Origin of the sequence: Pseudomonas sp. PP3, assembly GCF_905336995.1 — a bacterium.
GTDB classification, from domain to species: domain Bacteria; phylum Pseudomonadota; class Gammaproteobacteria; order Pseudomonadales; family Pseudomonadaceae; genus Aquipseudomonas; species Aquipseudomonas reinekei.
The window spans coordinates 1,599,376-1,657,046 of record NZ_HG995459.1 but is presented as its reverse complement, the minus strand read 5'-3'; the positions used below and the strand labels follow the sequence as shown (position 1 = coordinate 1,657,046).

General features: G+C 59.7%; 57 protein-coding genes and 1 pseudogene (2 of these 58 only partly in view). 9 read left to right on the top strand and 49 right to left on the bottom strand.

All coding sequences use genetic code 11. The features are described 5' to 3' along the window. The 12 genes from KHO07_RS07675 to flhA all read right to left on the bottom strand — a co-directional run. Positions 1-580: the 5' portion of a CheW domain-containing protein gene (locus tag KHO07_RS07675; protein WP_212626839.1), read on the bottom strand. 371 nt of this gene lie to the left of the window's left edge; only the first 580 of its 951 coding nucleotides appear in the window; it begins with the start codon at positions 578-580; its stop codon lies off the left edge, out of view. Positions 581-585: 5 nt separating this feature from the next. Then, complete coding sequence (locus tag KHO07_RS07670) at positions 586-1,374, bottom strand: ParA family protein (RefSeq protein ID WP_056853002.1); 789 nt, start codon at positions 1,372-1,374, stop codon at positions 586-588. A gap of 40 nt (positions 1,375-1,414) precedes the next feature. Further along, positions 1,415-2,305: a flagellar motor protein MotD gene (motD, locus tag KHO07_RS07665; RefSeq protein WP_212626838.1), complete on the bottom strand. Its 891-nt coding sequence runs from the start codon at positions 2,303-2,305 to the stop codon at positions 1,415-1,417. A 12-nt stretch (positions 2,306-2,317) separates the two neighbouring features. Then, positions 2,318-3,058: a flagellar motor protein gene (locus tag KHO07_RS07660; protein WP_150734886.1), complete on the bottom strand. Its 741-nt coding sequence runs from the start codon at positions 3,056-3,058 to the stop codon at positions 2,318-2,320. Further along, positions 3,058-4,188 (bottom strand): chemotaxis response regulator protein-glutamate methylesterase, encoded by a 1,131-nt coding sequence (locus tag KHO07_RS07655; RefSeq protein ID WP_212626837.1) that lies wholly within the window; start codon positions 4,186-4,188, stop codon positions 3,058-3,060. The genes KHO07_RS07660 and KHO07_RS07655 overlap by 1 nt, the downstream gene beginning before the upstream one ends. 49 nt (positions 4,189-4,237) lie before the next feature. Continuing rightward, positions 4,238-6,508 carry a chemotaxis protein CheA gene (locus tag KHO07_RS07650; protein ID WP_150734888.1) on the bottom strand — a complete coding sequence of 757 codons (2,271 nt, stop codon included), beginning with the start codon at positions 6,506-6,508 and terminating at the stop codon, positions 4,238-4,240. Between the two features lie 54 nt (positions 6,509-6,562). Next, the gene (locus KHO07_RS07645) at positions 6,563-7,351 is read right to left on the bottom strand and encodes a protein phosphatase CheZ (protein WP_212626836.1); all 789 of its coding nucleotides are present in this window, start codon (positions 7,349-7,351) and stop codon (positions 6,563-6,565) included. Between the two features lie 19 nt (positions 7,352-7,370). Beyond that, positions 7,371-7,742: a chemotaxis response regulator CheY gene (locus tag KHO07_RS07640; RefSeq protein ID WP_003183998.1), complete on the bottom strand. Its 372-nt coding sequence runs from the start codon at positions 7,740-7,742 to the stop codon at positions 7,371-7,373. Positions 7,743-7,908: 166 nt separating this feature from the next. Continuing rightward, complete coding sequence (gene fliA / locus KHO07_RS07635) at positions 7,909-8,649, bottom strand: RNA polymerase sigma factor FliA (RefSeq protein WP_007894214.1); 741 nt, start codon at positions 8,647-8,649, stop codon at positions 7,909-7,911. Then, positions 8,646-9,476: a flagellar synthesis regulator FleN gene (gene fleN, locus KHO07_RS07630; RefSeq protein WP_008001746.1), complete on the bottom strand. Its 831-nt coding sequence runs from the start codon at positions 9,474-9,476 to the stop codon at positions 8,646-8,648. The genes fliA and fleN overlap by 4 nt, the downstream gene beginning before the upstream one ends. A gap of 116 nt (positions 9,477-9,592) precedes the next feature. After that, on the bottom strand, positions 9,593-10,918 hold the full coding sequence (gene flhF, locus KHO07_RS07625) for a flagellar biosynthesis protein FlhF (protein WP_150734889.1): 1,326 nt from the start codon (positions 10,916-10,918) through the stop codon (positions 9,593-9,595). Between the two features lie 11 nt (positions 10,919-10,929). Then, the gene (flhA, locus tag KHO07_RS07620) at positions 10,930-13,059 is read right to left on the bottom strand and encodes a flagellar biosynthesis protein FlhA (protein ID WP_212626835.1); all 2,130 of its coding nucleotides are present in this window, start codon (positions 13,057-13,059) and stop codon (positions 10,930-10,932) included. 360 nt (positions 13,060-13,419) lie between these two features. Here flhA and KHO07_RS07615 point away from each other — a divergent pair, with 360 nt between their 5' ends. Further along, positions 13,420-14,532, top strand: coding sequence for an RHS repeat-associated core domain-containing protein (locus KHO07_RS07615; RefSeq protein WP_212626834.1), 1,113 nt, complete (start codon positions 13,420-13,422; stop codon positions 14,530-14,532). 329 nt (positions 14,533-14,861) lie between these two features. Then, positions 14,862-15,929, top strand: a complete 1,068-nt coding sequence (locus KHO07_RS07610) for an RHS repeat-associated core domain-containing protein (RefSeq protein WP_212626833.1) — start codon at positions 14,862-14,864, stop codon at positions 15,927-15,929. Here the strand turns inward: KHO07_RS07610 and flhB are convergent. The 35 genes from flhB to KHO07_RS07435 form a co-directional block, all read right to left on the bottom strand. Beyond that, on the bottom strand, positions 15,926-17,065 hold the full coding sequence (gene flhB, locus KHO07_RS07605; protein ID WP_212626832.1) for a flagellar biosynthesis protein FlhB: 1,140 nt from the start codon (positions 17,063-17,065) through the stop codon (positions 15,926-15,928). The genes KHO07_RS07610 and flhB overlap by 4 nt on opposite strands. 3 nt (positions 17,066-17,068) lie before the next feature. Further along, positions 17,069-17,854, bottom strand: a complete 786-nt coding sequence (fliR, locus tag KHO07_RS07600) for a flagellar biosynthetic protein FliR (RefSeq protein ID WP_150734894.1) — start codon at positions 17,852-17,854, stop codon at positions 17,069-17,071. A gap of 3 nt (positions 17,855-17,857) precedes the next feature. After that, positions 17,858-18,127 carry a flagellar biosynthesis protein FliQ gene (gene fliQ / locus KHO07_RS07595; protein ID WP_008058625.1) on the bottom strand — a complete coding sequence of 90 codons (270 nt, stop codon included), beginning with the start codon at positions 18,125-18,127 and terminating at the stop codon, positions 17,858-17,860. Continuing rightward, positions 18,124-18,882: a flagellar type III secretion system pore protein FliP gene (gene fliP, locus KHO07_RS07590; protein WP_150734895.1), complete on the bottom strand. Its 759-nt coding sequence runs from the start codon at positions 18,880-18,882 to the stop codon at positions 18,124-18,126. The genes fliQ and fliP overlap by 4 nt, the downstream gene beginning before the upstream one ends. Then, entirely contained in the window at positions 18,882-19,328 is a 447-nt protein-coding gene (gene fliO / locus KHO07_RS07585) for a flagellar biosynthetic protein FliO (RefSeq protein ID WP_150734896.1), read from the bottom strand. Before fliO ends, fliP begins: the two co-directional genes overlap by 1 nt. Next, positions 19,329-19,787, bottom strand: coding sequence for a flagellar motor switch protein FliN (fliN, locus tag KHO07_RS07580; protein WP_150734897.1), 459 nt, complete (start codon positions 19,785-19,787; stop codon positions 19,329-19,331). A gap of 68 nt (positions 19,788-19,855) precedes the next feature. Next, complete coding sequence (gene fliM, locus KHO07_RS07575) at positions 19,856-20,824, bottom strand: flagellar motor switch protein FliM (RefSeq protein ID WP_075948887.1); 969 nt, start codon at positions 20,822-20,824, stop codon at positions 19,856-19,858. A gap of 9 nt (positions 20,825-20,833) precedes the next feature. Beyond that, positions 20,834-21,334: a flagellar basal body-associated protein FliL gene (gene fliL, locus KHO07_RS07570; protein WP_150734898.1), complete on the bottom strand. Its 501-nt coding sequence runs from the start codon at positions 21,332-21,334 to the stop codon at positions 20,834-20,836. 230 nt (positions 21,335-21,564) lie between these two features. Next, entirely contained in the window at positions 21,565-22,920 is a 1,356-nt protein-coding gene (locus tag KHO07_RS07565; protein WP_212626831.1) for a flagellar hook-length control protein FliK, read from the bottom strand. 101 nt (positions 22,921-23,021) lie between these two features. Further along, positions 23,022-23,372, bottom strand: a complete 351-nt coding sequence (locus KHO07_RS07560) for an Hpt domain-containing protein (protein WP_212626830.1) — start codon at positions 23,370-23,372, stop codon at positions 23,022-23,024. Between the two features lie 30 nt (positions 23,373-23,402). Then, positions 23,403-25,049: a fused response regulator/phosphatase gene (locus KHO07_RS07555; RefSeq protein WP_280519547.1), complete on the bottom strand. Its 1,647-nt coding sequence runs from the start codon at positions 25,047-25,049 to the stop codon at positions 23,403-23,405. 65 nt (positions 25,050-25,114) lie between these two features. After that, positions 25,115-25,414 (bottom strand): STAS domain-containing protein, encoded by a 300-nt coding sequence (locus KHO07_RS07550; protein WP_150734902.1) that lies wholly within the window; start codon positions 25,412-25,414, stop codon positions 25,115-25,117. A gap of 133 nt (positions 25,415-25,547) precedes the next feature. Further along, positions 25,548-25,997, bottom strand: a complete 450-nt coding sequence (gene fliJ, locus KHO07_RS07545; protein ID WP_212626828.1) for a flagellar export protein FliJ — start codon at positions 25,995-25,997, stop codon at positions 25,548-25,550. Between the two features lie 6 nt (positions 25,998-26,003). Beyond that, positions 26,004-27,362: a flagellar protein export ATPase FliI gene (gene fliI / locus KHO07_RS07540; RefSeq protein WP_075948893.1), complete on the bottom strand. Its 1,359-nt coding sequence runs from the start codon at positions 27,360-27,362 to the stop codon at positions 26,004-26,006. Then, positions 27,352-28,149, bottom strand: coding sequence for a flagellar assembly protein FliH (gene fliH, locus KHO07_RS07535; RefSeq protein WP_212626827.1), 798 nt, complete (start codon positions 28,147-28,149; stop codon positions 27,352-27,354). The genes fliI and fliH overlap by 11 nt, the downstream gene beginning before the upstream one ends. Before the next feature lie 4 nt (positions 28,150-28,153). After that, positions 28,154-29,173 carry a flagellar motor switch protein FliG gene (fliG, locus tag KHO07_RS07530; protein WP_007983391.1) on the bottom strand — a complete coding sequence of 340 codons (1,020 nt, stop codon included), beginning with the start codon at positions 29,171-29,173 and terminating at the stop codon, positions 28,154-28,156. Next, entirely contained in the window at positions 29,166-30,953 is a 1,788-nt protein-coding gene (gene fliF, locus KHO07_RS07525) for a flagellar basal-body MS-ring/collar protein FliF (RefSeq protein ID WP_212626826.1), read from the bottom strand. Before fliF ends, fliG begins: the two co-directional genes overlap by 8 nt. Positions 30,954-30,968: 15 nt before the next feature. After that, positions 30,969-31,298 carry a flagellar hook-basal body complex protein FliE gene (gene fliE, locus KHO07_RS07520; protein WP_056853024.1) on the bottom strand — a complete coding sequence of 110 codons (330 nt, stop codon included), beginning with the start codon at positions 31,296-31,298 and terminating at the stop codon, positions 30,969-30,971. Positions 31,299-31,442: 144 nt separating this feature from the next. Continuing rightward, positions 31,443-32,834, bottom strand: coding sequence for a sigma-54 dependent transcriptional regulator (locus tag KHO07_RS07515; RefSeq protein ID WP_212626825.1), 1,392 nt, complete (start codon positions 32,832-32,834; stop codon positions 31,443-31,445). Positions 32,835-32,839: 5 nt separating this feature from the next. Further along, positions 32,840-34,045: an ATP-binding protein gene (locus KHO07_RS07510; RefSeq protein ID WP_212627592.1), complete on the bottom strand. Its 1,206-nt coding sequence runs from the start codon at positions 34,043-34,045 to the stop codon at positions 32,840-32,842. Positions 34,046-34,173: 128 nt separating this feature from the next. Next, positions 34,174-35,649 (bottom strand): sigma-54 dependent transcriptional regulator, encoded by a 1,476-nt coding sequence (locus KHO07_RS07505; RefSeq protein ID WP_150704809.1) that lies wholly within the window; start codon positions 35,647-35,649, stop codon positions 34,174-34,176. 172 nt (positions 35,650-35,821) lie between these two features. Further along, complete coding sequence (gene fliT, locus KHO07_RS07500; protein ID WP_150734908.1) at positions 35,822-36,118, bottom strand: flagellar protein FliT; 297 nt, start codon at positions 36,116-36,118, stop codon at positions 35,822-35,824. Positions 36,119-36,135: 17 nt separating this feature from the next. Further along, positions 36,136-36,531 (bottom strand): flagellar export chaperone FliS, encoded by a 396-nt coding sequence (gene fliS, locus KHO07_RS07495; protein ID WP_075948901.1) that lies wholly within the window; start codon positions 36,529-36,531, stop codon positions 36,136-36,138. 150 nt (positions 36,532-36,681) lie between these two features. Further along, positions 36,682-38,070 (bottom strand): flagellar filament capping protein FliD, encoded by a 1,389-nt coding sequence (gene fliD / locus KHO07_RS07490; RefSeq protein ID WP_075948902.1) that lies wholly within the window; start codon positions 38,068-38,070, stop codon positions 36,682-36,684. Between the two features lie 81 nt (positions 38,071-38,151). Continuing rightward, complete coding sequence (locus KHO07_RS07485) at positions 38,152-38,499, bottom strand: flagellar protein FlaG (RefSeq protein WP_212626824.1); 348 nt, start codon at positions 38,497-38,499, stop codon at positions 38,152-38,154. A 74-nt stretch (positions 38,500-38,573) separates the two neighbouring features. Then, a complete protein-coding gene (locus tag KHO07_RS07480; protein WP_150704805.1) occupies positions 38,574-39,998 on the bottom strand; it encodes a flagellin in 1,425 nt (474 codons plus the stop codon). Between the two features lie 251 nt (positions 39,999-40,249). Beyond that, positions 40,250-41,179, bottom strand: a complete 930-nt coding sequence (locus KHO07_RS07475) for a ketoacyl-ACP synthase III (RefSeq protein WP_075948905.1) — start codon at positions 41,177-41,179, stop codon at positions 40,250-40,252. A 300-nt stretch (positions 41,180-41,479) separates the two neighbouring features. Then, complete coding sequence (locus KHO07_RS07470) at positions 41,480-43,063, bottom strand: flagellar hook-associated protein 3 (RefSeq protein WP_212626823.1); 1,584 nt, start codon at positions 43,061-43,063, stop codon at positions 41,480-41,482. A gap of 13 nt (positions 43,064-43,076) precedes the next feature. Further along, entirely contained in the window at positions 43,077-45,089 is a 2,013-nt protein-coding gene (flgK, locus tag KHO07_RS07465; RefSeq protein WP_212626822.1) for a flagellar hook-associated protein FlgK, read from the bottom strand. 24 nt (positions 45,090-45,113) lie between these two features. Further along, a complete protein-coding gene (gene flgJ / locus KHO07_RS07460) occupies positions 45,114-46,403 on the bottom strand; it encodes a flagellar assembly peptidoglycan hydrolase FlgJ (RefSeq protein ID WP_212626821.1) in 1,290 nt (429 codons plus the stop codon). 13 nt (positions 46,404-46,416) lie between these two features. Beyond that, positions 46,417-47,526, bottom strand: coding sequence for a flagellar basal body P-ring protein FlgI (locus tag KHO07_RS07455; RefSeq protein WP_075948909.1), 1,110 nt, complete (start codon positions 47,524-47,526; stop codon positions 46,417-46,419). An 18-nt stretch (positions 47,527-47,544) separates the two neighbouring features. After that, complete coding sequence (flgH, locus tag KHO07_RS07450; protein ID WP_150734916.1) at positions 47,545-48,240, bottom strand: flagellar basal body L-ring protein FlgH; 696 nt, start codon at positions 48,238-48,240, stop codon at positions 47,545-47,547. Between the two features lie 53 nt (positions 48,241-48,293). Next, a complete protein-coding gene (flgG, locus tag KHO07_RS07445; protein ID WP_008055493.1) occupies positions 48,294-49,079 on the bottom strand; it encodes a flagellar basal-body rod protein FlgG in 786 nt (261 codons plus the stop codon). Between the two features lie 45 nt (positions 49,080-49,124). Then, positions 49,125-49,865, bottom strand: a complete 741-nt coding sequence (locus KHO07_RS07440; protein ID WP_150734917.1) for a flagellar basal body rod protein FlgF — start codon at positions 49,863-49,865, stop codon at positions 49,125-49,127. 210 nt (positions 49,866-50,075) lie between these two features. Further along, positions 50,076-51,635 (bottom strand): sigma-54-dependent transcriptional regulator, encoded by a 1,560-nt coding sequence (locus tag KHO07_RS07435; RefSeq protein ID WP_150734918.1) that lies wholly within the window; start codon positions 51,633-51,635, stop codon positions 50,076-50,078. A 368-nt stretch (positions 51,636-52,003) separates the two neighbouring features. Between KHO07_RS07435 and phhA the strand changes: the two genes are divergently transcribed. The 7 genes and pseudogenes from phhA (at position 52,004) to KHO07_RS07410 (ending at position 56,413) form a co-directional block, all read left to right on the top strand. Further along, entirely contained in the window at positions 52,004-52,795 is a 792-nt protein-coding gene (gene phhA / locus KHO07_RS07430; protein WP_075948913.1) for a phenylalanine 4-monooxygenase, read from the top strand. Between the two features lie 104 nt (positions 52,796-52,899). Next, a complete protein-coding gene (locus KHO07_RS07425; RefSeq protein WP_056853042.1) occupies positions 52,900-53,256 on the top strand; it encodes a 4a-hydroxytetrahydrobiopterin dehydratase in 357 nt (118 codons plus the stop codon). After that, a complete protein-coding gene (locus tag KHO07_RS07420; protein WP_212626820.1) occupies positions 53,256-54,449 on the top strand; it encodes an amino acid aminotransferase in 1,194 nt (397 codons plus the stop codon). The genes KHO07_RS07425 and KHO07_RS07420 overlap by 1 nt, the downstream gene beginning before the upstream one ends. Further along, positions 54,440-54,559: pseudogene (locus tag KHO07_RS29100) on the top strand (metal ABC transporter ATP-binding protein); the annotation flags it as partial. The gene KHO07_RS07420 and the pseudogene KHO07_RS29100, both read left to right, overlap by 10 nt. A 164-nt stretch (positions 54,560-54,723) precedes the next feature. Beyond that, the gene (locus KHO07_RS29360) at positions 54,724-54,855 is read left to right on the top strand and encodes a hypothetical protein (protein ID WP_280519540.1); all 132 of its coding nucleotides are present in this window, start codon (positions 54,724-54,726) and stop codon (positions 54,853-54,855) included. A gap of 73 nt (positions 54,856-54,928) precedes the next feature. Beyond that, positions 54,929-55,114 (top strand): hypothetical protein, encoded by a 186-nt coding sequence (locus KHO07_RS07415; RefSeq protein ID WP_150734920.1) that lies wholly within the window; start codon positions 54,929-54,931, stop codon positions 55,112-55,114. Positions 55,115-55,213: 99 nt separating this feature from the next. Beyond that, positions 55,214-56,413: an MFS transporter gene (locus tag KHO07_RS07410; RefSeq protein WP_212626819.1), complete on the top strand. Its 1,200-nt coding sequence runs from the start codon at positions 55,214-55,216 to the stop codon at positions 56,411-56,413. Here the strand turns inward: KHO07_RS07410 and arfB are convergent. After that, positions 56,410-56,823 (bottom strand): alternative ribosome rescue aminoacyl-tRNA hydrolase ArfB, encoded by a 414-nt coding sequence (arfB, locus tag KHO07_RS07405; protein WP_056853046.1) that lies wholly within the window; start codon positions 56,821-56,823, stop codon positions 56,410-56,412. The two genes, KHO07_RS07410 and arfB, sit on opposite strands and share 4 nt — an antisense overlap. Before the next feature lie 149 nt (positions 56,824-56,972). Next, positions 56,973-57,671, bottom strand: the end of a protein-coding gene (locus KHO07_RS07400; protein ID WP_212626818.1) for an amino acid permease. 714 nt of this gene lie beyond the right edge of the window; the window shows 699 of its 1,413 coding nt (coding positions 715-1,413); the start codon falls outside the window, past its right edge — the gene reads right to left on this strand; it ends in the stop codon at positions 56,973-56,975.

The window sequence follows — 57,671 nt, the reverse complement described above, 5'->3', positions numbered from 1 at the left end:
TCAGCTCGTGCCCGGCCAAAGAATAAATCGAGCCCAGGCACACCAGCGGCACCGCCAGGGTCAACCCGGCGACATCGAACAACAGGCACTCGAACGGCTCGGCAGCCCAGTACGGACGACCGTCGGTTTCCACCGGTGGCGGTGTGATGGCGGGCGGCAGATGAACTTCGACCACCGGTGCAACCAGGGCTTGCTGGACTTCGACGACTGTCGGCTCCGGCGCCTGCTGCACTTCGGCAACAGGCTTGACCAGTGTTTGCAGCAATGGCGCGATGGTCGAGACCGGCGACAGGATCGGTGCAGGCGCTTCGATCACGGCAACAGCCGGACGCGCCGGCACGTCCACCGGTGCAGCGGCCTTGGCGACAGGCTCGGCAGCAAGCCTGGCCTGCTCGGCATCACGGGCCTGTTCTTCAAGTACCGCGGCCTGGAACTCATCGATTACCGCTTCGGCTTCGGCCACCTCAGGCAGCGCTTCAACAGGCGGCAACAGTTCCTCAGTCACCTCTTGCAGCAGGTTGTCCAGATACGACTGCAACGCCAGTTGGGGGCGAGATGTGAGCTTCAGTGGCCGGTTCATCGACATCAAGCCACCTGCGGAACAAGTTGTGCCGCTAGCAAATGCTTGAGCAGCGCGCGGTAAGCGAGGACACCACGGCTCTTGCCGTCGAATTGCGAAGGCGTCAGCCCGGCCCGGCTGGCATCGCGCAGGCGGGTGTCCACCGGGATGTAGCCTTGCCAGATCTCTTCCGGAAACTTGTCGCGCAGCACACGCAGCGTGCCGAGTGAGGCTTGCGTGCGACGGTCGAACAAGGTCGGCACGATGGTGAATGGTAATGCCTGTTTGCGCGAACGGTTGATCATCGCCAACGTGTTGACCATGCGCTCCAGGCCTTTGACCGCCAGGTGTTCGGTCTGCACCGGAATCACCAGTTGCTGGCTCGCCGCCAAGGCATTGACCATCAGCACGCCCAGCAGCGGCGGGCTGTCGATCACGGCGTAATCGAAGTCTTGCCACAACTGCGCCAGGCTCTTGGCAATCACCAGCCCCAGGCCGCTCTGCCCCGGCGACTGGCGCTCAAGGGTCGCCAGCGCCGTACTCGAAGGCAACAGGGAAATGCGTGGGTCGCTGGTCGACAGCAACAGCTGGCCCGGCAAACCCTGGGGAACGTTGCCCTTGTGCAGGAACAGGTCGTAGTTGCTGTGCTCGAGGCTATCGGGGTCGTAACCGAAATAGCTGGTCATCGAGCCATGGGGGTCCAGGTCGACCACGACCACGCGCTTGCCCGCCTCGGCCAGTAAACCGGCTAAAGCGATGGAGGAAGTGGTTTTACCGACACCACCCTTTTGATTGGCGACTGCCCAGACTCTCATTCGGATTGTTCCACCCGGTCGGTGTCGACCGGGAAATAGCTCAACGTGTTAATGCGGGTGACGGAGAATTGACGGCGCTCTCTCGTACCGGCGACTTGACCGGGGTCGGTGCAGTTTGTGTGCCAGCACGCTTCAACGCGGCATCCGGTTGCGCATTCGCAGTACCGGTACCCGTCAGGCTGCGGCGTACATCGAGATTGCGCGACACCACCAGTACCACGCGACGGTTGCGCGCCCGGCCTTCCGCCGTGGCGTTATTGGCGACCGGCTGGAACTCGCCGTAGCCCACCGATGCCAGGCGACCGGGGTTCACCCCTTGCATCGCCAGCATGCGCACGATGCTGGCCGAGCGCGCCGATGACAGTTCCCAGTTGGTCGGGTACTGCGCGGTTCGAATCGGCTGATCGTCGGTGAAGCCTTCGACGTGGATCGGGTTGTCGAACGGCTTCAGGATGGCCGCGACCTTGTCGATGATATTGAAGGCGATGTCGCTGGGCATGGCATCGCCGCTGCCGAACAACAGGCTGGAGTTAAGCTCGATCTCGACCCACAACTCGTTGCCGCGCACCGTCATCTGGTTGGAGCTGATCAGGTCGCCGAACGCGGCGCTGATGTCGTCGGCGATGCTTTTCAGCGGATCGCTGGCGCCGGCAACCCCGGCGTCCACCTGCTCACTGTCCTTGACCAGCGGCTTGGCCGGGGTCACGGTTTTCGGTCGCTCTTCGCCGATGGGGATCGGCTTGAGCGCGCGATCGCTGTCGGTGAAGACGCCGATCAGCGCCTCGGAAATGACTTTATATTTGCCTTCGTTGATCGAAGAGATCGAGTACATCACCACGAAAAAAGCGAACAGCAACGTGATGAAATCCGCGTAGGACACCAGCCAGCGCTCGTGGTTAACGTGTTCTTCCTGATGTCGACGACGAGCCATGAGGTTATTCCCTTAGTCCATGAAGCCTTGCAGCTTCAACTCAATGGAGCGTGGGTTTTCACCTTCGGCGATCGACAGGATCCCTTCCAACAACATTTCGCGATAACGCGATTGGCGCAACGCAATGGATTTGAGTTTGGCGGCAATCGGCAGCAGCACCAGGTTGGCACTGGCTACGCCGTAGATGGTGGCGACGAACGCCACGGCGATACCGCTGCCCAGTTGCGATGGATCGGCGAGGTTGCCCATGACGTGAATCAGGCCCATGACCGCACCGATGATACCGATGGTCGGCGCATAACCGCCCATGCTCTCAAAGACTTTGGCAGCTTCGATATCGCGGCTTTCCTGGGTGTAGAAATCCACTTCGAGAATGCTGCGGATCGCTTCCGGCTCGGCGCCGTCCACCAACAGTTGCAGGCCTTTGCGCGAGTAATTGTCGGATTCGGCGTCGGCTACTCCTTCCAGGCCCAGCAAGCCTTCCTTGCGAGCAGTCAGGCTCCAGTTGACGACGCGATCGATGCCACCGGCCAGGTCGACACGCGGCGGAAACAGAATCCACGCCAGAATCTGCATGGCACGCTTGAAGGCGCTCATCGGAGATTGCAGCAGGGCCGCGCCGACGGTCCCGCCGAGTACGATCAAGGCCGCCGGGCCGTTGGCCAGTGCACCGAGATGGCCGCCTTCGAGGTAGTTGCCACCGATGATGGCGACGAACGCCATGATGATGCCGATAAGGCTCAGAACATCCATCAGATACACGCCTCGACGATGTGCCGGCCGATATCGTCCAGGCTGTACACCGCGTCGGCGAGTTCAGCTTTGACGATAGCCATCGGCATGCCGTAGATCACGCAACTGGCTTCATCCTGTGCCCAGATCGAACTGCCGCCCTGCTTGAGCAGGCGCGCGCCTTCGCGACCGTCGGCGCCCATGCCGGTCAACACGACCGCCAGAACTTTGTCACCGTAGGACTTGGCCGCCGAACCGAAGGTGATATCGACGCACGGTTTGTAGTTCAAGCGCTCGTCGCCCGGCAGGATTTTCACCGCGCCACGACCATCGATCATCATTTGCTTGCCGCCCGGCGCGAGCAGGGCCAGGCCCGGACGCAGGATGTCGCCATCCTCGGCTTCCTTGACGCTGATGCGGCACAGTTTATCCAGGCGCTCGGCGAACGCCTTGGTGAAGGCGGCGGGCATGTGCTGGATCAGTACGATCGGCGCCGGAAAGTTGGCCGGCAACTGGGTCAGGACCCGCTGCAAGGCAACCGGACCACCCGTGGACGTGCCGATGGCCACCAGTTTGTAGGCTTTGCGTTTCGGCGCGGGCGACGACACCGTCGGCGCATGGGGACGCGGCGCAATAGGTGTCGGCGCCGGGCGTACAGGCGCGCTGCTGCCGTAACTGCCGACGCTCGAAGGCGCAGGTGTCGGAGCGGGAGCGGCCACAGGAGCCGGTGCACTGTAAGTGCTGACGCGACGATTGCTGCGCGAGATGCTCAGGATCTTTTCGCACAGCAGTTGCTTGACCTTCTCGGGGTTGCGCGAGATGTCTTCGAAATTCTTCGGCAGGAAGTCCACCGCGCCGGCGTCCAGCGCATCGAGGGTCACCCGGGCGCCTTCGTGGGTCAGCGAGGAAAACATCAAGACCGGGGTCGGGCAGCGCTGCATGATGTGCCGCACCGCCGTGATGCCGTCCATCATGGGCATTTCGTAGTCCATGGTGATCACGTCCGGCTTGAGGGCCAGTGCCTGATCGATCGCCTCTTTTCCGTTGGTCGCCGTGCCGACGACCTGGATATTCGAATCCGCTGAAAGAATTTCCGAGACGCGGCGGCGGAAAAACCCCGAATCATCCACCACCAGGACTTTAACTGCCATAAACACTCCGTTAGACGGAGCGAGGCTCAGTCGCCCCGCTCCACCAGAATCAAATACGCCGTGCGGCGTAACGCTTGAGCATGCTCGGAACATCGAGAATCAGCGCAATGCGACCGTCACCGGTGATGGTGGCGCCCGACATGCCCGGGGTTCCCTGGAGCATTTTGCCCAATGGCTTGATGACGACTTCTTCCTGGCCCACCAGTTGATCGACGACGAAGCCGATCCGCTGGGTGCCCACCGAAAGGATCACCACATGGCCTTCGCGCTGCTCTTCGTGAGCGGCGGAGCTGACCAGCCAGCGTTTGAGGTAGAACAATGGCAGTGCCTTGTCCCGCACGATCACCACTTCCTGGCCGTCCACGACGTTGGTGGTCGACAGGTCGAGGTGGAAGATTTCGTTGACGTTCACCAGCGGGAACGCGAACGCCTGGTTGCCGAGCATGACCATCAGCGTCGGCATGATTGCCAGGGTCAACGGCACCTTGATGACGATCTTCGATCCCTGGCCCTTGGCCGAGAAAATGTTGATCGAACCGTTGAGCTGGGAAATCTTGGTTTTCACCACGTCCATGCCCACGCCACGACCCGACACGTCGGAGATCTCGGTCTTGGTCGAGAAGCCCGGTGCAAAAATCAGGTTGTAGCACTCGGTGTCGCTCAGGCGATCGGCGGCGTCCTTGTCCATCACACCGCGTTTCACCGCGATTGAACGCAGGACGTTCGGGTCCATGCCTTTGCCGTCATCGGAGATCGACAGCAGGATGTGGTCGCCTTCCTGCTCTGCCGCCAGGATGACCTTGCCGCCACGAGCCTTGCCCGATGCTTCGCGTTCTTCCGGCGATTCGATACCGTGGTCGACCGCGTTGCGCACCAAGTGGACCAGCGGGTCGGCCAGGGCCTCGACGAGGTTCTTGTCGAGGTCGGTTTCTTCGCCGACCAGCTCCAGGTTGATCTCTTTCTTGAGCTGGCGAGCCAGGTCGCGAACCAGGCGCGGGAAGCGCCCGAAGACCTTCTTGATCGGTTGCATCCGGGTCTTCATGACCGCGGTTTGCAGGTCGGCCGTGACCACGTCGAGGTTGGACACGGCTTTGGACATGGCTTCGTCGGCGCTGTTGGCACCAAGGCGGACCAGGCGGTTACGCACCAGCACCAGTTCGCCCACCATGTTCATGATTTCATCCAGGCGCGCGGTGTCGACCCGCACGGTGGTCTCGGCTTCGCTGGCCGGTTTTTCCGCCGGTGGCGCGCTCGGGGCACGGGCCGGGGCCGGTGCGGCAGCGGCGGCAGGCGCCGGTGTTTCGGCTTTTGGCTCAGGGGCCCTGGCCACCGGTTTCGGTGCCGCAGCCTTGGCGACAGGCGCCGCCACCGCTGCGCTGGCAGCGGTTGCCGTTCCTGCGGTCGCGCCTACTTCAGTGAACTTGCCTTTGCCGTGCAGTTCGTCGAGCAGCGATTCGAATTCGTGATCGGTGATCAGGTCGCTACCGGCCGCCGCAGCGGTTGGCGCGGCAGGCGTCGGCACCGAAGCGATGGCCGATTCCAGCGCATCAACGGCAAAGTTACCCTTGCCGTGCAGCTGGTCGAGCAGTGCTTCAAATTCGTCGTCGGTGATGTCCGAGCTGTCGCCCGCGGCTTTCGGAGCCTGCGGCGCGGCAGGGGCAGCCGGTGCCACGGCATCAACCGCGAACTGGCCTTTACCGTGCAACTGGTCGAGCAACGACTCGAACTCGGCGTCGGTGATTTCATCGCTGGCCGCCGCATCGCCGGCCGATACCGGAGCAGCCGCCGGCGCCTCGGCCTGGGCCTTGACGGCGTTCAGCGAGTCCAGCAGTTGTTCGAATTCATTGTCGGTGATATCACCCGACTCGCTTTCAGCGGCAGGCTCTTCAACCAAGTGGGCGACAGGTGCAGGTGCAACCTCGTCGGCCGATTGCGGCTCGGCCAGACGGGCCAGTGCCGCGAGCAATTCCGGTGTAGCAGCCGTGATCGGGCTGCGTTCGCGGACTTCGCTGAACATGCTGTTCACCGCGTCCAGCGCTTCAAGAACCACGTCCATCAATTCCGAGTCAACGCGACGCTCACCCTTGCGCAGGATGTCGAACACGTTCTCGGCGATGTGGCAGCACTCCACCAGCTCGTTGAGCTGGAGGAAGCCGGCGCCCCCTTTTACAGTGTGGAAACCGCGAAAAATTGCATTGAGCAAATCCGCATCATCCGGTCGGCTTTCCAGCTCGACCAGCTGTTCGGACAGTTGCTCTAGAATCTCGCCGGCCTCAACCAGGAAATCCTGAAGGATCTCTTCATCGGCGCCGAAGCTCATTAATGGTGTGCTCCTACAGGTCTAAAAACCCAAAAAACCTAAAATTCTAAAACGCTAAAATCCCAGGCTGGATAACAAATCGTCCACATCGTCCTGACCGGACACAACGTCTTCTCTTTTATCGGCATGAATCTGCGGACCTTCACCCTGAGAGAGATGTTTTTGTGGATCTTTTTCTGCAAGCATCGCTTCACGGTCATGTTCGATGCCCGCAAAGCGGTCCACCTGGCTGGCCATGAGTACGAGCTTGAGCAGGTTGCTTTCAACTTCGGTGACCAGTTGGGTCACACGCTTGATCACTTGACCTGTGAGGTCCTGATAATCCTGGGCCAGCAGGATGTCGTTGAGGTTGCCCGACACGGCACGGTTGTCTGTGCTGCTGCGTGCCAGGAACCCGTCGACGCGCCGGGCCAGTTCGCGGAACTCTTCAGCGCCGACTTCGCGACGCATGAACCGCCCCCAATCCGTGCTCAAGGCCTGGGCTTCGTCGGCCAGGCTGTTGACCAGCGGCGTGGCGTTTTCCACCAGGTCCATGGTGCGGTTGGCCGCGGCCTCGGTCAGCTTGACCACATAGCCCAGACGCTCGGTGGCGTCGGTGATCTGTGACACCTCCTCGGCTTGCGGCATGTGCGGGGCAATCTGAAAATTGACGATCGCGCTATGCAGCTCGCGGGTGAGCTTGCCCACTTCCTGATACAGGCCGCGGTCACGGGTCTGGTTGAGCTCATGGATCAATTGCACAGCATCGCCAAACCTGCCTTTTTCAAGGCTCGCGACCAGTTCGACGGCGTGTTTTTTCAGGGTCGATTCAAAATCGCCCTGCGAAGATTCGTTATGCCCCATAGCTCCCCCGTGGCGCAGTTCAACCGATGCGTTCGAAAATCTTCTCGATTTTTTCTTTCAACGCCTGGGCCGTGAAGGGTTTGACCACATAGCCGTTTACACCGGCCTGGGCCGCTTCGATGATCTGCTCGCGCTTGGCTTCAGCGGTCACCATCAGCACCGGCAGGTGCTTGAGCTTTTCATCGGCACGCACGTGGCGCAGCAGATCGATACCGGTCATGCCAGGCATGTTCCAGTCGGTCACCAGAAAGTCGATGCTCCCGCTGTTGAGTACCGGAATGGCGGTAGTGCCATCGTCGGCCTCGACCGTGTTGGTGAACCCAAGGTCACGCAACAGGTTTTTTATGATCCGCCGCATCGTTGAGAAGTCATCAACGATGAGGATTTTCATGTTCTTGTCCAATTCGACCTCCAAGCAGACTAAAACGCGCCCAGCACCTGGACGCGCCATTTCAATCAATCTGGCAAAGCACTCAATGACTGTCTGGAGTACAACGAAGCGAGACCGGCGCGGTTCATCACCCCACCAGCCACGTCGCAGTGCCCCCACACTGCCTTCAGCGCGCTCGCCACTCTCCCAAACGCCCCCGCAAACGGGCTGCGCACTGGCTATGTAACTGGCTGACCCGAGATTCGCTGACCCCCAGGACCTCACCGATTTCCTTGAGATTCAACTCTTCGTCGTAGTACAGCGCCAACACCAGTCGCTCACGCTCCGGCAAATTGGCAATCGCGTCCGCCAGCGCTGCCTGAAAGCGTTCATCTTCCAGATCGCGTGACGGCTCGAGGTGAGCACTCGCGCCATCCTCGTGCAGCCCTTCGTGTTCGCCGTCCTGCAACAGATCGTCGAAACTGAATAAACGGCTGCCCAGGGTGTCGTTCAAAATCCCGTAGTAATCGTCGAGACTCAATTGGAGTTCGGCCGCAACTTCGTGATCTTTAGCGTCACGGCCGGTTTTAGCTTCAATCGAGCGGATGGCGTCGCTGACCATGCGGGTATTGCGGTGGACCGAGCGTGGCGCCCAGTCGCCCTTGCGCACTTCATCGAGCATGGCGCCGCGGATGCGGATGCCCGCGTACGTCTCGAAACTTGCGCCTTTGCTGGCGTCGTATTTGGTCGAAACTTCCAGCAGGCCAATCATCCCGGCCTGGATCAAGTCTTCGACCTGGACACTGGCCGGCAGACGCGCCAGCAAGTGGTAGGCAATGCGTTTGACCAGCGGCGCGTAACGCTCGATCAGCTCGTACTGCGCATCGCGTGCCGATTTCTTGTAGAGGTTGTAGCCGCTGGCTGTCATAGCACGGGTCCTGCCGTTTGTTGCACGAGGCGCTCGACGAAGAACTCCAGATGCCCGCGCGGGTTGGCGGGCAGCGGCCAGGTGTCGACCTTCTGCGCGATCGCCTTGAAGGCCAGCGAGCACTTGGAGCGCGGGAACGCTTCGTAAACGGCACGCTGTTTTTGCACGGCCTTGCGCACGCTTTCGTCATAAGGCACGGCGCCGACGTATTGCAGGGCGACGTCGAGGAAGCGATCCGTGACTTTGGTCAACTTGGCGAACAGGTTGCGCCCTTCCTGCGGGCTCTGGGCCATGTTGGCCAGGACGCGGAAGCGGTTCATGCCGTAGTCGCGGTTAAGCAGTTTGATCAACGCATAAGCGTCGGTGATCGAGGTCGGCTCGTCGCAGACCACCAGCAACACTTCCTGGGCCGCACGGACAAAACTGACTACCGAGTCACCGATACCCGCAGCGGTGTCAATCACCAGCACGTCGAGGTTGTCGCCGATGTCGCTGAAGGCCTGGATCAGGCCGGCATGTTGCGCCGGGCTCAAGTGAACCATGCTCTGGGTGCCGGACGCGGCGGGAACGATGCGGATGCCGCCCGGGCCCTGCAACAGGACGTCGCGCAGCTCGCAGCGACCTTCGATCACGTCGGCCAGGGTACGTTTGGGTGTCAGGCCCAACAGAACGTCGACGTTCGCCAGCCCCAGGTCGGCGTCCAGCAACATGACGCGCCGGCCAAGTTCAGCCAAAGCCAGGGACAAGTTCACTGACACGTTAGTTTTCCCGACGCCACCTTTGCCGCCGGTCACCGCGATCACCTGTACGGGATGCATGCTGCCCATGTTATTTCTTTACCTTGTCTTGCATAGACGGAGGCCACATTACTGGCTGCGCGTTCGTAAACCGAACAATGCATGGCAGACCATCGATGTAGGTACAAAAACTATTCATTGTTACCTCAGCCTACCTGTTTGGTGGGGCTGTGGTAGATATCAGCGAACATGTCAGCCATGGCTTCTTCGCTGGGTTCTTCCTGCATTTGCACGCTGACGGCGCGGCTGACCAGTTGATGACGACGCGGCAGATGCAAATCATCCGGAATCCGCGGGCCATCAGTCAGGTAGGCCACCGGTAATTCATGGCTGATGGCCAGGCTCAGCACTTCGCCCAGACTTGCCGTTTCATCCAGTTTAGTCAGGATGCAGCCAGCAAGCCCGCAGCGCTTGTAACTGTGATAAGCGGCGGTTAGAACCTGTTTCTGGCTGGTGGTTGCCAGGACCAGATAATTTTTTGATTTTATGCCTCGTCCGGCCAGGCTTTCGAGCTGCATGCGCAGAGCCGGATCGCTGGCCTGAAGGCCGGCGGTATCGATCAGCACCACGCGCTTGCGCAGCAGGGGTTCCAGCGCTTGCACCAGCGATTGCCCCGGATCAACGTGGGTCACCGGCACATTGAGAATCCGACCGAGGGTCTTGAGCTGCTCCTGGGCACCGATGCGGTAGCTGTCCATGCTCACCAGCGCGATATTCTGCGCGCCGTACTTGAGCACGTAACGGGCAGCCAGTTTGGCCAGGGTGGTGGTCTTGCCCATGCCGGCAGGGCCGACCATGGCAATCACCCCGCCCTCTTCCAGCGGCTCGATTTCCGGCGTGGCGATCATCCGCGCCAGGTGCGCCAGCAACATGCGCCAGGCCTGACGGGGTTCTTGAATGTCGGTGATCAGCGCCAGCAGGTCGCGAGACAACGGCCCGGACAAACCGATACGTTGCAGACGACGCCAGAGGTTGGCCTGGCCCGGGCTGCTGCCTTGCAGCTGATTCCACGCCAGGGAGCCCAGCTGTACTTCCATCAGCTCGCGCAGGCTGTTGAGCTCGAAACGCATCGAGTCAAATACCCGGGAATCCATCGCGGCCGCCGGAGCCGGAGCTGGCGCAGGGCGACGAGGCTCGGCGTAGGTCGGCTCGATCAGCGGCTCGGCTGCGGTGAGCGGCAAACCGGCGAACAATTGGCGATTGGTGGCGTTGTCGCTTTCGCCGTCGCTGCGCAGGCTCAACTCGGCCTGGGCGGTGACGATGCGCGACTGGGTCTTGCGCAGCTCGTCTTCGAGCTCCATGTTCGGCACGCGTGGCGCCAGCGCCGACAGCTTGTAATCCAGGGCAGCCGTCAGCTCGACACCACCGGCAATGCGGCGGTTGCCAATGATGGCCGCATCAGCGCCCAGCTCATCACGAACCAGTTTCATGGCCTGACGCATATCGGCGGCGAAAAAACGCTTAACTTGCATAAACCACTACCTCAGCCGTTGGGCCCTACTGTCGCAACGATGGTCACTTGCTTGTTGTCAGGGATTTCCTGATAAGCCAACACGTGCAAACCCGGGACTGCCAGTCGGCCAAATCGCGAGAGCATCGCGCGGACCGGACCGGCCACCAGCAGAATCACCGGTTGACCTTGCATCTCCTGGCGCTGCGCTGCATCGATCAGCGAGCGTTGCAGCTTTTCAGCCATGCTTGGCTCCAGCAGAACGCCCTCTTCCGAGCCTTGTCCTGCCTTCTGCAGACTATTGAGCAATATTTGTTCCAACCTTGGCTCCAGGGTGATCACTGGCAGCTCGGAGTCAGTGCCTACAATGCTTTGCACGATTGCGCGGCTTACGCCGACGCGCACAGCGGCCACCAATGCGGCGGTATCTTGACTCTTGGAAGCATTGTTAGCGATGGCTTCGGCAATGCTGCGTATGTCACGCACCGGCACCTGTTCGGCCAGCAGCGCTTGCAGAACCTTGAGCAGTTGCGACAGCGACAACACACCCGGCACCAGCTCTTCAGCCAGTTTCGGCGAGTTTTTTGCCAGCAATTGCATCAATTGTTGCACTTCTTCGTGCCCGATAAGCTCGCTGGAGTGCTTGTACAGAATCTGGTTCAAGTGCGTGGCCACCACTGTACTGGCATCGACCACTGTATAGCCAAGGGATTGTGCCTGGGCGCGCTGACTGATTTCGATCCAGACCGCCTCCAGGCCGAAAGCCGGATCTTTGGCGGTAATGCCGTTGAGTGTGCCGTAGACCTGTCCCGGGTTGATTGCCAGTTCGCGATCCGGGTAGATATCAGCCTCGGCCAGGATCACCCCCATCAGGGTCAGGCGATAGGCGCTGGGCGCCAGGTCGAGGTTGTCGCGGATGTGCACGGTGGGCATCAGGAAGCCCAGATCCTGGGACAGCTTCTTGCGCACCCCCTTGATCCGCGCCAGCAATTGCCCCCCTTGGTTGCGGTCCACCAATGGAATCAGGCGGTAGCCGACTTCCAGGCCGATCATGTCGATCGGCGTCACGTCATCCCAGCCCAACTCCTTGGTTTCCTGGGCGCGGGCCGGCGATGGCAGCAACTCTTGTTGACGCTTGACCTCTTGCAGGGCCTGGACCTTGACGATGTTCTGCTTGCGCCAGAACAGGTACGCGCCACCCGCCGCCAGCGCCGCCATGCTCAGGAACGAGAAATGCGGCATGCCGGGCACCAGGCCCATCACCGCCATCAAACCAGCGGAGACCGCCAGCGCTTTGGGCGAGGCGAACATCTGGCGGTTGATCTGCTTGCCCATGTCTTCGGAACCGGAAGCACGGGTCACCATGATCGCGGCAGCGGTAGACAACAGCAGTGATGGCAATTGCGCCACCAAACCGTCACCGATGGTCAGCAAGGCGTAGACCTTGCCGGCGTCAGCGAACGTCATGTTGTGCTGGAAGATACCGACAGCCATGCCGCCGATCAGGTTGATGAACAGAATCAGCAAACCGGCGATGGCGTCACCGCGCACGAATTTGCTGGCACCGTCCATGGAGCCATAGAACTCGGCCTCCTGGGCCACTTCCGTACGACGAGCCTTGGCCTGGTTCTGGTCGATCAGGCCAGCGTTGAGATCAGCGTCGATGGCCATCTGTTTGCCGGGCATCGCATCGAGGGTGAAGCGCGCGCTCACCTCGGAAATCCGCCCGGCACCCTTGGTCACCACGACGAAGTTGATGATCATCAAAATCGCGAACACCACGATACCAACCACGTAGTTACCGCCGATCACCACCTCACCGAAGGCCTGGATCACCTTACCGGCAGCGGCGTGGCCGTCCTGACCGTGGAGCATCACCACCCGCGTCGAAGCCACGTTCAGCGCCAGTCGCAACAGCGTCGCCACCAGCAGAATGGTCGGGAACACCGCGAAATCCAGCGGCCGCAAGGCGTAGACGCAAACCAGCAGCACGACGATGGACAAGGCAATGTTGAAGGTGAAGAACACATCGAGCAGGAACGGCGGAATGGGCAACATCATCATTGCCAACATAACCAGCAGCAACAGCGGCACGCCCAGATTGCCTCGACTGAGGTCTGCCATGTTCGTGCGGGCACTGTTGATTAACTGAGAGCGATCCACCGGTATTCCCCGTTCCTTTGAAGCAAACTTTTGACGCCTGAAGCAGGCTCGGGGCGGCTATTGCAAGAAGCCTTCCAACTTTTGCCGGGTTTTCGGGATGGGCTGTTTTAACTGAAATGTGTGGCATCGGCACGGGCGCTTTTGTCGGAACGCCGCCCGGAGCCGGCTCGCTCCAACAGGAGATTTGTGCTGGCCACATATTCTCCGCACAACAGAGATAAAAAGCGGGAGCGAGCCTGCTCGCGAAGAGGCCGACACTGCCAGCGAATCTCTCAGGCCACCTATCAGTTCTGCTAGTACTCAACCTCGGCACCTGCGCAGATACTCAGCTCTCAATCCTTTCGCCTGCGGAGTGAGCCAATGACCTCCCCACCCACAAACCTGCTTTGCCAATATCGCTACGACCCACTGGATCGACTGGTCCACCAGACACAGCCTGATACACCGGCACATCAGCGTTTCTACTGCAAAAGCCGCCTGGCGACCGAAATTCACGGTGCGACGACGCATTCGATCATTCAGCACGACGACTTGTTAATGGCTGAGCAGCAACGAGAGGGCGATGTACTCGATACCACGTTGCTGGTGACCGACCTGCAACGCTCCGTTCTGCACACCCTCAAGAAGGGCGTTCTGCCGCGCCCCATCGCCTACTCACCCTACGGTCATCGCCCGGTATTCAGCGTCCAGCTCAGCCTGTTGGGCTTCAACGGCGAACGGCCAGACCCGGTGACCGGGTGTTATTTATTGGGGAATGGGTATCGCGCGTTTAATCCGGTGTTGATGCGATTTAATACTCCGGATAGTTGGAGTCCGTACGGAAAAGGGGGCATTAATTCATATGCATATTGCTTAGGGGATCCGACAAACAAGTCAGATCGAAGTGGTCAAGCCGCACGATCGATAATATTCCCTATATCTAGACTTAAAATATTAGCCAGACGCGCCATAAAGAAAACCTCAAGGAGAAGCGGCATGGCTTATGACGGCGGAACTCGTTATGCCGGAAAATTTCGCCAGGGATTCCAGATAAAAAAAGGCGTATCGATCGACCAGGCATATAGCGCGATTGATCAATTACAGCAGCTAGACGAAATTACCGGTCAAAGACACATAACAGAAAAACTTTACGACTCCCACCGTAGAAACCCGGACTACAGCTTCTTGGACCCCGAACACTTGCTAGAGCCCTCCCCCTCAATTCGAAACACTAACTCTAATCGCTACAAATCAATGCTTGAGTCCATCGAAGACCGAAAAACGACCACAAAAGATCAATTCCGACTCAATTGGAATCGCCTTGACTTTACTGCTGGCGGCTCCAACCTGTCCAACCTTGATCCAATAGAAAGATCGCACAGGCAATTATTAGCTCTAAAATACCTTCGAAAGATGCAAAGCGCGCGTCACCCAGATCACGAAAGCATCATTGCAAAAATAAAAAAAATTAGAGGTGATCACTTCGAAGAATAGAGATCAGGAATCCCACCGCAAATCCGGCGGAACCGGCAAATCATCTTTAAGCGGCTCCGGCCGCTTTCCTTTGCCCGCGCGGTACTACTGAAAACAATATTTATTTTTGTGCCAACTCCCTTGTAGGAGCGAGCTTGCTCGCGATGGCGGCAGTACATTAAACGACCATATTGGCTGACCCACCACTATCGCGAGCAGACTCGCCCCCACGCCGTTCGCCTATCCGGAACTGCAGTTAACCACTCCTTCCTATCAGTTCTGATAGTACCCATCCCCGCTATTTGCGCAGACACTCAAGCTCTCATTCTTCGCGAATCCGGAGTGAGCAAATGGCATCCAAAAAAACAACCTTGGGCTACGACCCACTGGATCAGCTGACAAGCCATACACTGCCCGAGGGAGGAGTGCGCCAGCGCTTTTACTGCCAAAAACGCCTGGCGACTGAAATTCAGAGTGAGACAAAGGTATCGATCATCCAGCACGAAGATCTGCTCTTGGCCCAACAACAACGGGAAGGCGATGCAGTCGACACCACACTGCTCGCCACGGACCAGCAACGAACAGTATTGCAAACGCTCAAGAATGACCAGCAACCACAACCTATCGCCTATTCGCCTTACGGCCATCGCTCAGCGCTCAGTGGCTTGCTCAGCCTGCTGGGCTTCAACGGGGAACGGCCAGACTCTGTGACCGGGCATTATTTGTTGGGGAATGGGTATCGGGCGTTTAATCCGGTATTGATGCGGTTTAATAGTCCGGACAGTTGGAGTCCATTTGGTAAAGGTGGATTGAACTCGTATGTGTATTGCTTGGGCGATCCAGTGAATCAGGCAGATCCAACTGGACATGTAGGAGGTGTAGGGAAACTAGTGAAACTGTTCGATGCCACCCCGAACGGAGCGCCTCCCACGAACATCTTACCAACTCGAGCGCCCCCCCTTTCTCCACCAGCTCTCTATTCCCGCGCTACTCCTGGAGTTCAAGGAACTGTAAGCGGTGCGCCTTCAAAAACAGTTATTGCTCGACCAGTCGGGGCATCCCAATCTGCACGACATCCAGCTTATTTCGTTGATACTCCCACCCCCCCGCCTCAGTCCGCATCAGACGCATTCTCCGCACCTCTACCAACCCTAAATTCCATTGACGTCGTCAACTCATCTCCGACTGGGAGCACCATCAATCGATCAGCCCCCCAGAGAACCCTACAGCCAGAAGTGAACGCCTCTGGCGTAGTCAACCAATGGAAAAATGCGCGACCAACAACTGGCATTCAACAATTGCGTCAGATTCGTCAGCAATCCTCCGAAGTAAATACGAAAGCGAAGGAGCTGCTGAGGACGTTCGAAAGAATGAATAGAGAACTAGAGGATGCCCTGGATCCGAACTTCGATGATTAAGTATCCCGCCGCAAATCCGGCGGAATCGGCAAATCATCCTTAAGCGGCTCCGGCCGCTTGCCTTTGCCCGCGCGGTATTGGCGAATCTGGTAGACGTACGCCAGCACCTGCGCCACCGCCAGATACAAACCGCCCGGAATTTCCTGCTCAAGTTCCGTCGAGTAGTAAATCGACCGCGCCAAGGCCGGCGATTCCAGCAACAGGATCTCGTTGGCCGCCGCAATCTCTCGAATCTTCAGCGCCAGGAAGTCGCTGCCCTTGGCGATCAGCATCGGCGCACCGCTTTTGTCCGGGTCGTACTTGAGGGCTACGGCGTAGTGGGTCGGGTTGGTGATGACCACGTCGGCGTCGGGGATCGCCGCCATCATCCGCCGCTGGGACATTTCACGCTGGAGCTGGCGAATGCGTTGTTTAACCTCAGGCCGACCTTCCTGATCCTTGTGCTCGTCGCGCACTTCCTGCTTGGTCATTTTCAGCTTCTTGATGCTTTCCCACAGCTGGATCGGCACGTCGACCGCCGCGATGATGATCAACCCGCAGGCCATCCACAGGGAGCTCCAACCGACCACTTGCAGGCTGTGGATGATTGCCCGATCCAGCGGCTCATGGGCGATGCGCAATAAGTCGTCGATGTCCGCCGACAACACCAGCAGGGCCACGAACAGAACAACGAAAAACTTCGCCAGCGCCTTGAGCAGTTCGGCAATCGCCTTGGCCGAGAACATGCGCTTGAGCCCGGCACCGGGGTTCATGCGGCTGAACTTGGGGGCCATGGTACCGGCGGAAAACAGCCAGCCGCCCAGGGAAATCGGGCCGATCAGCGCCGCCAGCAACAAGGTGATCATCACCGGCTGAATGGCCAGCAGGGCGATCTGTCCCGAGTGCAGCAGATAGGTGCCCATCGAACGCTGGTCTAGCACCACCTCTCGCGACAGGGAAAAGTTCAGGCGCATCAGGTCCATCATTTCCTGGGCCAGCGCCCCGCCGAACACCAGCAAAGCACCGGCACCGGCCAGCATGATCGCCAGGGTATTGAGCTCCTTGGAACGGGCGATCTCCCCCTTCTCCCGGGCGTCCTTTTTCTTTTTCTCCGTGGGGTCTTCTGTTTTGTCCTGACCGCTTTCGCTCTCAGCCATGACTCAGCGCGCCTGTGCCAGTTCGCGTAAAAACTGCAAGGCCTCGGTGGCCAGCGGTTGATACTGATTGAGAATGTCCGCCAGCCCGACCCAGACAATGAACAGCCCGAGCACCAGGGTCAGCGGGAAGCCGATGGAGAAAATGTTCAGTTGCGGCGCCGCCCGGGTCATCACGCCGAACGCGATGTTGACCACCAGCAACGCCGTGATTGCCGGCAGCACCAGCAGCAAGGCCGCGCCGAGGACCCAGCCAAGCTTGCCGGCCAGCTCCCAGTAATGATTGACCATCAGGCCACTGCCGACCGGCAGCGTGGTGAAGCTCTCGGTCAGCACTTCGAACACCACCAGATGCCCATTCATTGCCAGGAACATCAGCGTCACCAGCATGGTGAAGAACTGCCCGATCACCGCCACCGACACGCCGTTGGTGGGGTCGACCATCGAGGCGAAGCCCATGCCCATCTGGATGGCGACGATCTGCCCCGCCACCACGAACGCCTGGAAGAACAGCTGCAAGGAGAAACCGAGGATCGCGCCGACGAGGATTTGCTCGGCAATCAGCAGCAGTCCGCTCAAATCCAGCGCATTCACCGGTGGCATGGGCGGCAGGTTGGGCGCGATGACCACGGTGATGGCGAGGGCGAAATACAGGCGGATGCGCTTGGGCACCAGCGATGTGCCGAACACCGGCATGACCATCAGCAAGGCGCCGACGCGAAACAGCGGCAACATGAACGTCGCCACCCAGGTGCTGATCTGGGTGTCCGTCAGCTGCAATAACGACGACATGGCTTAGCCGATGACCTGCGGAATACTGCCGTACAACTGCAGGATGTACTCCATGAACGTCTGCACCAGCCATGGCCCGGCGACGATCAGCGTCACCAGCATCACCAGCAGGCGCGGCAGGAAGCTCAGGGTCTGCTCGTTGATCTGGGTCGCAGCCTGGAACATCGCCACGATCAGGCCCACCAGCAGGCTTGGAATCACCAGCACCGCCACCATCAACGTGGTCAGCCACAGCGCCTCGCGGAAGATGTCGACCGCAACTTCAGGCGTCATGGCGAAACACCGCCGAAGCTACTGGCCAGGGTGCCGATGATCAGCGCCCAGCCATCGACCAGCACGAACAGCATGATTTTGAACGGCAGGGAAATGATCAGCGGTGACAGCATCATCATACCCATGGCCATCAGTACACTGGCCACGACGAGGTCGATGATCAGGAACGGGATGAAAATCATGAAGCCGATCTGGAACGCGGTTTTCAGCTCGGAGGTCACGAACGCCGGCACCAGAATGGTCAGTGGCGCCTGATCCGGCGATGCGATGTCCGTGCGCTTGGACAGGCGCATGAACAGCTCGAGATCACTGGTGCGGGTCTGGGCCAGCATGAAGTCCTTGATCGGCACCTGCGCCTTGGCCACGGCATCCTGAGCGGTCATTTTTTCCGCGAGGTACGGCTGCAAGGCGTCCTGGTTCACCCGGTCGAACACCGGTGCCATGATGAACAACGTCAGGAACAGCGCCATGCCCGTGAGGATCTGGTTCGACGGTGTCTGCTGCAAGCCCAGGGCCTGGCGCAGGATCGAGAAGACGATGATGATCCGGGTGAAACTGGTCATCAGCATGACGAACGCCGGAATGAAACTCAGCGCAGTCATGATCAGCAGGATTTGCAGGCTGACCGAGTATTCCTGCGCGCCCTGGGCATTAGTGCCCAGGGTGATGGCCGGGATCGACAGCGGATCGGCGGCAACCGCCAGCGGCGCGACCAGCATCAGCGCCAACGTCAAGACGATGCGGAGCGCACCCATTACTTCTTATCCTTTTGATCTTTGCCCAGGATCTCCAGCAGGCGCTGGGCAAACTCCGGCGTCGTCTTTTCGGTCGTGCCCGGCACTTGCACCGGCTCCTTGAGCACATGCAATGCGGTGATGGTGCCGGGGCTCAGGCCGAGCAGGATCTGCTCGTTGCCGACCTGTACCAGCATCAGCCGATCACGCGGGCCGAGGGCGCGGGAACCGATCAGCTCGATCACCTGGCCCTTGCCGGCCGGGCCTGCCTGTTGAACCCGGCGCAACAGCCAGGCGAGGAAGAAGATCAACCCCAGCACCAGCAGCAGGCCGAAGACCAGTTGCGTCAATTGCCCGGCCACACCGCTGCTCGCCACAGGCGCAGCAGCCGTGGTGGCGGTCGCGACGGGCTCCGCCGCCAGCACGCTCAATGGCAACGCCAGAAGAACCCCGAGAAACCTTTTCACTCAGCGCAGCTTCTTGATGCGTTCGCTTGGGCTGATCACGTCGGTCAGGCGGATGCCGAACTTCTCGTTGACCACAACCACTTCGCCATGGGCGATGAGCGTGCCGTTGACCAGCACGTCCAGCGGCTCACCGGCTAGACGATCGAGCTCGATCACCGAACCCTGGTTGAGTTGCAGCAGGTTGCGGATGTTGATGTCGGTGCTGCCCACTTCCATGGAAATCGATACCGGGATATCGAGGATCACGTCCAGGTTCGGCCCTTCCAGGCTCACCGGATCGTTGTTCTTTGGCACGCTGCCGAACTCTTCCATGGGCAGGCGATTGTTCGAGGAGCCGGCAGCATCGGCCGCCAGCAACGCGTCGATATCAGCCTGCCCGGCATCACCGGTTTCTTCCAGGGCCGCAGCCCACTCGTCAGCCAGTGCCTGGTCGTCCTGGGTATTCATATCGTCTGCCATCATTTGTCCTCGGCGGGCCACCTTTGGAGGGGAAGCCGTCAGTTAAAAGCGAATGTGTGGGGCGTCGATCAACGACGCTCGATCGGCTCGATCACTTGCAACGCAAGGTTGCCTTTGTGCGAGCCCATCTTGACCTTGAAGGCCGGCACGCCGTTGGCGCGCATGATCATGTCTTCCGGCATTTCCACCGGGATGATGTCACCCGGCTGCATGTGCAGGATGTCGCGCAGTTTCAACTGGCGGCGAGCGACCGTGGCACCGATCGGCACGTCGACATCCAGCACGTCCTGGCGCAGGGCATTGACCCAGCGCTCGTCCTGGTCGTCGAGGTCCGACTGGAAGCCGGCGTCGAGCATTTCGCGCACCGGCTCGATCATCGAGTAAGGCATGGTCACGTGCAGGTCGCCGCCACCGCCATCGAGTTCGATGTGGAAGGTCGACACCACAATGGCTTCGCTCGGCCCGACGATGTTGGCCATGGCCGGGTTCACTTCCGAGTTGATGTACTCGAAGTTCACTTCCATGATCGCCTGCCAGGCTTCCTTCAAGTCGACGAAGGCCTGCTCCAGCACCATGCGCACCACACGCAGTTCGGTCGGAGTGAATTCACGCCCTTCGATCTTGGCGTGACGGCCGTCGCCACCGAAGAAGTTGTCCACCAGCTTGAACACCAGTTTGGCGTCGAGAATGAACAGCGCGGTGCCGCGCAGCGGTTTGATCTTGACCAGGTTGAGGCTGGTCGGCACGTACAGCGAGTGCACGTACTCGCCGAACTTCATCACCTGCACGCCACCGACCGCCACGTCCGCCGAGCGACGCAGCATGTTGAACATGCTGATGCGCGTATAGCGGGCGAAACGTTCGTTGATCATTTCCAGGGTCGGCATGCGACCACGGACGATGCGATCCTGACTGGTCAGGTCGTAGCTTTTGACGGTGCCGGGCTCGGCAACGTTATCGGTCTGTACCAGACCATCGTCCACGCCGTGCAACAGCGCGTCGATTTCATCCTGGGACAGCAGGTCCTGCACGGCCATGTCGTGTTCCTACTGCAGTACGAAATTAGTGAAAAGCAATTGTTCGATAACCACTTTGCCGAGTTCTTTCTGCGCCACTTCCTGAACGCTGGCCGTGGCTTTCTGGCGCAGCATTTCCTGGCCAACCGGCGACGCAAGCGTGGCGAAATCCTGCCCGGAGAACAGCATGACCAGGTTGTTGCGAATGACCGGCATGTGCACCTTGAGTGCTTCCAGATCGGCCTGGTTGCGGCCGAGCATGGTGATGCTCACCTGCATGTAGCGCTGACGGCCGTTCTGGTTGTAGTTGGCGACAAACGCCGGCGCCATCGGTTCGAAAATCGCCGGCTGCTTGCCCTGCGGGGCGGTTTCGACCGCGGCGACAGGCTTGCTCTGGGCGCTGTGCATGAAGTACCAGGTCGCCCCCACGGACAAACCGATCGCCAGCAGCAGGGCCACCACGATCAAGATAATCAGCTTGAGTTTGCCTTTGGTTGCGGGGTCTTTTACTGCTGCGTCGCTCTTCGCCATGCCAATAATCCGTCGCTATTCGGGTTTTCACAGTCGCACGGCAAGGCCAGAGCAAGTGTTATGCCAGAAGTGTTGCGAGGGAGATGGGTGGAGCAAGACGCCATTTGCACATCATCACAAATCACTGTGTGGGCTTGCCCGCGATGAGACAGGACAGTCAACATCTTCATCGACTGTTACACCGCAATCGCGGGCAAGCCCGCTCCCACAGGATCGGTTTTGAGGCTTAATCAGGCGTAATAATCGACTGCGCTGGAGCCAATCACGCTGGTCATCGGAGCTGCAACTTCAACGACACTTGCAGCGATGTCGTCATCCATCGAGTCAAGACGACCACCACTGGCATTTGTACGACCGCTCTGCGCCTGCTGGTTCTGCCCTTGCTCCGGCGAACCACGGTTCTGGTCGGATACGTTGACGTCAACCTGGCCCATGCCCTGCTGGGCAAACATGTCACGCAGGCGATGCATCTGCCCGTCCAGCGCTTCACGAACACTTGGGTGTGCGCTGACGAAGGTCACCTGGGTCTGCTGATCCGGAACCATGTTGACGCGAATGTCGAGACGCCCCAGCTCAGCCGGTTGCAACTGGATGTCGGCCGCCTTGAGATTGGCGCTGGACAGGTACATGACGCGGTTCACCACCTCTTCGGTCCAGCCGTTCTGATGCATGGCAATCGGCTGATTGACCGGCAAGGCATTGGCAGTCTTCGGCGTGGCGGCCTGGGTCAATGCCGCCAGACGGTTGGCGAAATCGTCGACCCGGGTATCGCTGCTGGCGGACTTCAGGTCCTTGAGACCGTCATCGATCAAACCGCTGAAGGCCTTTTCGCCGCCCTGGCTGGTGCTGTCCTTGTCGCCCTGCACCTCGAGCATGCTGGCCATGCCGGCGGCAAAGTTCTGCGCGGCGGTTTGCTCACCATCGGCCTGGGCCTGGGCGCTGGTCGATGCCGCTTTAGGCTGTGCCTGGCTGGAGGCAGAAACGTGGCCGCTTTGCTCCATGGCCATGCGCAGGGCCGGCAATGCATCGAGCGGATCGGCCTCTGGATCGAATTCGTTGTCTGTGGGGGCAGCCACCGGCGCGGCGGCAACCGGCGCGGCAAGCGGTGCCTCATCCGGCAACTGAGCGGCATCCACGACCGGTGCCGTAACCGGTGCAGGCGTAGCTGCGACGGGTTGAGCCGCCAGCAGCAACGCAGGATCAAGCGCCGGATCAACAGGCGCGGCATCGACCACCGGCGTTTGCGCGGTATCGGTCGCATTGTCGCTGGCTGCCTGGTCGTCGGCCTGCGCCGGTTTGTCGGCGGGCAAGGTTTTGCCGCTATCGGCAACCTCGGGTTGCGCGGCGGCAGATTTGTCGTCGACGACGTCCTTCTTGCCGGCGCTGTCCGCAGCCTTGTCACGTACCGTTTTGACGGGGCCGTCAGCCGCTGCGGCAGGCTTGTTCTGGGCTTGCCTGGCGTACACCTGAGCGAAGCTGGAAGCCTTGTCCCCGGGCTCAGCGGTCAACGCCGTGGAATTGGCGGAGGCAACCGGTGCCTTGGCCGGCGCGACGGCCTGAAGAAGATTATTGGGGGTAACGGGCATTTAACGGTCTCCGCTGCACTGGGATCGTAGGTACAGTTGGAAAAGTTAACTGCAAGGGTCGCGCCAGTTTTGCCAGAGGACGACGAAAGGCGAGGAACGCGTCAGCTGGCTGCTGGGGATCGCTGTCGTTCAATTTCATAGAGAGGCCGCACGATGGCGAACTCGCTATCGATGTCGGCGATCGACTGGCCGAAATTGGCGGTCGGAGATTTTTTGGCATCCTGCTCAAGCTGACCACACAGCTCGGCAAGCCTGACGGCGCCCATGTTGCTACTGCTGCCTTTAAAACTGTGGGCGGTCTCGCTCAATTGCGCAGCCGTACTCGCCTGACGCAACACTTGCAGGCGCGTTTCGCAATCCGCGAGGAAGGTATCAATCAATGTCGAAAACCCATCTTCCATGACTTCCCGCAACGCGCTCAGCACGTCCGGGTCCAGATGTTTGTCAGCCACTTGCTCACTCCTTGATCAAGAATGCGTGGATTATGCCAGAGCCTCCCAGAAAAACTCCACGTGGGCACTGCGACCATCGTCGGACCAACTGGCGTTGCGACCCAATTGACGGATCAAACTCACACCACGTCCCGACAGACGGACAGGATCAACCGGTCGCGCCAGCACGCGCCCGACGTCAAATCCCTTGCCGCTGTCTTCGACGCGAATCACCAGGCAACCTCCCTCGCCTTGCGGCATGACCTGCAGATGGACCCGTACGAAGCCGTCCTGCAGCTCGTCCAGGCGGGTGTTGCGCTGTTGATAGTAACGGGTGAAGCCGGAGACATCGCGCTTGAGGCTGGAGTCCAGGCCGAGGACGCCATGCTCCAGGGCATTGGAATACAGTTCGGCCAACACACTGTAGAGCGCCCCGCTCTGCGCCCGCAGCCCATGCACCTCAAGCAGCAATTGCAACAGGTACGGCAGCGGATTGAAGCGTTTCAGCGTCTGCGCGCGAAACTCGAAACTCACCGACCAGTCCAGCGGGCACGATTGACCGCTATCGGAATACACCGGCACCGGCGCAATCAGCTGCGACGACTCAAGCAGGCTGATTTCAACCATGCTGACATCGTCACGCGTCTCACCGCCAAAGTCCCGCAAGGCCTGGCCGATTTCCTCGAACAACGCATCCGGTTCACGATTGGCGGCAAAAACCCGTTGCAGACGCTCCACACCGAACAACTGCTCACCGGCATCGCAGGTATCGATGACCCCGTCGGACAACAGGAAAACCCGATCACCCAGCGCCATCGGGAACACTTCAGTGCGGTCGTCGAATGTTTGCGCGCTCAGCACACCCAGCGGCAAATGCCGCGCCGTCATCGACGTACGCTCGCCACTGACGATGCTGTGCAGGTAACCGTCGGGCATCCCGCCGTTCCAGACCTCCACTGATCGGCGCTGGAAGCTCAGGCACAGCATCGTTGCACAGCAGAACATGTCCACCGGCAGGATGCGTTTGAGCTTGGCGTTCATCTCGCGCAGGGTTTCGGCCAAGCCGTAACCCTTGGCCGTCATCCCGTAGAAGACCTCGGCCAGCGGCATGGCGCCCACCGCCGCGGGCAAACCATGGCCGGTGAAATCGCCGAGCAGCACGTGCATGTCGCCCGCGGGCGTATAAGCGGCCAGCAACAAGTCACCGTTGAACAGGGCGTAAGGCGATTGCAGATAGCGGATATTGGCAGCGTTCAGGCAACCGGAATGGGCCACCTTGTCGAATACGGCCTTCGCCACCCGTTGCTCATTGAGCAAATAATCGTGGTGCCGGGCGATCTGGTCGCGTTGTTGCAACACGGTCGCCTGTAACCGCCGCAAGCGATCCATCGCCTTGATTTTGGCGGCGAGGATCACCTGGTTGTAAGGCTTTGCCAAAAAGTCGTCGCCACCGGCCTCCAGGCAGCGAGCCAGCGCCTCGCTCTCGGACAGCGAGGTCAGAAAGATGATCGGCACCAGGGTTTCCCCGGCCAGTGCCTTGATCTGCTGCGCAGCCTCGAAGCCGTCCATCACTGGCATCATGGCGTCCATCAATACCAATTGCGGACGCTGCTGACGAAACGCCTCGACCGCTTCGGCACCGTTGGCGGCCGTCAGTACTTCGTGGCCCTGACGGCGGACGATACTCGACAGCAGCATGCGATCCGCCGCGCTGTCCTCAGCGATGAGGATCGTCAGCGATTCAAGTGCAGCGTGCACGTCGTTCAACTGATGTCGAACAGTTTGTCAAAGTTGGAGATGGCGAGAATCTTCCTCACATCCGAACTGCTGTTGACCACGCGAATATCGGAGTTTTCACCACCGGCGTGATCACGCAACAGCAGCAACATGCCCAACGCAGAGCTGTCGAGGTAAGTTGCCTCTCTGAGGTCGACCACGACCGCCGATAGCTGTTTATCTTCGTAGGACTCGCGAAATTCCTGATGCTTGGCGAAATCGAATCGTCCTTTGACCGATATCGTCAGCTTCTGACCATCGGGGGATATTTCTGTAACGACTGACATGTCATGGCTTCCTTGTCATTGGTGAACCTGCTTGTACAAGGTTTAGCATTGGCTAGAGGTTCGGGCAAGGCAGGAGGACGGGATCAAAAGACCGCAGCCTGCAGTATCGGATTTATGCGGGGTTGCGATCTTTTCAATACGCATCCTGCCGCGGCAAACGCTGTGACAACTCATCCAGCAGCTTCTGTTCGCGCTTGTCTTCGACGGCCCGCGCTTCATCGGCGTATCGCTGCACCAGTTTGCGCAAGCCTTCGACCCGGGCAAACGCCTGTTGCCAGGTGTCCCGCGCCTTGTTCAGATTGTTCTGGTGCCAGGCCAGACTTTGCCGCTGCTGATCGATGGCCGTGCCCAATTGCGCGAGAAACCCCTGGTACCCGAGCAGCCATTGGCCCGACACGCCGCTGCTGCCGCGCACGATCCACTGTTCTTGATAGTCGAGACGAAAGGCCTCCAGGTCGGCGAGCTTGCTTTCAGCCAGACGCACCTGCCCTTGAAAGTGCCCCAGACGCAGGACCGCGGTTTTCTCGGCCTTCTCGGCCATTTCCACCACGGGGGCCAGGCGCCCTGCCCGAGTCTGGGCCATGACCGGTTAACCGCCCGCCGCGGGCGCGAAGATCGAGGCGAGGTAGGCTTCGCTTTCGCCCAGGCTGATGCTGTCGTTGAGGCCCTGACGCAGATATTTGACCAATTGCGGTTGCAAGGAGATGGCGAGGTCGGTCTCGCGATCACCACCGGCGACATAAGCGCCGACACTGATCAGATCGCGACTCTGCTGATAACGCGACCACAATTGCTTGAAATACTGCGCACGGGTCATGTGCTCCGGCGACACCACCGCCGGCATGACCCGGCTGATGGACGCCTCGATATCGATGGCCGGGTAATGACCTTCTTCGGCCAGTCGCCGCGACAGCACGATGTGGCCGTCGAGCACGCCCCGCGCCGAGTCGGCAATCGGGTCCTGCTGGTCATCGCCTTCGGACAGCACGGTATAGAACGCCGTGATCGAACCGCCACCCTTCTCGGCATTACCGGCGCGTTCCACCAGTTTCGGCAGCTTGGCGAACACCGACGGCGGATACCCCTTGGTCGCCGGCGGCTCGCCAATGGCCAGGGCGATTTCCCGCTGGGCCTGGGCGAAACGGGTGAGCGAATCCATCAGCAACAGGACGTTCTTGCCCTTGTCGCGAAAATATTCGGCGATGCGCGTGCAGTACATCGCGGCGCGCAGCCGCATCAATGGCGCATCGTCCGCCGGGGACGCCACGACCACAGAACGCTTGAGTCCTTCTTCACCGAGGATGTGCTCGATGAACTCTTTAACTTCACGGCCCCGCTCCCCGATGAGCCCGACGACGATGATGTCGGCCTCGGTGAAGCGGGTCATCATGCCCAACAGCACGGATTTACCGACACCGGTACCGGCGAACAGACCAAGACGCTGACCGCGACCGACCGTCAACATGCCGTTGATGCAACGAATGCCTACGTCGAGCGGCTCGCTGATCGGTTCGCGCTTGAGCGGGTTGATGGTCGGGCCGTCCATCGGCACCCAGTCTTCGGCCTTCATCCCGCCCTTGCCGTCCAGCGCACGACCGGCGCCATCGAGCACGCGCCCGAGCATGCTCATGCCCATCGGCAAGCGGCCGGTATCGGAAAGGGGAACGACGCGGGCGCCGGGGGCGATCCCGGCGACACTGCCGACCGGCATCAGAAAGACTTTGCTGCCGGAAAAGCCCATGACTTCGGCTTCCACCTGCACCGGGTGATAGCTGTCGTCATTGATGACCATGCAACGGCTGCCCATGGCCGCGCGCAAGCCTTCGGCTTCGAGGGTCAGGCCGACCATGCGCAGCAGGCGGCCTTCAAGAATCGGTGCGCCCGCCAGTTCCGTAGCCTCGGCGTAGCTGCCCAGGCGCTTGGCGAAACTGGTGCGTTCAAGGCGCATCGGGAATGTCCGGATCGGCGATGGCAGCCGGCTTTTTTTCAACCGGCAGTTCCAGACTCACGTCCGGCGCAGCGGGGTGCAAGGCCTGTTCGTGGAGCTGATCGAACAGCTTGTCCATGATCTGCTTGACCCGGGTTTCCACCGAGGCGTCGATGCGGCTGTGTTCGGTCTCGACCCGGCAGCCGCCCGGCAACAGCGCCTCATCCTCGACGATGCGCCAGGACTCTTCGTGGCGTTCGCGCAAGGCTTTGACCTGTTCGAAATCCTGCGGATTGATGTACAGGCGCACATTGCCCACGCCCAGCGGCAACAGCTTGAGCGCTTCGCGCATGACGTGTTCGATCTGCGTCGAGTCGATGGCCAGTTCGCGCTGAATCACCTGTTTGGTGATGTGCTGCACGAGGTCGACCAGGGACTTTTCAATCAGAGTGTCCTGTTCGGCGATCGGCTCGAACAGGTGCGCCATCAGCTGTTCCAGCCCGGCAATCTTCGCCGACAGCGCCACTTCGGCTTCCTGGCGGACCTTGAGGGTGGTGCTGTGGAAACCTTCTTTTTCACCCACCGCGAAGCCTTCGTTATAGGCTTCCTGACGAATGCTTTCGAGTTCTTCGAGGGTCAGTGGCTGGACTTCCTCCAGCGGCACTTCCTCCATTTCCGGCGGTTCGGGTTCCGGCTCCGGTTCAGGCTCGGGTGCGGGCGGGTCGAAGCTGGGCAGCGCCCAGGTATCGAAACCACTGACATCCCTGGCCCGGATCAGGTCAGTGGGTGAATCATCATGCTTGGCCATGGTGTTAGATCATTTCCTCGCCACCCTTGCCACCGAGAACGATTTCTCCGGCTTCGGCCATACGGCGGGCGATGGTGAGGATTTCTTTCTGTGCGGTTTCCACGTCGCTGACGCGCACCGGGCCTTTGGCTTCGAGGTCGTCGCGCAACAGCTCGGCCGCACGCTTGGACATGTTCTTGAAGATCTTCTCCTTGACGCCTTCGTCGGAACCCTTGAGGGCCAGTACCAGCACGTCGGAAGACACTTCGCGCAGCAATGCCTGGATACCGCGGTCGTCGACATCGGCCAGGTTGTTGAACACGAACATGAGGTCTTCGATCTGACCGGACAGGTCTTCGTCGACTTCGCGGATCGAGTCCATGAGCTGGCCTTCGATCGAACTGTCGAGGAAGTTCATGATGTCCGCCGCACGCTTGATGCCACCCAGGGTGGTGCGCGATGCGTTCGAGTTGCCGGAGAACTGCTTCTCGAGAATCTGGTTGAGTTCTTTCAGGGCCGCTGGCTGAACGGTGTTCAGCGAGGACACCCGCAGAATGATGTCCAGGCGCACCTTGTGGTCGAAGTTGCCGAGCACTTCACCGGCCTGATCCGGGTCGAGGTAGGCCACGACGATTGCCTGGATCTGCGGGTGCTCATAGCGGATCACGTCGGCGACGGCGCGCGGTTCCATCCATTTCAAACTGTCGAGGCCGCTGGTGTTGCCGCCCAGCAGGATGCGGTCGATCAGGCCGTTGGCCTTGTCTTCGCCCAGTGCCTGGGTGAGCATTTTACGCACGTAGTCGTCGGAGCCGACGCCCAGGCTGGTCTGGTCGCCGACGATGTCGACGAACTCACTCATCACCTGTTCGACCTGCTCGCGGTGCACGTTCCCCATCTGCGCCATGGCCACACCCACACGCTGGACCTCTTTAGGTCCCATGTGGCGCAGCACCTGGGCGGCATCGGTAGAACCAAGGGACAGCAGCAGGATCGCGGCTTTGTCGACCTTGGACAACTTGGCGGCAACGGCTCGGTTATCACTCATCTGCGTTAATCCACTCTTTCACGACCTGGGCCACACGACCCGGGTCTTCTGCCACCAGACTCTTGATTGCATTCAACTGTGCGTCATAGCCTTCACTCGGGCTCGGCAACAGAATGCTTTGCGGGCCGCCGAGGCTGACGCGATCGTTGGCCAGTTCGCCGTCCAGGCCGCCCATGCCACCCAACTCGACATCACTGCCGATGCCGGCCAGTTGCTTGTCCTTGCCACCACCGGTGATGTTGTTGAGCACCGGACGCAACACACCGAACACCAGCACCAGAATGAACAGGACACCCAGCACTTGCTTGACGATGTCCCAGAACCAAGGCTGGGAGTAGAACGGAATGTCGGCGATCACTTCGCCGCGATCAGCCGAGAACGGCATGTTAATCACGCTGACGCTGTCACCACGGCTGGCATCGAAACCAACCGCGTCCTGAACCAGACGCGTGAAGCGCGCCAATTCGTCGGCAGTCCACGGCGCGCGGGTGGTTTCACCGTTGGCCGGGTTGATCTTGACCTGGTCATCCACCACCACCGAAACCGACAGGCGATTCAGACGGCCCTGTTGCTGCTTGGTATGGCTGATGGAACGGTCGAGTTCGAAGTTCTTGGTGGATTGTTGACGCTTGTCCGCCGGGTACGGTGCGAGCATGGGCTGACCGGTGGCCGGGTCCATGATTTGCTGGCCATTGGCATCGATCAGCGGCTGACCTGGCTGCACCATGCCGGCAGCAGGCGCGGCGCCAGCGGTGGTTTGCGGCGCGGAGGCCGGCGCGGGTGGCTGGTTGCTCAGGGCACCCGGTACACCTTGCGGGCCATTGCTGGCGGTACGTTGTTCGTTGACCGACTGCTCGCTGCGCAGCGCCGGTTGATCCGGATTGAACTGTTCGGACGTCGATTCGACAGCACTGAAGTCAACATCGGCCGAGACTTCGGCTTTATAGCGATCGTTGCCCAGCACCGGTTGCAGGATGTTGTGCACACGCTGGGTGAGCATGCTTTCCATGCGGCGACTGTAATCGAATTGCTTGCCGGCCATGGTCAGTTCGGAGTTTTCCGCCTGATCGGAGAGCAGGTTGCCCTTTTGGTCGACGACGGTGATCTGCGACTTGCTCAGCTCAGGAACACTGGTTGCCACCAGATTGACGATGGCCACGACCTGGCCCGGCTCCAGCGAGCGACCGGAATACAGCTCAACCAGTACCGAAGCACTTGGCTTGCGCTCGTCGCGCACAAACACCGAACTCTTCGGAATCGCCAGGTGCACGCGGGCGCCCTTGACGTTGTTCAGGCTGGAAATGGTCCGGGCCAGTTCACCTTCGAGGCCGCGACGATAACGGGTGGCCTCCATGAATTGGCTGGTGCCCAGGCCTTGCTCTTTATCGAGAATCTCAAAACCGATGTTGCCGTCGCTGGGAGTGACACCAGCGCCCGCGAGCTTGAGACGCGCGCGGGACAGGTCTTCAGCCTTGACCAGCAAGGCACCGGAATTCGGTTCAACGGTGTAAGGAATATCAGCGGCGGCCAGGGTGTCCATGACCTGTTTGGCGTCCATCCCGGCAAGGCTGCCATACAGCGGACGGTAGTCCGGCTGCTGGGACCACAACACCACGGCAAAGCCAATCGCCACGCTCGCAGCCAGGCCGACCAACAGGCCCACCTGACGCAACATGGTCATCTCGGAGAGGTTTTCCAGGAAGGACAAGCCAAACAGCGGCGGTTTGCCGTCTATTGGAGTGGCCTTGGCCGGAACGTTATCGGCGACTGCTTCTGCCATGACTCAATCTCGTCCTTAAACCGGCATCTGCATGATGTCTTGGTAAGCCTGAACCAGCTTGTTACGCACTTGGGTCAACGCCTGGAAAGACACGCTGGCCTTCTGCGAAGAAATCATCACGTCCGTCAGGTCAACGCCGCTCTTGCCAATCTCGAAGGCACTGGCCAACTGACTGGAAGCCTGCTGGGTGTCGTTCACTTTATTGACGGCCTGACCGAGCATGTCGGAAAAGCTGCTGCCATTCAGTTCCGGGACGGCGGCAGTCGATTTCGGCGCAGACATGGCGTCCATTTGCATGGCACGCATATCCAGCATCAACCGATTGAATTCAATACCTTGGCTCATGATTTCTCTCTTTGGCGACCCGCAATTTTTTGACACTCACTCGGCGGGTAATGAGGTGTTAGCAACAAGGGTGCCAGCTCCGTGGCTGCGTCCTACAAAAGGCATTCGCGGATTCTGAGCCGCGCACCACGCTGTGGGAGCGTGTCAGGTGGCGAACAAATACGCTTCGACGTCCATTCCGGCATCGCGCATTTGCGCCAGCTTGTAGCGCAAGGTGCGCGGGCTGATGCCCAGGCGCTCGGCGGCTTCCTTGCGGCGGCCGCGCTCGGTGCGCAGGGTGTCGATGATCATCTGGAATTCGCGACGTCGCAGGTCATCGCCCAACGCCCCGGCGGATTCCGCGTCAACTTTCAGCGCCCGCATCGTTGTCGATGCTGGCGCCAGGGTCGGCAGCGGCGCGCAGGCCACCGGCCCGGTCAGGCAGAAATCCTGAGGCTGAATCACGCCGCCCTGTTGCAGGATCAACGCGCGTTGAATCGCGTTATCCAGTTCGCGCACATTGCCGGGCCAGGGGTACCCGATCAGACACGCCTGGGCCTCGGGCGACAGTCTCGCCGCGGCATGCTTCATTTTATTGACGTGTTTGGCCAGCAGCCGCTCGGCCAGCGGCAGAATATCGGCGGTGCGTTCGCGCAGCGGTCGCCAGGCGAGCGGAAAAACCGACAGTCGATAATAGAGGTCTTCACGGAAACGCCCCGCCGCGACTTCCCCGGCCAAATCCCGGTTGGTGGTGGCGACCACACGAATATCCAGTGTGATTGGTTTGCGCGCACCGACTCGCTCAACCTCGCGCTCCTGCAACACACGCAACAGCTTGGCTTGCAGACCGAGGGGCATTTCGGAGATTTCGTCGAGCAGGATGGTCCCGCCATCGGCCTGCTCGAACTTGCCGGCTTGCGCCGCAATGGCGCCGGTGAACGAGCCCTTCTCGTGCCCAAACAGCGTGGCCTCGAGCATGTTGTCCGGAATCGCCGCGCAGTTGATCGCAATGAACGGCTGGCTGGCGCGTTGCGAATGCTGGTGAATGTAGCGCGCCAACACTTCCTTGCCCGTGCCGGACTCACCGGAGATCAGCACCGTGGAATCACTGCGCGCCACTCGCGCGGCCAATTCCAGCAGTTGTGCACTGGCCGGCTCGACAGCAATCGGCCCTTCGCTGTCGCTGGCGCCGAGACTGCCCAGCGCATGCCGCGCCACCAGATCGAGCAAGGCCCTGGCCTCGAACGGCTTGACCAGATAATCAGCCGCGCCTTCACGCATGGCATCGACCGCCCGCTCCACAGCACCGTGCGCGGTCATCAGCAACACCGGCAGTTGCGGCTGGCGCGCCCGCAGCAGCCCGAGCAGTTGATGCCCGTCCATGCCCGGCATGTTGACGTCGCTGACCACCAGATTGAACGCCTCGGTTTCGACCGCCGCCAAGGCGTCCTCGGCGCAACCAACGGCTTTGTAATCGTGGCCGGCGAGCAATAGCGTATCGGCCAGTGCCTCGCGTAGCGCGCGGTCATCTTCGACCAGTAGAACCTTGATACCCATGACCTTCACTCCGCTCCCTGAGCGTTGCTTCTTTCGCTGACAAAAAGCGGCAGGATCACCTGCGCGCACGTGCCGCGACCGATCCGCGAACGCAGGTGCAATTCTCCCTGGTGAGCACGGGCAACGGCCTTGACCACGGTCAGGCCGAGCCCGGTTCCGGTGGCCTTGGTGGTGAAAAACGGCTCCCCCAGACGCGCCAGCACAGCGCCGTCGATACCGCTGCCGCTGTCGCTGACACACACGCGCAACTGGTTGTCGCGGGCATACAGATGCACCTTCAAGCGCACGCCGCCGGCACTGGCCTGAATGGAATTCTCGATAAGGTTGAGGATGGCGCCGACCAGAGTGTCGCGATTGCACAACAGGTCACCGACATGGCTGTCGCACTGCCAGCGGATCGGCAGATCCTGCACGTGGGTCAGCGCCGCGGCCTGCAGCGACTGCATCAATTGCCTGGGGGTAACGCGATCGGTCAATGGCAACTCGCCGCGCGCGAACACCAGCATGTCGCGCACCTGATGCTCCAGCTCGTGCAAGCGCTCCTTGAGACGCCCGGCGAAACGTTGCTGGGTCTCGACCGGCAACGCTTGCTCAGTCAAATGACTGGCGTAGAGCAACGCAGCGGACAATGGGGTACGAATCTGATGGGCCAGCGAGGCGACCATGCGCCCCAGGGACGACAAGCGCTCATGCCGAGCCAGTTGATCCTGTAGATGGCGGGTTTCAGTCAGGTCGTTGAGCAGCACCAACTGCCCGGGCTCGGCGTCCAGCGAACGCGTGGCAATCGACAGGCGCCGGCCGTCCTTCAGTGAAACTTCGTGACCGTCGTCTTCACGCGGCGCAAAACAGCGGGCTATGACATGGCGCCACAGCTCGCCTTCGAGCGGCAGACCGAGCAGCTCGCAGGCCGCCGGGTTGGCTTCACGCACGATGCCTTGAGCGTCGATGACGATGACGCCACCGGGCAATAGATCGAGGAGGTTTTGCAGACGGTTGGCCAGGCGTTCTTTTTCCGCCAGTTCCTGCATGCGCTGGGCACTGACGACCGCCAGTTCACCCTTGAGCTCGGTAACCCGCGCCTCAAGCATGCTGTAGGAGTCAGTCAACTGACTCGACATCTGGTTGAACAGCGCGAAAGCCTGCTCGAGGCCAAGCCGGCTTACCTGTTCTACGGACGATGATTGCCCCAGGGCGTCAGGGACATGAGACATCTGGGCGGCTTGGGGCATCGTGCTCTCTCGCTTGGCTGACCGTCAGTGAAACGGAACGTTGCGAGGGATGTAGCAATACCCGTGCCTAAAAAAAACCGCTTACAAATGAACCAGTTGAAAAACAGGCGTCAATCATCCGCCTGTTCGTCCCCATCACGACGGCTCATGCCGTACTTGCGCATCTTCTCCACCAGCGTGGTGCGTCGGATCCGCAGGCGTTCGGCAGCACGCGCCACGATGCCGTTGGCGTCATCGAGCGCTTGTTGAATCAACCCCTGCTCCAGGCCACCCAGGTAGTCCTTCAGGTCCAGCCCCTCTGGCGGCAACATGGCACCAGCACTGAAGTCCGGCGTGTGCCCATTGATCGCCACGCGTTCTTCGAGATCACTGCGCAGGGTGTCTACCAATTGCTCGTCTTCGTCGTCGACGTAGCGGAACTTCTTCGGCAGCTCGACCACGCCGATCACACCGTACGGGTGCATGATCGCCATGCGTTCCACCAGATTCGCCAGCTCGCGAACGTTGCCCGGCCAGCCATGGCGACACAGGGACATGATGGCAGCAGAGTTGAAGCGAATCGAACCGCGTTTCTCGTGCTCCATGCGCGAGATCAGTTCGTTCATCAACAGCGGAATATCTTCGACGCGCTCGCGCAGCGGCGCCATCTCGATCGGGAACACGTTCAGACGGTAATACAAGTCTTCGCGGAAGGTGCCGATCTCGATCATGCTTTCGAGATTTTTGTGGGTCGCGGCAATGATGCGCACGTCGACGCTCTGGGTCTTGTTGCTACCCACGCGCTCGAAGGTGCGCTCCTGCAATACGCGCAGCAGCTTGACCTGCATCGGCAGCGGCATGTCGCCGATTTCATCGAGGAACAGGGTGCCACCGTTGGCCAGTTCAAAACGCCCGGCACGGCTGGTGATCGCGCCGGTGAAAGCGCCCTTCTCGTGGCCGAACAATTCGCTTTCCAGCAACTCGGCCGGGATCGCCCCGCAGTTGACCGGTACGAACGGCGCTTCACGGCGCTTGGAATGGTAATGCAGGTTGCGCGCAACCACTTCCTTGCCGGTACCCGACTCACCGAGGATCAGCACGCTGGCATCGGTGTCGGCGACTTGCTGCATCATCTGACGGACGTGTTGAATCGCCCGGCTGGTGCCGACAAGGCTGCGGAAAAGATTGGGTTCGCGATGACGACCGCGCTCGCGGGCCTGGTCGTACATCTCGCGATAGACCTGGGCACGGTGCAGGGAGTCGAGCAGTTTGCTGTAGCTCGGCGGCATTTCGAGGGTCGAAAGCACCCGGCGACGCTGGTCTTCAGGCAAGTCAATGGAAGAATTATCGCCCATTAGCAAAACCGGAAGGAACTCATCCCATGTCGACAGTGTCTTTAGCAAGCCCAGAAGCGCACCAGGAGCATTGACCGTCCCGATGAGGACACAGATTACTTCTCGACTAGACGACAAAGAGCCGACAGCCTGCTGCCAGTCATGGCTACCGCAGGGTAAATTTTCTTCACCGAGAAAATTTAAAATCACCGCCAGGTCGCGGCGGCGGACGCTATCGTCATCAATCAGCAGAATTTTGGTTTCACGCCACATGCAATAGCAACTTCCCTAGTCAACTCGATGCCCAAAATGTTGGGGCAAGCTAAACGCTTGCAGGCCTGTTATTGCCTGAAGACGACTGAAATCTGGAACAGCCACTAGTTAAGTCAAAAAACCGTGCACAGTCAAATTTATGGCGCACTTTGTTTGGATTAACTGGCGTCAATTAACCAAACAGATGGTAAACCTTTGATGCCTTTTGTGCTTGGTTGATCTGCGACATCTCGTCGACTATCGCCTGACGCTCGCCCATTGTCGCCGTCAGCAAGTCTTTGTACACCGCCAATAGCCCCTCCAGGTTCGAGCGTACCGCGTCTTCATCGATCGGCGCCTCGCTGAGCACCTCATCGACGCACTCCCGACAAGCCGCATCCAGCTCGCCAATGGCATCCCAGTTTCGCGCCGCCAGGGCGTCCACCAGGGCTTCACGGGTTTCTTCGATCCGCTGCAGTGCTTGACTCATGACGTCATCCTCGGCCGTCAGGCCTGTGGGGTGGCAATGGCATCCCAGCCGCTTTTCAGGGTTTCGAGTAGACCGGAGACTTCGTCGATGATTGCTACATCGTTATTGAGATTGGCTTCGGTCAGACGCGACGTCATGTAAGCGTACAAACTGTCGAGCTGTTCGATCGCAGCAGGATCCTCGGTTTTCTCCGGGTTCAAACCGTCTCGCAGACCGATGACGATGTCCACAGCCTTACCGAGCATCAACCCCTTGAGTGCAATGTCACCACGCTCCAGGGCGCCTTTGGCTTGCGCCATGCGATCCAGCCCCCCCTCCATCAGCATCTGCACCAGGCGATGAGGACTGGCTTCGGAGATCTGAGCGTGGGAATTGACCTTCTGATATTGGCGAAGGGCTCTCATGGGGTTCATGTTTCTACCTCGGCAGACGACAGCTGAAAATGAATTGCTCTGACCATTATGTCGGCGCAACAGCCCATAACTTTAACCAGTCGGCACACAATGAAAAACCCAGGCACTGTCTTTTTCGACAAGCCTGGGTTTTTTTGCGCCGGGGCGCTGTTAACTTTGTTTCGGGTTATTCAAGGCGTTCAACGTGGTCATGATGCTGTCGCTCTGCGCCCGCAATTTGGCGACCAGCGAGTCCATAGCGTTGTATTTAGCGCTCAGACTGAGCTGCAACGTGGCGATGCGCTCGTTCAGCGCCGATTGTTCCTTGTTCAAATCCGTCAATGTATCGGCGAGGGATTTGGTGCGCTCCGCCAACATTCCGGTGCTGGCCTTGGCGTAGGTATCCGTGGCAGTGCCCAGACGCGCCAACAGACCGTCCTTGCCGCTGAAAATACTGCTGATGTCCGCGGCATTGGTTTCAACGGCTTTGGAGAAACGCTTGTCATCGATGACCAGCAGACCGGTTTCGGATGAGGTACTGATACCGAACTCGGCCAGCGACTTCATGCTACCGGTACCCGACAGCGCGTTCATCTCGTTGCGAATCGAAGTGACTAGGCTGCGCATCATCGAATCCCCGGTCAGGGACGCGGCAACGGAAGTGCCGTCGGCATTCTTGGTGACTTTGGTCTGCGCGTTGATCTCTTTCATCAATGCGTTATAGGTGTCGACAAACCCTTTCACGCCGGACTTCAACGCCGGGGTACTGGTGCTCAATGTCAGCGTAGACGGCGTCTGTGGACCACCCCCGGTCGGCGTTGGCGAAACCGCCAGCAACTTGAGATTCACCCCGCTGATCGCGTCGGTAATCGTGTTGCTTTTGGAGATCAGTTCAGCACCGTTATCGATCTTGTACTTGGCATCTTTGGGCACTTCGATCACCGTTGAACCGGTGTTGATGCCCGAGTTGCCCGACATCGTCAAGTCTGAACCGACGCCCATGGTGGTGGAGGTGAGCACCAGCCGCGAGCCGGTGGAGTCGGTGAGGATGTTGGCGCTGAGCCCGGCAGTGGAGAACTGCGCGTTGATGCTTTCGCGCACTTCCTGCAGCGTCGCATTGGGCGGAATGCTGACGTCGAAGTTTTTCCCCGACTGCGAGATCGTCAGTGTGGTCGCCGTTGTGCCAGCATTGACGACGGACGTAGGACCATCCACGAAGGTGCGAGTCGACAGTTTCGATGCCGACGCCAACTGCGTGACCAATAATGAATAGGTGCCGCTGGACGCGCCTTTGCCCATGGTGACTGTGGCGACTTTTTCATCCGAAGACGTGGCCGACAAGCCACTGAAGCTGTTGTCGGTGCCCATGGTCGTCAGTGCACCACGGAAGGCATCCAGGGCTGCCTGAATCTTGCCGATCGATGACAGCGTGGTGGTCGCTTTCGCACTCTGAGTATCGATCTGTGCCTGCTTGGGCGCGCGCTGGGCGTCCACCAAAGCTTTTACGATCGCCTGGGTATCGATATTTGAACCAATACCGCTAACCGTTGAACCCGCCATCATCAATCTCCATATGCAGTGGCCGCTGCTTTACTGACGCAATGTGCTTCAGAGGGCAACAGCTACAAAATTCATGCCAGTTCAGACTTTGTCATCAAATAACAAACTGCTTGCCTGGCTCAGGCTTTGCGCCAATTTCAGCGCGGTTTCCGAAGGGATCTGACGAATCACATCACCGCTTTCAGTAGCGATAACCTTGACTACGACCCGCCCGGTGGAATCATCAATGGAAAAATCAAGCTTGCGCTGGCTTGCCTGAACGAATTCGCGAATATCGGTGACTGCCTTTTCCAGCTCGTCACGCTTAGGCTCAATTGCAGCCGGGACAACAGCTTCAACCTTGGGCTGAATCGCCGCATCAACCGGTGCCACTGGATTCTGCAGCGCAACCGCCGGGTAGGACTGGTTCAATCTGACGCTCATATCCATGTCCAATCTCCTCAATACGGAAAAGACAAAAGGGCACGTAAACGCGCCCCTCCGTCAATTACCAGACGCTGAAATTACTGAAGCAGTTTCAGTACAGCGGATGGCAGTTGGTTGGCTTGCGACAGGATGGCAGTCGAAGCCGATTGCAGCGTTTGCTGCTTAGTCAGCTCGGCAGTTTCAGCAGCGAAGTCCACGTCTTGCACAGTGCTGCGAGCAGCGGTGGAGTTCTTCTGGATGTTCTGCAGGTTGTCAACGGTAGTGGTCAGACGGTTTTGGGTAGCACCCAGACCCGAACGAACGCTGTCGATCGAACCGATGGCCTTGTCGATTACTGCCAGAGCGTTTTGCGCTTTGGTGGCATCGGTCACGTCGGTTTGAGCGATAGTGGTTTTGACCGACGAGGTATTACCCGCGCCGAACAAAGCAGTAGAACCAGCGCCGGTCATCGAGAAGCCTTTGGCCGAGTCCAGGTTGACAGCGCCGGTAGCGATAATGCCATCAGCCACGGCCAGGCTGCCGCCGTAAGTGCCGGAGCCGTTTTTAGTGGCGACGGTGATCGAACCTGCATCGGTCGAAGCGCTGAATGCGATGTTCTCACCCGAATCGGATTTGATCGACAGAGTGTCTTTGACCGAATCGTAGTTAACACTGATGCCCAGCTTCGCGGAGTTCGACTTCAACTGGTCAGCAAAGCTGGCTGTATCTTTCACGCCAACGAATGCGACGGCCGAGCCACCGATAGTCATGGTGAAGGAAGCAGGAGTGGTCGCAGCCGCTGCACCTACCGTGAATTGAGCTTCGGTGCTTGCAGTGGCGCTAAGGCCGCCCACGGCGCCGTTGAATTTCTGAGCAATGGTTTTAGCCGACTCACCCAGAAGACCCGTAGTCAGCGTAACGGCTGCAGTCTGACCATTACCGGTGATGTTGACCACACCCCCTGCAAAACCAGCCGCAACCGGGACCAACGAAGCGCTTTTCATTTGCTGCGAGCCGATGTTGTTGGCCGCAACGTTGTCCAGGCTCAGGTTGATGGTTTCGTTAGCGTTGGCGCCGACCTGAATGGCCTTGGTGCCGTACGAACCGTCGAGCAGTTTCTGGCCACCGAATGTGGTGGTTTGCGAGATACGGGTCAGCTCGGAAGTCAGAGCCTGGTATTCGTCGTTGTTCGACTTACGGTCGTCAGCGCTCAGGGAGCCGGTGGCCGAGGACAGAGCCAGGGTACGCATTTTTTGCAGAATGTCGGTCGAAGCCTGCATTGCGCCTTCAGCGGTTTGCGCGATGGAGATGCCATCGTTGGCGTTCTTTACAGCTTGACCCAAGCCGTTGATCTGGCTGGTCAGGCGGTTAGCGATTTGCAGGCCGGCCGCGTCGTCTTTGGCGCTGTTGATACGCAGGCCGGAGGACAGGCGCTGCATGGAAGTTTGCAGGGCGCCGCCGGCTTTGTTCAGGTTACCCTGGGTGCTGATAGAGGCAATGTTGGTGTTTACGGTTAAAGCCATGACGAAATCCTCGTTGGATGGATACTGCGGCTTCCGGCCCTGGCAACCGCCTGGTGTGGCCTAGAGAACCTACGTAATAGTTATCGTCGTGGGACCCGTTTGCTTGAGGGGTTTTTTCGAATTTTTTAATGGCAGCGTGCCAGCCCTTTATTTTCAAGGCTTTACAGACAAAAAATCGGCGCCATAAAAACGCAAAACGCCCGGCAACTTGGGTTGCCGGGCGTTTTTTTTTGCGCCTGTATTCGGGTTAATCAACCGCGATAAAGAATCGCCGACCCCCACGAAAGGCCCACGCCAAAGCCGCTGATCGCCACGCGCGTCCATTTGGAATCGAACACGTGGTTCTGCAACAGCAACGGAATGCTCGATGAAACCGTGTTGCCGGTTTCGAGCATGTCCTTGACGAACTTCTCCGGCTCGCCTTCTTCGAAGCGGCGCGCCACGGCATCGACGATGGCCGCGCTGCCCTGGTGAATGCAGAAGGCATCGATGTCGCCAGCTTGCAGATTCGACTCGTCCAGCAGCTCATGCAAATGCGCCGGGACTTTGAGCAAGGCAAAGTTGAACACCTGGCGGCCATTCATGAAGAACACACCGTCAGTGACTTTCAGGTGCGGTGCGCCGGAACCGTCGGTACCGAACTTCGACTTGCCCAGCTGCCAGACAGCGTTTTCGCCCATCCAGGTCGCGGTGGCGGCATCGCCGAACAACATGGTGGTGTTGCGGTCTTCCGGGTCGACGATCTTCGAATACGGGTCAGCGGTGATCAGCAGGCCGTTTTTCAGCCCCGCCGCTTCCATGAAGCCCTTGATCGCATAGATGCCGTACACGTAGCCGGAACAGCCCAGGGAAATATCGAAAGCGGCGACATGGGTCGGCAGGCCCAGCTTGTCCTGAACGATCGCAGCGGTGTGCGGCAGCCCTTCTTCATCACCGTTCTGGGTGACGACGATCAGGCAGTCGATGGATTCACGCTTGAGCGCTGGACTGGCGGCGAACAGGGCGTTGGCGGCTTCGACACACAGGTCGGACGTTTCCTGATCGGCATCCATGCGCGGCAAAAACGCCGAACCGATCTTGCCAAGGATGAAGGTTTCATCCTTGTCGAACTTTGCACCCTGGGCGTAGTTATCAACCCCGGTTGCCGGCACGTAACTCGCAATATTTTTTATGCCAATCATTATGGCTTCCCAATAATAAACAGCTGAACATCGCCGCTCGCTGAATCGAGGGCGTCTACAGTCAGGGCCTGGCATCGTCGGCGCTCAAGCAAACGCCTTGAACAGTCCGCCACCTTTCACCGCCCGCAGACAGGATACAGTGAAGATGCGCGTTTTGACTGACGGGTCACTCAGAGATCGGTGCTTTATTTGATTTTATGGTCCAGATCCCGCCTCTTCAGCTCCGCCACCGGCTGAAAAAAATGCAAAAAAAAGCCAGCCCCCTATGACAGGGACTGGCCGCGAGCGGTCAAGACCGACTCAAAGCTTGTTGAACAGGCTCAACTGGGAGACCTTGGCGAACGCCAGTTGCGCGGCCTGCAGCATGGTTTGCTGCAAGGTCAGGCGGGTCAGCACTTCAGCCGGGTCGGCCTCTCTGATCGAAGATTGCGTAGAAGTGTTGATCAGATCCGTGCTTTGAATGGCATCCCGCTGCATATCCATCACGTTGCCGCGTGCGCCGATGGCACCGCGCGCCAGATCGACCTGGTTCTTCGCGTTATTCAAGTTGGAAATCGAAGAGGCGATGACGTTCTGCAGATTGCGCGCCGCCTCCGGATTGCCTGCAGTAGGCACTTCAAGTGCCTGACGCAGCTGGCTAATGGTATCGAGCACGTTCTGAGTCTGGTGGGTATTGACCGAGATATCGAACTGGTCACCTGCCGCCGGAACTGGCGGCGTTCCCCCGAGCGTAAAGCTGACACCGGCCGCCGTTGCAATGCCTGCCGCTACAGTTCCGCTGGAGACCGGAGTGCTGCTACTGGTCAACGGCCGAGTGTATAGCTCAAAGGTGGTGGGGCTGGTAAATTTCAGAACCGCCCCGCCTTCCGGGAAGAAACTTTTGTAATCGGCCGCATTGGTCACTGTAGCTTGGCTGATCAGCGCTGTTGAGGTGTTGCTCGCCGCTCGGGTGCCAACGAAGCTGTCTGGCTTGGCTTCCAGCTTGAAACTGTGACCAGCGATGACAGCATCCGCGTTTGCGGGCGTGTCAGTCGCTTGATAGGTGATATCCAGCGCGAAGGTCACACCACGAAAGCTGATATCGGAACCGTCCTTGTTATCCGGATCAAATTTGCCTCCCCCGCTTGCCTCAGCTGTAACGTCGTTCCCCAAGCTATCCATGATCACAAATTGGGTACTGCTGGTGAATGACATTGTGTAAGGCTGCCCGTTGCGAAAACTCGCATCAAAAGCCGGGCCGGAACTCACCAGGCCTTGGGATACGGATACACGTCCGTCGTCCACTGCCGGCGCGGTCATCGTGGTCGAACTGCGAGCAGCGTTGATCGCCTGCTGGAATACATCCCAACCGGTATCGTTCAAGCCCAGCGACATCGAGTCGCCGATTTTCAGCTGCAATTGCGTCTGGTCACCTTGATAACTGTAGGTACCGTCGCTGTTGCGAATAAAAGGCTGAGTGTTGTTGCTGGCACCGGCAAAGATGTACTTGCCGTTGGCGTCCTTGCTGTTCATCAAGCTCAGCAGTTGCTCTTCAGCCTGGGCAACTTCTGCACCAATGGATTTGCGATCGTCATCGTTCAACGATGCACCCCCAGCACGTACAGCCAACTCGCTGACCTTTTGCAGCACAGTGTTGATGCTGTCCAGCACGCTTTCTTCCTGCGCCTGGGCGGTACCCAACGCCTGGATATTGCTGGTGTACTGCCCCAACATCGCTTTTTGCTGCTCAAGTTGCAGCAAACGGGCGGCACCGACTGGATCGTCTGCGGCGGTCGCTACCTTGATACCGCTGCTCGCCTGCTCGGCAGTCTTCATCACGTTATTCAGGTTGCGAGAATAGTTGGCGGCCGTCGTGGCGTAATACTGTGCGGTAGAAATGCGCATGTTCTACGGCTCCTTAAAGGGCATTGATCAGGGTGCTGAAAATTTCCTGCGCAGTCTTGATGATCTGCGAAGAGGCCGTGTAGTACTGCTGGTATTTGGTCAGGTTGCCCGCCTCTTCATCGAGGTCGACGCCCGACAGCGAGTCACGGGCATTGCGCGCACCGGTCAGAATGGTGTCAGTCGCCGTGGCATCCAGTTGACCCTGCTTGGTCAGGGAACCGACGGTCGATACCAGACCACCATACGCATCGGTAAAACTCACACCCGGGTTGGTCGCGGTAGCGCCGACGGTGGCTTTGGTTTGCAGGGCGAGCAGCGACTGCGCGTTACGGTTGTCGGTGCTGTCGGCCGCTGTCATGGCAATGTTGAAACTGTCGCCCGAGGCTGGGCTACCGCTGACCGTCATTGCCACGTTGAAGGTTTTGGCGTTGCCACCGGCATCGGTGTAAGGCACGGCAATGTTCAGGTCGTTGTTCTGACCGGGGACGATGTTGCCCGTACCAATGCTGTTGCCCTTGGAGTCGAACACTTCATACGCCGTGGCGCTGGTCATCAGCATGCGAACAGGCATGCTCGCCTTGACCGCCGTCTGCACTTCCAGTCGCTGCACCGGATCATAGATATCCAGAGACGTTGTCAGGTTCGGCTGGCTGACAGCACCGGTACCGTCATTGCCCGAAGCCTTGGTCGACGTCAGTGGCGCGGACGTGGCCAGGGTCTTGGTGTCGGTCATGACCGTGGTCATGTCCGCGGCGGAGCTGCGGGTCGGGGTGATCTTGAACGAATCGCCGACGGCCACGGTGCCCGAATTGATGCTCAGGCTGAAACCATCGATAACCGGATCGGCGGCAGGCGGTGTCGCGAAAGCGAAGTTGCCCATGTCGGAATTATCCGACAGGCGACGCACGTTGTAGCCGGTCGCGGTGATGGTCACCTGATAATCACTGGCCGCCAGTTTGCTGGTGTCCTTGATGGTGACGTTCAGGTTACCGGATGCCGGGTTGTTGCCGGCGTTGGCGATGCTGCGCTCGCTGATGGCTTTCAAGCTGTTGATGTTGTTGAACAGTGCCGCGCCGAAGTTGCCGTTCTGATCCAGGCCCTGGCCCAACTGCTTGTTGACCTGATCGGCCACGACCATGGCGATGCGACCCAGGCCATTGACCGCCGGGGTCAGCACCTCGTTGCGATAACGAATCAGGCCGCCCATCTCGCCGCCGCTCATCACCGACGTGATATCCAACGACGAGCCGTTGCGATCCATGATGATCGCGGAGCGAGTGGGATCGGCAGGATCCGGCGCCACGCGCAATTTGTTGACGGTATCACCGACCACCAGTGGCTGGCCGCTGCCCAGATAGATATCGAGGCGGCCTTCGGTTTCAGTGACCTGAGTGCCGACCAGCTCGTTGAGCTGGCGAATGGTTTCGTTACGCTGGTCCAGCAGTTCGTTGGGGGTGCCACCCGAACCGCTGACTTCGGCGATTTTTTTGTTGTAGGCCGCGACGGTCGACGCCAGTTTGTTGACCTGATCGGCCATCGAGCCCAACTGATCGTTGATGTACGAACCCTGTTGTTTCAACTGCTGGGAAATCGCGTTGAAGCGGCTGCTCAGGCCCTGAGCGTTGGTCAACAATGCCTGACGTGCGGCGTTGTCGTTGGAATTGCCGGCCAGGGTCTGCAAGGACGCGAAGAACGATTGCAAGGTCTTGGTCACACCGGTGCCGCTGTCGGACAGCAACTTGTCGACCTGAGTCGCTTGCCCCAGATAAGCCTGGGCATCGCTGTTGAGCGAGGTAGTGGTCTGCAACTGCGCATCGAGGTAGCTGTTGTACACCCGACGCACATCGGCCAGCGTAGTACCGGTGCCAATGAACACATTGCCGTGCTGAATAGAATTTTTGCTGTTCTGCACGGTTTGTTGGCGCGAGTACCCGACGGTATCGACGTTGGAAATGTTATTACCGGTAGTCACCAACGAAGCGTGGCTAGCGGACAAACCCGACATTCCGATGTTGAGCAAACTCATGGTTCAGACCTTATGACCTTATGCCTATAAAGGCGTGGTGGAAACGCCCGCCGCAGCGTAGTTCTGGTAACTCGTCATCTGCTTGGCTATCTGCGAAATCTTGCTTGCGTAGTCCGGGTCGGTTGCGTAACCGGCCTTTTGCAACTCGCGTACAAACTGTTCTGGGTTATCGGCCGACTTCACGACATCTTGATAGCGATTATTCGTCTGCAACAACGTCACAAGGTCATGGAAACTGTCCTTGTAAGAGTCATAGGAACGGAACTCGGCCGTCTCCTTGACCATCTCGCCATTTCTGAATTCGCTGGTGATCGCTCGCGCCGAATCGCCCTTCCAACTGCTGCTGGCCTTGATGCCGAACAGGTTGTGACTGCTGCTGCCGTCCTGGGCGCGCATGACCGATTTGCCCCAGCCGGTTTCCAGGGCAGCCTGGGCCACCAGGTAACGCGGATCGACACCAATGCGCTCGGCCGCTTCCTTGGCCATCGGCAGCATGGTGTTGACGAATTCGTCTGCTGAGCTGAACGCTTTTTTCGCTGGCGCCAGTGGAATCTGCGCGATGGCGCGACCGTGAATCTGCAACCCCCCGTTCGATGCCGCCTGCGCATTGGCCAACCAGTCGCCGTTATACAAAGGCCCGGTACCGGTGATCGTGGTGCGCTCCGGCAATGCCGTCTTGTTGACGGCCGCAGTCAACGGCGCTGTCGTCGTGGCGGAAGGCACCAGACCGGCGAGCAAGCGATCAGCCAGTTTCGGTGGCAATGCCAGGCGCCGCTGATTGATCAATGCCATGTCATTGCTGTGAGCACCCTCGCCTGTCGGTGCGCTGACCGAGCGTGAAGCCCACAACGGACGCTGACCGTTGACTCGCGACAACGGCCCGTTGACTGCCACCGTGCCCGCCGCGATCGGCGTTTGCGCAGCGGCTTTCGCAGCCTCCTGCTTGGCAGCAGACAACGTCGCCGCTTCACCCGGCGCCAGCGGTTTGTTCTTCGACATCTGCCGCATCAGCACGTCCGCCAGCCCGATGCCACCGCCCTCGCGGGACATGGAAACGGCCAGTTGCTGGTCGTACATTTCCTGATACTGCTTGGCCTCGGCAGTGTTGAGCGGGTTGTCCTTGCCCAGTGCTTCGGTGGCCGAGCGCATGGACTTGAGCATCTCGCCGAGGAACAGCGACTCGAATTCCTGCGCCACTTTGCGCATGTTGGCGTCACTGTTCTTGTCGCCGACCTTGAGCTGGTTCAGTCGGTTCAGGTCGGAAAACGCACCCGAATCGCTGCTGCTGACCCGCCCACTCTTGAACATGTCCATAGGATCGCCTTCCTTAAATCACGATCAGGTCGGCTTGCAACGCGCCGGCCTGCTTCAGTGCTTCGAGGATGGCCATCAGGTCACCCGGCGCTGCGCCGACCTGGTTCACCGCACGGACGATTTCGTCGAGGGTGGTGCCCGGGCCGAACTTGAACATCGGTTTGGCTTCCTGCTCGGCGTTGACCCGCGAGCGCGGCACGACGGCGGTCTGGCCATTGGACAGAGGACCGGGCTGGCTGACGATCGGGTCTTCGGTGATGGTCACGGTCAAGCTGCCATGAGTGACGGCTGCCGGAGAAACCTTGACGTTCTGACCGATCACGATGGTGCCAGTACGGGAGTTGATGATGACTTTCGCCACCGCCTGGCCCGGATCGATTTCGAGGTTTTCGAGGATCGACAGATAGTCGACACGCTGGCTCGGATCGAGCGGCGCGGTCACGCGGATCGACCCGCCATCGATGGCTTGCGCCACGCCAGGGCCGAGCATGTCGTTGATCTTGTCGACGATGCGCTTGGCCGTGGTGAAGTCGGATCGATTGAGGTTCAGGGTCAGGCTGTTGCCCTGGTTGAAACCGCTCGGCACAGCCCGTTCAACCGACGCACCGCCTGGGATGCGCCCGGCCGACGGGACGTTGACCGTGATTTTCGAACCGTCGCGACCTTCGGCATCGAAACCGCCCACCACCAGGTTGCCCTGGGCCACCGCATAGACGTTGCCATCGATACCCTTGAGCGGCGTCAGCAGCAAGGTGCCGCCTCGCAGGCTCTTGGAGTTACCGATGGACGCTACGGTAATGTCGATCTGCTGTCCCGGTTTGGCGAACGCTGGCAGGTCGGCACTGATCGATACCGCCGCGACGTTCTTCAACTGCACGTTGCCCGAACCCGGCGGCACCTTGATGCCGAACTGCGAGAGCATGTTGTTGAAGGTCTGCAGGGTGAATGGGGTTTGCGTCGTCTGGTCACCGGTGCCGTTAAGCCCGACCACCAGGCCGTAGCCGATCAATTGGTTGGAACGCACGCCGGAAATGCTGGCGATGTCCTTCAGCCGCTCGGCTTGAGCGCCGAAGGATGCGGACAGCATCAGGGCAGCCACCATCAGGTGTCTAAAGTTCAACATGCTCAACTGGAAAGCCACCTAGAAAGGGAACAGCGGGCTGAGGAAGAAACGGTCGAACCAGCCTGGCTGACTCGCATCGGCAAACGAACCGGTGCCCGAATAGGTGATGCGCGCATCGGCGACACGGGTCGACGACACGGTGTTATCGGTGGAGATATCGTCAGCGCGCACCAGCCCGGCAATTCGCACCAGTTCATCACCGGTGTTCAGCGTCATCCACTTCTCGCCACGTACCGCGATGATGCCGTTGGGCAACACGTCAGCCACGGTCACGGTGACCGAACCGGTGAGGGTGTTGCCTTGCGCGGCCTTGCTGTCACCCTTGGTCGCGCGGTCGCCTTCATAGCCGGCATCGAGGCTCAGGTCGCCACTGCCGAACGGGTTATTGGTGCTGGGGGTAGAGCCGAACAGCGAGCTCAGGCCGATGCTGGCCTTGCTGTTCTTGCCAATTTGCGAGTTGGCGTTTTTGCTGGCCTGGGTCCTCTCGTTCAGCGTGATGGTGATGATGTCACCTACGCGGAACGCCTTGCGGTCGCTATAGAGGTTCTGCTCGAAACCGGCCTGGTAGATCGAACCGTTGTTCGCCGCAGCCGGCAACGGCGTGCGCGGCAACACCGGGGCGTAGTAAGGATCATTGGGCTTGGGTGTCGGACCGACACAGCCGGCGAGCACAGTGATCCCACTCAATGCCAGAACAGAAACGAAGCGATTCATGACCCTTACCTCACGGTGTTGCAGGCGGTCGCATGACCGCCTCATAGACTTGATTACAGATTCTGCGTTACGAACGAGAGCATCTGGTCGGCGGTGGAGATCACCTTGGAGTTCATCTCGTAGGCGCGCTGAGTGGTGATCATGTTGACCATCTCTTCAACCGTGCTGACGTTGGACGTTTCCAGGGTGTTCTGCAGCGTGGTACCGAAACCGGCCAGGCCCGGGGTACCGACTTGCGGTGCACCACTGGCGGCAGTTTCCAGGAACAGGTTGTTACCCACCGCTTGCAGGCCGGCCGGGTTGATGAAGTCGGCAGTTTGCAGGTTACCGATCACCTGGGAAGCCGGGTTGCCGGCGACGGTGATGGACACGGTGCCGTCCTTGCCGACGGTGAAGGTCTGGGCGTCGTTCGGAATGACAATCGCCGGCTCCAGGGCAAAGCCGCTGGCGTTGACGATCTGGCCGTTGGAGTCCAGGTGGAAGGTACCGTCACGGGTATAGGACGTGGTGCCGTCCGGTTGCAGGATCTGGAAGAAACCGCGACCGTCGATGGCCATGTCCAGCGGCTGCTCGGTGGTTTGCAGGCTGCCGGCGTTGAAGTTCTTCTGGGTGCCGACAATGCGCACACCGGTACCCAGTTGCAGGCCCGACGGCAGTTCGCTGTCCTGGGTCGACTGGGCGCCTGGCTGACGCTTGATCTGATAGAGCAAGTCCTGGAACTCGGCGCGGTCACGTTTGAAACCCGTGGTCGACACGTTGGCCAGGTTGTTGGAAATGGTGGTCAGGTTGGTGTCCTGGGCGGACAGACCGGTTTTGGCAACCCATAGAGCCGGAAGCATTCGATTCTCCTCGTGCGCCTGTTTTACGGCGCGACGTTCTGGTAATTAGCTGATCTGCAAGACCCGAGCCATGGCCTGGTCGTCTTCTTTGGCGGTGTTCATCATCTTGATGTGCAGTTCGAACTGCTTGGCCAAGGCCAGTACCGAGGTCATTTCGTCCACGGCGTTGACGTTGCTCGACTCAAGAAAACCGGACACCAGTTTGACGTTGGCATCGGCTTGCGCCGGCCTGCCGTCCTTGGTGTGGATCGAACCGTCCAGGCCCTTGGTCATGTTCTTGAAGTCCGGGTTGACCAGCTTGATGCGGTCAACTTCCGCCATCACTCGAGGGCCTTCACCCATCGCACGGATGCTGATGGTGCCGTCCTCGCCGACTTCGATCTGCTGCTCGGGCGGCACGGCAATCGGGCCGCCGTTGCCGATCACCGGCATGCCGTTGCCGGCACGCAGCACACCCAACGCGTCAACCACCAGGCTGCCGGTGCGCACGTAGCTTTCGCCGCCATCGGGGTTCTGCACCGCCAGCCAGCCGTTGCCTTGCACGGCGACATCGAGGTCGCGGCCGGTTTGCACCAGCGAGCCGGGAGAGAAGTCGGTGGCCGGGCGTTCGGACATGGCAAACGCACGCGCCGGAAAGCTGTCGCCGAACACCGGCATCGAACGCGCCTGCTCCAGGTCTTTCTGGAAACCGTTGGTGGAGATGTTCGCGAGGTTGTTGGCATGAGCCTTCTGCGCCAGTGCATTCTGGCTGGCGCCGGTCATTGCCACATAAAGGTACTTGTCCACAATCTTTCCTCTGCCTGCCGGACGTTTGCCGCCCACTGCTGTACTGACGAGGCATAAGCAATTTGCAGACCAACTTGTTTTGCACGGCGCGCGGCCCGGCAAACAAAGGACTTGAGGGGATTGAGCGGAAATGAAGGGTTTGTATCAGAGACGAAAAACCGGCGGTGTTATGCCGGTAAGTGGCAAGGCTTGACCTGTTGAAGCCGCGGGTCAGGTGTTGTCCTTGCCCACCTCATAATCGCGCAGCTTATTGGCAATGGTGGTATGAGAAACCCCCAACCGCTTACCCAACTGCCGACTGCTCGGATGCTCGGAATACAACCGCTCCAGCACCGCTTTCTCGAAGCGCCCGACAATCTCGTCGAGCCCGCCCTCCAGCGAAAAATCGCCAAGCGGCTGACGCACGCCATAGTCCGGCAGACGAATGTGCTCAGCCTTGACCGTCCCGCCCTCGCACAGGGAAACCGCCTGAAACAGCACGTTCTCCAACTGCCGAACGTTGCCCGGCCAATGGTAATGACTGAGGCGATCCATGGCCGCTGGCGCCAGTTTCGGCAGCGGGCAACCGATCTGCCGACTGGCCTGATCGAGGAAGTGCTCCACCAGCGGCGTCAAACCGTCGAGGCATTCGCGCAGCGGCGGAATGTGCAGCGACAACACGTTCAAGCGGTGATAAAGGTCCTGGCGAAATTCGCCGCGCGCGCACAACTCGGACAAGTCGACCTGGGTCGCGCAGATCACCCGCACATCCAGATACACCTCTTCATCACTGCCGACACGACGGAAGCATCCATCCTGCAAGAAGCGAAGCAGTTTCACCTGCAAGCGCGGACTCATTTCCCCGACGCCATCGAGAAACAACGTACCGCCCGCCGTCAGCTCCAACAGCCCGAGCTTGCCCTCGGCCCGCGCCCCTTCGAAGGCACCGGGGCCATAACCGAACAATTCCGTCTCGGCCATGGACTCCGGCAAGCCGGCGCAATTGAGCGCCATCAACGGCGACTGCCCGCGCGGACTCGCCAAGTGGCAGGCACGCGCCAACAGTTCTTTGCCAGTGCCGGTTTCACCTTCTATTAATAGCGGCGCATCCAGTGGCGCCATCCGCCGTGCTTCGCGCACCACCGCGGCCATCACTTTCGAGCTTTGGAAGATGCTGTCGAAACCTCGTAACTCTTGCTTGCGTACGTTATAGATGCGCTCACCCACCCGGTCGGCGCGGTGCAGCGTCAGCACGGCACCGGCCATGGCTTCGCTGTCGTCATGCTCCGATTGCAGCGGCGCGATGTCGGCCAGGAACACGTCGCCCTTGACCTTGACCCGCAACCCGTTGATTCGCGATTTGTTGGCGCGCACCAGTTCCGGCAAGTCGAAATCCTCGGCGTAGCGCGACAACGGCATCCCCGGCACTTCATCGACCCGCACACCCAGCAACTGCGCCGCCGCCCGGTTGGCCGCCACGATGGAGCCGCCCATATCGATCGACAGCACCGGAAACTCCAGGGCGCCGAGCAACGCATTGAGTTCCATGTGCCGACGCTCGCTGGGCATCAGCCCTACACGCTTGACGCCAAACACCCCACCAATTGCTTCGAATTTCGGACGCAACGCCTGGAACTGAATGTTGATCAGGTTCGGGCAGTGCAGGTAGATGGCGTTGCCATGCTCACCGCCCACTTCACCGCGAGCGACGTTGATGCCGTACTCAACCAAGAGGTTGAGAATGTCGCGAAGGATGCCGATGCGGTTCTGGCAGTGGACTTTGATACGCATATGAAAGACCTGATAAACGATGATTGACCTGTGGGAGCCAGCCTGCTGGCGATGGCATCGCATCAGGCAATATTGATGTTGAATGACACGCCGCTATCGCCAGCAGGCTGGCTCCCACAGGTTTAGCCCGACTTTTCTGTCGAGACACGCAGATAGTCGTCAAGATTATGTGACAGGCACGGCGCTTTTCAAACCCGAAAATCTCAGCATCTACGCGATGACTGCCAATTCGTAACAAAAACTTTACGAATATCAGCGAATTTTCCTGCGCACACCTCGAACCACCTGCTGCATGAACGCAATCCTTGGGGTATTCCTAGGTCCATAGCAGCACATAACAAGAACGAATCCCCTAGCAGGAGAGCAGCATGAAGCAGACGCAATACGTGGCTCGCGAGCCCGATGCGCAAGGTTTTATCGACTACCCCGCCGAGGAACACGCGGTGTGGAACACGCTGATCACTCGCCAACTGAAAGTGATCGAAGGGCGTGCGTGCCAGGAGTACCTGGACGGTATCGAAAAACTCGGTCTGCCCCACGACCGCATTCCGCAATTGGGCGAGATCAACAAGGTCCTTGGTGAAACCACTGGTTGGCAGGTCGCCCGCGTACCGGCGCTGATCCCCTTCCAGACCTTTTTTGAATTGCTCGCCAGCAAGCAGTTTCCAGTGGCCACCTTCATTCGTACCCGCGAAGAGCTGGATTACCTGCAAGAGCCGGATATTTTCCACGAGATCTTCGGCCACTGCCCGCTGCTGACCAATCCATGGTTCGCCGAATTCACCCACACCTACGGCAAACTTGGCCTGCAGGCGTCCAAGGAAGAACGCGTGTACCTGGCGCGTCTGTACTGGATGACCATCGAGTTCGGCCTGGTCGACACCCCGCAAGGCCAGCGCATCTACGGCGGCGGCATTCTGTCCTCGCCGAAAGAAACCGTTTACTGCCTGTCGGACGAGCCTGAGCATCAGCCGTTCGATCCGCTGGAATGCATGCGCACGCCGTACCGCATCGACATCCTGCAACCTCTGTATTTCGCGCTGCCGAATCTCAAGCGTCTGTTCGATCTCGCCCACGAAGACATCATGGGCATGGTCAAGCAAGCGATGCAGATGGGTCTGCACGCACCGAAATTTCCGCCAAAACCAAAAGCTGCGTGAACCGCGACTTTTAAGATCAAGTGAGCCTGTCGTAAACCCACGCTTTGCATTAGCGTGATGTTACTGACGGCCGATTTCCCAACATTCGATTTCAGGAATACATCATGACCGCACTCACCCAAGCCCATTGCGAAGCCTGCCGCGCCGATGCTCCACAAGTCAGCGACGAAGAACTGCCGATCCTGATCAAGCAGATCCCGGATTGGAACATCGAAGTTCGCGACGGCATCATGCAGCTGGAAAAGATTTTCCTGTTCAAGAACTTCAAGCACGCCCTGGCGTTCACCAACGCTGTTGGTGAAATCTCCGAGGCCGAAGGCCACCACCCGGGCCTGCTGACCGAGTGGGGCAAAGTCACCGTGACCTGGTGGAGCCACTCGATCAAAGGCCTGCACCGCAACGACTTCATCATGGCCGCGCGCACTGACATCGTTGCCAAGGACGCCGAGGGCCGCAAGTAATGCACTTCGACGCCATTGGCCGCGTGCCCGGCGACCCGATCCTGGGCCTGATGGAGGCCTATGCGCAGGACCCGAACCCGCGCAAGTTCGACCTTGGCGTGGGTGTCTATAAAGACGCCCAAGGCCTGACGCCCATTCCGCAGTCGGTGAAACTGGCCGAGGCGCGTCTGGTGGAGCGTCAGAGCACCAAGACTTACATCGGCGGTCACGGCGAACCTGCATTTGGCAAAGCAATCAACGAATTGGTGCTTGGCGCCGACTCGACGTTGATCGCGCAACAACGGGCCGGCGCCACCCAGACCCCGGGCGGCACTGGCGCGCTGCGCCTGAGCGCCGACTTCATTGCCCAGTGCCTGCCAGGCCGAGGCGTGTGGTTGAGCAATCCGACCTGGCCGATCCACGAAACGATTTTCGCGGCGGCCAAGGTCAAGGTCAGCCACTACCCGTACGTGGGCAGTGACAATCGGCTCGACATTGATGGCATGCTCGCCGCACTCAACGAAGCGCCCAAGGGCGACGTGGTGTTGCTGCACGCCTGCTGCCACAACCCGACCGGTTTCGATCTGTCCCACGACGATTGGCGCCGTGTGCTGGAGGTTGTGCGCAAACGCGAACTGCTGCCGCTGATCGACTTCGCCTACCAGGGCTTCGGCGACGGCCTGGAGCAGGACGCCTGGTCGACCCGGTTGTTCGCCGCCGAGTTGCCGGAAGTGCTGATCACCAGTTCCTGCTCGAAGAACTTCGGCCTGTACCGCGACCGCACCGGTGCGCTGATTGTCTGCGCCAAAACCGCCGACAAACTCATCGACATCCGCAGTCAACTGGCCAACATCGCCCGCAACTTGTGGTCGACGCCGCCGGACCATGGTGCTGCTGTGGTCGCAACCATCCTCGGCGACCCGGAGCTGAAACGCCTGTGGGCCGACGAAGTGGAAGCGATGCGCCTGCGTATCGCCCAACTGCGCAGCGGCCTGTTGGAAGCGCTCGAACCCCACGGCTTGCGCGAGCGCTTTGCCCACATTGGCGTGCAGCGCGGGATGTTCTCCTACACCGGCCTGTCGCCGGAGCAAGTGAAGAACCTGCGCGATCATCACAGCGTGTACATGGTCAGCTCGGGCCGGGCCAACGTGGCGGGGATTGATGCCACGCGCCTGGATTTGCTGGCCGAGGCGATTGCCAGCGTCTGCAAATAATCATCAGGCACGGCAAGCCCCCTGTGGGAGCGAGCCTGCTCGCGAATGCGATCTATCAGTCAACGTCACCGTTGAATGACACTCCGCTTTCGCGAGCAGGTTCGCTCCCACATTTGTTTTGGGTCGCTCCTCCAGTCATGTCTAGACAATCCCATCCGTCGAAACAAATGGATATAAAAGTCTATTTGTCATTTCTCCTGCTGTATCCTGCCCAGGCTTTTTTAAAAGCGCGGATCTACCAGATCTATCAACAGACTTAGCGAGGAGCGCAACCATGCACGAGATTCCTAATCTCCCCTTCCCAAGCCTGCACGTACCTGAGCAGACGACCACGCAACAAGCCGGTGCCCAACAGCCCGAGACCAAAGAAGCACCTGACAGCCGCCAGGCTGACAGCGAAGACTGAAACACCTGCCGTACAGACCGTGTGGAAAGCGCTAACATGCGCTTTCCACACTGCCTGAAACGAGCCTTTAGCCATGACCGATGAATTTAGCGAAGCCCAGGCCAGCGTCCTGATCGGCACCGCCGAGAAAATGATCGAGATCTGGAATCGCCTCCCTCCCGAGAAACAAGCCGCTTTGCTGGCCCGCTTCGGCACGGAAGAAAATGCCTTGGCCGCACTGGTCACAACGCAACTGGTAGCCCCTGCCAAGCCCGAGTGACACCGCCCGGCAAATAGTTTTACTTTTTCACAACCCACGACAGCCAGCACCGCTATCATAAGCAGCCTATCTATCCTGCTTTACCGTGGACCTTTACCCATGCCTGAAACCCAGCGCCCCTTGGCGGTCACGCTGCAAGTTGTATCCATCGTCCTTTTTACCTTCATCGGCTACTTGAATATCGGCATTCCCCTCGCCGTATTACCCGGCTATGTGCATAGCGACCTGGGCTTCGGCGCGGTGATCGCGGGCCTGGTCATCAGCGTGCAATACCTGGCCACCCTGCTCAGCCGCCCGTACGCCGGCAAGATCATCGACAACAAAGGCAGCAAGCTGGCGGTCATGTATGGCCTGGCCGGTTGTGGCTTGAGTGGTGTGTTCATGCTGATTTCAGCCTGGACCCAAAGCCTGCCGATGCTCAGCCTGATCAGCCTGCTGATCGGCCGCCTGGTCCTCGGCAGCGCCGAAAGCCTGGTGGGTTCCGGTTCGATTGGCTGGGGCATCGGCCGGGTGGGCGCGGCGAATACCGCCAAGGTCATCTCATGGAACGGCATCGCCAGCTATGGCGCACTGGCGATCGGCGCGCCGTTGGGTGTTTTGCTGGTCAGTAAAATAGGCTTGTGGAGCATGGGCGTGAGTATCGTGCTGCTGGCCGTTTTGGGTCTGCTGCTGGCCTGGCCGAAAACCGCCGCGCCGATCGTTGTCGGCGAGCGCTTGCCTTTCATGCATGTACTTGGCCGAGTGTTGCCCCACGGCTGTGGCCTGGCCTTGGGCTCCATCGGGTTCGGCACCATCGCCACGTTCATCACCCTGTATTACGCCACGCAGCACTGGGAAAACGCAGTGCTGTGCCTGAGCCTGTTTGGCGCCAGCTTCATCGGCGCGCGCCTGTTGTTCGGCAACCTGATCAACCGCCTCGGCGGCTTTCGCGTGGCGATTGCCTGTTTGTCGGTGGAAACCCTGGGCCTGTTGCTGCTGTGGCTGGCACCGGACGCGCACTGGGCGCTGGCAGGCGCGGCATTGAGCGGTTTCGGTTTCTCGCTGGTGTTCCCGGCGCTGGGGGTGGAAGCGGTCAACCTCGTACCCGCCTCCAGTCGTGGCGCTGCTGTGGGGGCTTATTCGCTGTTCATCGACTTGTCGCTGGGGATCACCGGACCACTGGCCGGTGCAATTGCCGCCGGATTCGGCTTTGCTTCAATCTTCCTGTTCGCCGCACTGGCGGCACTCAGTGGCCTGGCGCTCAGCGTGTACTTGTACCGTCAGGCACCGAGGCAGCGTGAAACCCGCGACACGCGTTAGAAGTCGACCTTGCCGCGCCCGGCCTTGATATTGCCGCGCTTGCTTTTGGATTCGAGCCGCCGCGTCTTTGAACCGAGCGTCGGCTTGGTCGGGCGGCGCTTCTTTTCGACCTTGGTGGCGCTCTGGATCAGCTCGACCAAACGCTCCAGGGCATCGGCGCGGTTCTGCTCCTGGGTCCGGTATTGCTGGGCCTTGATGATCAGCACGCCATCGCTGGTGATGCGGCTGTCGCGCAGCGCCAGCAGCCGTTCCTTGTAGAACTCGGGCAAGGACGAGGCCGGAATGTCGAAGCGCAGGTGCACGGCGCTCGACACCTTGTTGACGTTCTGCCCACCCGCGCCCTGGGCACGAATGGCGGTCAGCTCGATCTCGGCATCCGGCAGATGCACATTGTTGGAAATCACCAGCATGGAAAAGCGTCCGTATTCAGAGCGTGCAGGATACCGCGAATCCCCCCAATTTCCGGCCAACCTTTTGTAGGAGCTGGCTTGCCAGCTCAGGTTTTGCAGCGCCCACAAAAAACCCGGCACTTGGCCGGGTTTTTTGTTTCTGCGGGGAATTACTCCACAGCGGCTTGCATTGCACGCTGCGCATTGCGCTTGGTCTTGATGCCGTAGCAGACCCACATGAACACGACCCACACCGGAATCGCATACACCGAGATCTGGATCCCCGGGATCAACAGCATCACGCCAAGGATGAACACCACGAACGCCAGGCAGACGTAGTTCCCGTACGGGTACCACAGGGCCTTGAACAGCGGCGTTTGTTTGGTCTTGTTCATGTGCTGGCGGAACTTGAAGTGCGAGAAGCTGATCATCGCCCAGTTGATCACCAGGGTCGCAACCACCAGCGACATCAGCAGTTCCAACGCGCTGTGCGGAATCAGGTAGTTCAGCAGAACCGCGATCAGGGTCACCGCAGCCGAAGCCAGGATCGAACGTACCGGCACGCCGCGCTTGTCGATCTTCGCCAGCGCTTTCGGCGCATCGCCCTGCTCGGCCATGCCCAGCAGCATCCGGCTGTTGCAGTAGGTGCCGCTGTTGTACACCGACAACGCCGCGGTCAGGACCACAAAGTTGAGGATGTGCGCGGCGTTGTTGCTGCCCAGCATCGAGAACACCTGTACGAACGGGCTGCCGCTGTAGGAATCACCGGAGGCGTTGAGGGTGGTCAGCAGACTGTCCCAAGGCGTCAACGACAGCAGGATGACCAGTGCACCGATGTAGAAAATCAGGATCCGGTAGATCACCTGGTT

Coding starts and splice junctions, on each gene's coding strand:
- KHO07_RS07670 (WP_056853002.1), bottom strand. CDS start 1,374: ATGAGAGTCTGGGCAGTCGCCAATCAAAAGGGTGGTGTCGGTAAAACC.
- motD (WP_212626838.1), bottom strand. CDS start 2,305: ATGGCTCGTCGTCGACATCAGGAAGAACACGTTAACCACGAGCGCTGG.
- KHO07_RS07660 (WP_150734886.1), bottom strand. CDS start 3,058: ATGGATGTTCTGAGCCTTATCGGCATCATCATGGCGTTCGTCGCCATC.
- KHO07_RS07655 (WP_212626837.1), bottom strand. CDS start 4,188: ATGGCAGTTAAAGTCCTGGTGGTGGATGATTCGGGGTTTTTCCGCCGC.
- KHO07_RS07650 (WP_150734888.1), bottom strand. CDS start 6,508: ATGAGCTTCGGCGCCGATGAAGAGATCCTTCAGGATTTCCTGGTTGAG.
- KHO07_RS07645 (WP_212626836.1), bottom strand. CDS start 7,351: ATGGGGCATAACGAATCTTCGCAGGGCGATTTTGAATCGACCCTGAAA.
- KHO07_RS07640 (WP_003183998.1), bottom strand. CDS start 7,742: ATGAAAATCCTCATCGTTGATGACTTCTCAACGATGCGGCGGATCATA.
- fliA (WP_007894214.1), bottom strand. CDS start 8,649: ATGACAGCCAGCGGCTACAACCTCTACAAGAAATCGGCACGCGATGCG.
- fleN (WP_008001746.1), bottom strand. CDS start 9,476: ATGGGCAGCATGCATCCCGTACAGGTGATCGCGGTGACCGGCGGCAAA.
- flhF (WP_150734889.1), bottom strand. CDS start 10,918: ATGCAAGTTAAGCGTTTTTTCGCCGCCGATATGCGTCAGGCCATGAAA.
- KHO07_RS07615 (WP_212626834.1), top strand. CDS start 13,420: ATGACCTCCCCACCCACAAACCTGCTTTGCCAATATCGCTACGACCCA.
- KHO07_RS07610 (WP_212626833.1), top strand. CDS start 14,862: ATGGCATCCAAAAAAACAACCTTGGGCTACGACCCACTGGATCAGCTG.
- flhB (WP_212626832.1), bottom strand. CDS start 17,065: ATGGCTGAGAGCGAAAGCGGTCAGGACAAAACAGAAGACCCCACGGAG.
- fliR (WP_150734894.1), bottom strand. CDS start 17,854: ATGTCGTCGTTATTGCAGCTGACGGACACCCAGATCAGCACCTGGGTG.
- fliQ (WP_008058625.1), bottom strand. CDS start 18,127: ATGACGCCTGAAGTTGCGGTCGACATCTTCCGCGAGGCGCTGTGGCTG.
- fliP (WP_150734895.1), bottom strand. CDS start 18,882: ATGGGTGCGCTCCGCATCGTCTTGACGTTGGCGCTGATGCTGGTCGCG.
- fliN (WP_150734897.1), bottom strand. CDS start 19,787: ATGGCAGACGATATGAATACCCAGGACGACCAGGCACTGGCTGACGAG.
- fliM (WP_075948887.1), bottom strand. CDS start 20,824: ATGGCCGTGCAGGACCTGCTGTCCCAGGATGAAATCGACGCGCTGTTG.
- fliL (WP_150734898.1), bottom strand. CDS start 21,334: ATGGCGAAGAGCGACGCAGCAGTAAAAGACCCCGCAACCAAAGGCAAA.
- KHO07_RS07565 (WP_212626831.1), bottom strand. CDS start 22,920: ATGCCCGTTACCCCCAATAATCTTCTTCAGGCCGTCGCGCCGGCCAAG.
- KHO07_RS07555 (WP_280519547.1), bottom strand. CDS start 25,049: ATGCTGCTGTCGAGTATCGTCCGCCGTCAGGGCCACGAAGTACTGACG.
- KHO07_RS07550 (WP_150734902.1), bottom strand. CDS start 25,414: ATGTCAGTCGTTACAGAAATATCCCCCGATGGTCAGAAGCTGACGATA.
- fliJ (WP_212626828.1), bottom strand. CDS start 25,997: ATGGCCCAGACTCGGGCAGGGCGCCTGGCCCCCGTGGTGGAAATGGCC.
- fliI (WP_075948893.1), bottom strand. CDS start 27,362: ATGCGCCTTGAACGCACCAGTTTCGCCAAGCGCCTGGGCAGCTACGCC.
- fliH (WP_212626827.1), bottom strand. CDS start 28,149: ATGGCCAAGCATGATGATTCACCCACTGACCTGATCCGGGCCAGGGAT.
- fliG (WP_007983391.1), bottom strand. CDS start 29,173: ATGAGTGATAACCGAGCCGTTGCCGCCAAGTTGTCCAAGGTCGACAAA.
- fliF (WP_212626826.1), bottom strand. CDS start 30,953: ATGGCAGAAGCAGTCGCCGATAACGTTCCGGCCAAGGCCACTCCAATA.
- fliE (WP_056853024.1), bottom strand. CDS start 31,298: ATGAGCCAAGGTATTGAATTCAATCGGTTGATGCTGGATATGCGTGCC.
- KHO07_RS07515 (WP_212626825.1), bottom strand. CDS start 32,834: ATGGGTATCAAGGTTCTACTGGTCGAAGATGACCGCGCGCTACGCGAG.
- KHO07_RS07510 (WP_212627592.1), bottom strand. CDS start 34,045: ATGTCTCATGTCCCTGACGCCCTGGGGCAATCATCGTCCGTAGAACAG.
- KHO07_RS07505 (WP_150704809.1), bottom strand. CDS start 35,649: ATGTGGCGTGAAACCAAAATTCTGCTGATTGATGACGATAGCGTCCGC.
- fliT (WP_150734908.1), bottom strand. CDS start 36,118: ATGAGTCAAGCACTGCAGCGGATCGAAGAAACCCGTGAAGCCCTGGTG.
- fliS (WP_075948901.1), bottom strand. CDS start 36,531: ATGAACCCCATGAGAGCCCTTCGCCAATATCAGAAGGTCAATTCCCAC.
- fliD (WP_075948902.1), bottom strand. CDS start 38,070: ATGGCGGGTTCAACGGTTAGCGGTATTGGTTCAAATATCGATACCCAG.
- KHO07_RS07485 (WP_212626824.1), bottom strand. CDS start 38,499: ATGGATATGAGCGTCAGATTGAACCAGTCCTACCCGGCGGTTGCGCTG.
- KHO07_RS07480 (WP_150704805.1), bottom strand. CDS start 39,998: ATGGCTTTAACCGTAAACACCAACATTGCCTCTATCAGCACCCAGGGT.
- KHO07_RS07475 (WP_075948905.1), bottom strand. CDS start 41,179: ATGATTGGCATAAAAAATATTGCGAGTTACGTGCCGGCAACCGGGGTT.
- KHO07_RS07470 (WP_212626823.1), bottom strand. CDS start 43,063: ATGCGCATTTCTACCGCACAGTATTACGCCACGACGGCCGCCAACTAT.
- flgK (WP_212626822.1), bottom strand. CDS start 45,089: ATGAGTTTGCTCAACATCGGAATGTCGGGTTTGTCCGCTAGCCACGCT.
- flgJ (WP_212626821.1), bottom strand. CDS start 46,403: ATGGACATGTTCAAGAGTGGGCGGGTCAGCAGCAGCGATTCGGGTGCG.
- KHO07_RS07455 (WP_075948909.1), bottom strand. CDS start 47,526: ATGTTGAACTTTAGACACCTGATGGTGGCTGCCCTGATGCTGTCCGCA.
- flgH (WP_150734916.1), bottom strand. CDS start 48,240: ATGAATCGCTTCGTTTCTGTTCTGGCATTGAGTGGGATCACTGTGCTC.
- flgG (WP_008055493.1), bottom strand. CDS start 49,079: ATGCTTCCGGCTCTATGGGTTGCCAAAACCGGTCTGTCCGCCCAGGAC.
- KHO07_RS07435 (WP_150734918.1), bottom strand. CDS start 51,635: ATGCGTATCAAAGTCCACTGCCAGAACCGCATCGGCATCCTTCGCGAC.
- phhA (WP_075948913.1), top strand. CDS start 52,004: ATGAAGCAGACGCAATACGTGGCTCGCGAGCCCGATGCGCAAGGTTTT.
- KHO07_RS07425 (WP_056853042.1), top strand. CDS start 52,900: ATGACCGCACTCACCCAAGCCCATTGCGAAGCCTGCCGCGCCGATGCT.
- KHO07_RS07420 (WP_212626820.1), top strand. CDS start 53,256: ATGCACTTCGACGCCATTGGCCGCGTGCCCGGCGACCCGATCCTGGGC.
- KHO07_RS29360 (WP_280519540.1), top strand. CDS start 54,724: ATGCACGAGATTCCTAATCTCCCCTTCCCAAGCCTGCACGTACCTGAG.
- KHO07_RS07415 (WP_150734920.1), top strand. CDS start 54,929: ATGACCGATGAATTTAGCGAAGCCCAGGCCAGCGTCCTGATCGGCACC.
- KHO07_RS07410 (WP_212626819.1), top strand. CDS start 55,214: ATGCCTGAAACCCAGCGCCCCTTGGCGGTCACGCTGCAAGTTGTATCC.
- arfB (WP_056853046.1), bottom strand. CDS start 56,823: ATGCTGGTGATTTCCAACAATGTGCATCTGCCGGATGCCGAGATCGAG.